Origin of the sequence: Streptomyces sp. NPDC055955 (assembly GCF_042270245.1) — a bacterium.
Lineage (GTDB): Bacteria > Actinomycetota > Actinomycetes > Streptomycetales > Streptomycetaceae > Streptomyces.
The window spans coordinates 741,790-797,723 of sequence record NZ_JBHJYS010000001.1; the positions used below are offsets into that span (position 1 = coordinate 741,790).

The 55,934-nt window shown below is 70.8% G+C and carries 42 protein-coding genes (1 of these 42 running past the window's edge); 14 read left to right on the forward strand and 28 right to left on the reverse strand.

Going from position 1 to position 55,934, the window contains the following annotated elements; genetic code table 11:
- The 12 genes from ACFC96_RS03090 to ACFC96_RS03145 form a co-directional block, all read right to left on the reverse strand.
- Positions 1-333, reverse strand: the 5' end (the start) of a protein-coding gene (locus ACFC96_RS03090) for a hypothetical protein (protein ID WP_376251046.1). It extends 807 nt beyond the left edge of the window; only the first 333 of its 1,140 coding nucleotides appear in the window; the start codon lies at positions 331-333; its stop codon lies beyond the left edge, outside the window.
- Positions 326-679 carry a hypothetical protein gene (locus ACFC96_RS03095; protein WP_376226697.1) on the reverse strand — a complete coding sequence of 118 codons (354 nt, stop codon included), beginning with the start codon at positions 677-679 and terminating at the stop codon, positions 326-328. Before ACFC96_RS03095 ends, ACFC96_RS03090 begins: the two co-directional genes overlap by 8 nt.
- Positions 680-690: 11 nt before the next feature.
- Positions 691-1,377, reverse strand: coding sequence for a hypothetical protein (locus tag ACFC96_RS03100; protein WP_376226698.1), 687 nt, complete (start codon positions 1,375-1,377; stop codon positions 691-693).
- Positions 1,374-2,120, reverse strand: coding sequence for a hypothetical protein (locus ACFC96_RS03105; RefSeq protein ID WP_376226700.1), 747 nt, complete (start codon positions 2,118-2,120; stop codon positions 1,374-1,376). The genes ACFC96_RS03100 and ACFC96_RS03105 overlap by 4 nt, the downstream gene beginning before the upstream one ends.
- A gap of 11 nt (positions 2,121-2,131) precedes the next feature.
- Entirely contained in the window at positions 2,132-8,662 is a 6,531-nt protein-coding gene (locus ACFC96_RS03110; protein WP_376609844.1) for a DUF4157 domain-containing protein, read from the reverse strand.
- The gene (locus tag ACFC96_RS03115) at positions 8,659-8,973 is read right to left on the reverse strand and encodes a hypothetical protein (protein WP_376251039.1); all 315 of its coding nucleotides are present in this window, start codon (positions 8,971-8,973) and stop codon (positions 8,659-8,661) included. Before ACFC96_RS03115 ends, ACFC96_RS03110 begins: the two co-directional genes overlap by 4 nt.
- On the reverse strand, positions 8,970-10,931 hold the full coding sequence (locus tag ACFC96_RS03120; RefSeq protein ID WP_376609925.1) for an ATP-binding protein: 1,962 nt from the start codon (positions 10,929-10,931) through the stop codon (positions 8,970-8,972). The genes ACFC96_RS03115 and ACFC96_RS03120 overlap by 4 nt, the downstream gene beginning before the upstream one ends.
- Before the next feature lie 33 nt (positions 10,932-10,964).
- Positions 10,965-11,795, reverse strand: a complete 831-nt coding sequence (locus tag ACFC96_RS03125) for a DUF4255 domain-containing protein (RefSeq protein WP_376609846.1) — start codon at positions 11,793-11,795, stop codon at positions 10,965-10,967.
- A gap of 61 nt (positions 11,796-11,856) precedes the next feature.
- On the reverse strand, positions 11,857-12,588 hold the full coding sequence (locus ACFC96_RS03130) for a hypothetical protein (protein ID WP_376609848.1): 732 nt from the start codon (positions 12,586-12,588) through the stop codon (positions 11,857-11,859).
- Positions 12,581-13,309: a hypothetical protein gene (locus ACFC96_RS03135; protein WP_376609849.1), complete on the reverse strand. Its 729-nt coding sequence runs from the start codon at positions 13,307-13,309 to the stop codon at positions 12,581-12,583. The genes ACFC96_RS03130 and ACFC96_RS03135 overlap by 8 nt, the downstream gene beginning before the upstream one ends.
- A gap of 159 nt (positions 13,310-13,468) precedes the next feature.
- A complete protein-coding gene (locus ACFC96_RS03140; protein ID WP_376251034.1) occupies positions 13,469-13,993 on the reverse strand; it encodes a phage tail protein in 525 nt (174 codons plus the stop codon).
- A gap of 34 nt (positions 13,994-14,027) precedes the next feature.
- Positions 14,028-15,893: a phage tail sheath family protein gene (locus ACFC96_RS03145; RefSeq protein ID WP_376609851.1), complete on the reverse strand. Its 1,866-nt coding sequence runs from the start codon at positions 15,891-15,893 to the stop codon at positions 14,028-14,030.
- A 657-nt stretch (positions 15,894-16,550) separates the two neighbouring features.
- Between ACFC96_RS03145 and ACFC96_RS03150 the strand changes: the two genes are divergently transcribed.
- From ACFC96_RS03150 to ACFC96_RS03165, 4 genes are all read left to right on the forward strand, one after another.
- Positions 16,551-17,891, forward strand: coding sequence for a DUF692 domain-containing protein (locus tag ACFC96_RS03150; RefSeq protein WP_376252063.1), 1,341 nt, complete (start codon positions 16,551-16,553; stop codon positions 17,889-17,891).
- Positions 17,892-17,994: 103 nt separating this feature from the next.
- Positions 17,995-18,738, forward strand: a complete 744-nt coding sequence (locus ACFC96_RS03155) for a DUF4142 domain-containing protein (protein WP_376609853.1) — start codon at positions 17,995-17,997, stop codon at positions 18,736-18,738.
- A 107-nt stretch (positions 18,739-18,845) separates the two neighbouring features.
- Complete coding sequence (locus tag ACFC96_RS03160) at positions 18,846-19,616, forward strand: TIGR04222 domain-containing membrane protein (protein ID WP_376609855.1); 771 nt, start codon at positions 18,846-18,848, stop codon at positions 19,614-19,616.
- Positions 19,617-19,763: 147 nt separating this feature from the next.
- Positions 19,764-21,356, forward strand: coding sequence for an alpha/beta hydrolase (locus tag ACFC96_RS03165; RefSeq protein ID WP_376609857.1), 1,593 nt, complete (start codon positions 19,764-19,766; stop codon positions 21,354-21,356).
- Positions 21,357-21,439: 83 nt separating this feature from the next.
- Here the strand turns inward: ACFC96_RS03165 and hemQ are convergent, their stop codons facing one another.
- Together hemQ and hemG are read right to left on the reverse strand one after the other, a co-directional pair.
- A complete protein-coding gene (gene hemQ / locus ACFC96_RS03170; protein ID WP_376251025.1) occupies positions 21,440-22,159 on the reverse strand; it encodes a hydrogen peroxide-dependent heme synthase in 720 nt (239 codons plus the stop codon).
- A 4-nt stretch (positions 22,160-22,163) separates the two neighbouring features.
- The gene (hemG, locus tag ACFC96_RS03175) at positions 22,164-23,630 is read right to left on the reverse strand and encodes a protoporphyrinogen oxidase (protein ID WP_376609859.1); all 1,467 of its coding nucleotides are present in this window, start codon (positions 23,628-23,630) and stop codon (positions 22,164-22,166) included.
- A 154-nt stretch (positions 23,631-23,784) separates the two neighbouring features.
- Here hemG and ACFC96_RS03180 point away from each other — a divergent pair, with 154 nt between their 5' ends.
- Both ACFC96_RS03180 and ACFC96_RS03185 read left to right on the forward strand, forming a co-directional pair.
- The gene (locus ACFC96_RS03180) at positions 23,785-24,771 is read left to right on the forward strand and encodes a DUF4349 domain-containing protein (protein WP_376609861.1); all 987 of its coding nucleotides are present in this window, start codon (positions 23,785-23,787) and stop codon (positions 24,769-24,771) included.
- A 27-nt stretch (positions 24,772-24,798) separates the two neighbouring features.
- Positions 24,799-26,178, forward strand: coding sequence for an FAD-dependent oxidoreductase (locus tag ACFC96_RS03185; RefSeq protein WP_376609863.1), 1,380 nt, complete (start codon positions 24,799-24,801; stop codon positions 26,176-26,178).
- 104 nt (positions 26,179-26,282) lie between these two features.
- On the opposite strand, the gene ACFC96_RS03190 is transcribed toward ACFC96_RS03185, so the two are convergent.
- Positions 26,283-26,636: a hypothetical protein gene (locus tag ACFC96_RS03190; RefSeq protein ID WP_376609865.1), complete on the reverse strand. Its 354-nt coding sequence runs from the start codon at positions 26,634-26,636 to the stop codon at positions 26,283-26,285.
- 191 nt (positions 26,637-26,827) lie between these two features.
- Positions 26,828-27,895 (reverse strand): uroporphyrinogen decarboxylase, encoded by a 1,068-nt coding sequence (gene hemE / locus ACFC96_RS03195; RefSeq protein ID WP_376251015.1) that lies wholly within the window; start codon positions 27,893-27,895, stop codon positions 26,828-26,830.
- A 152-nt stretch (positions 27,896-28,047) separates the two neighbouring features.
- On the opposite strand from hemE, the gene ACFC96_RS03200 reads away from it, so the two are divergent.
- The 7 genes from ACFC96_RS03200 to ACFC96_RS03230 all read left to right on the forward strand — a co-directional run bounded on the left by ACFC96_RS03200 (position 28,048) and on the right by ACFC96_RS03230 (position 35,829).
- Positions 28,048-28,683, forward strand: a complete 636-nt coding sequence (locus ACFC96_RS03200) for a DUF3000 domain-containing protein (protein WP_376251014.1) — start codon at positions 28,048-28,050, stop codon at positions 28,681-28,683.
- A 357-nt stretch (positions 28,684-29,040) separates the two neighbouring features.
- A complete protein-coding gene (locus tag ACFC96_RS03205) occupies positions 29,041-29,703 on the forward strand; it encodes a response regulator transcription factor (protein ID WP_100591261.1) in 663 nt (220 codons plus the stop codon).
- Between the two features lie 84 nt (positions 29,704-29,787).
- Positions 29,788-31,071 (forward strand): HRDC domain-containing protein, encoded by a 1,284-nt coding sequence (locus tag ACFC96_RS03210; protein ID WP_376251012.1) that lies wholly within the window; start codon positions 29,788-29,790, stop codon positions 31,069-31,071.
- Positions 31,072-31,171: 100 nt separating this feature from the next.
- Positions 31,172-31,882, forward strand: coding sequence for a ferritin-like domain-containing protein (locus ACFC96_RS03215; RefSeq protein WP_376609867.1), 711 nt, complete (start codon positions 31,172-31,174; stop codon positions 31,880-31,882).
- Positions 31,883-32,016: 134 nt separating this feature from the next.
- Positions 32,017-33,243 carry an acetyl-CoA C-acyltransferase gene (locus ACFC96_RS03220; RefSeq protein WP_116508707.1) on the forward strand — a complete coding sequence of 409 codons (1,227 nt, stop codon included), beginning with the start codon at positions 32,017-32,019 and terminating at the stop codon, positions 33,241-33,243.
- A complete protein-coding gene (locus ACFC96_RS03225; protein WP_376251009.1) occupies positions 33,240-35,381 on the forward strand; it encodes a 3-hydroxyacyl-CoA dehydrogenase NAD-binding domain-containing protein in 2,142 nt (713 codons plus the stop codon). Before ACFC96_RS03220 ends, ACFC96_RS03225 begins: the two co-directional genes overlap by 4 nt.
- Positions 35,382-35,460: 79 nt before the next feature.
- Positions 35,461-35,829, forward strand: coding sequence for an NTP pyrophosphohydrolase (locus ACFC96_RS03230; RefSeq protein WP_376609869.1), 369 nt, complete (start codon positions 35,461-35,463; stop codon positions 35,827-35,829).
- Here the strand turns inward: ACFC96_RS03230 and ACFC96_RS03235 are convergent.
- From ACFC96_RS03235 to ACFC96_RS03255, 5 genes are read right to left on the reverse strand one after another with little or no spacing between them, the layout of a single operon-like run.
- Positions 35,820-37,118 (reverse strand): phosphodiester glycosidase family protein, encoded by a 1,299-nt coding sequence (locus tag ACFC96_RS03235; RefSeq protein WP_376609871.1) that lies wholly within the window; start codon positions 37,116-37,118, stop codon positions 35,820-35,822. The genes ACFC96_RS03230 and ACFC96_RS03235 overlap by 10 nt on opposite strands.
- A complete protein-coding gene (locus ACFC96_RS03240; protein WP_376224812.1) occupies positions 37,115-37,843 on the reverse strand; it encodes an Ig-like domain-containing protein in 729 nt (242 codons plus the stop codon). Before ACFC96_RS03240 ends, ACFC96_RS03235 begins: the two co-directional genes overlap by 4 nt.
- Entirely contained in the window at positions 37,840-38,598 is a 759-nt protein-coding gene (locus ACFC96_RS03245; protein ID WP_376251005.1) for a rhamnogalacturonan acetylesterase, read from the reverse strand. The genes ACFC96_RS03240 and ACFC96_RS03245 overlap by 4 nt, the downstream gene beginning before the upstream one ends.
- Positions 38,595-42,995, reverse strand: coding sequence for a glycosyltransferase (locus tag ACFC96_RS03250; RefSeq protein ID WP_376224814.1), 4,401 nt, complete (start codon positions 42,993-42,995; stop codon positions 38,595-38,597). The genes ACFC96_RS03245 and ACFC96_RS03250 overlap by 4 nt, the downstream gene beginning before the upstream one ends.
- Positions 42,992-44,200: a CDP-alcohol phosphatidyltransferase family protein gene (locus tag ACFC96_RS03255; RefSeq protein ID WP_376609873.1), complete on the reverse strand. Its 1,209-nt coding sequence runs from the start codon at positions 44,198-44,200 to the stop codon at positions 42,992-42,994. The genes ACFC96_RS03250 and ACFC96_RS03255 overlap by 4 nt, the downstream gene beginning before the upstream one ends.
- 567 nt (positions 44,201-44,767) lie before the next feature.
- Between ACFC96_RS03255 and ACFC96_RS03260 the strand changes: the two genes are divergently transcribed.
- Positions 44,768-45,865, forward strand: coding sequence for an LCP family protein (locus tag ACFC96_RS03260; protein ID WP_376609875.1), 1,098 nt, complete (start codon positions 44,768-44,770; stop codon positions 45,863-45,865).
- 68 nt (positions 45,866-45,933) lie between these two features.
- Here ACFC96_RS03260 and ACFC96_RS03265 read toward each other — a convergent pair whose 3' ends face one another.
- The 7 genes from ACFC96_RS03265 to ACFC96_RS03295 form a co-directional block, all read right to left on the reverse strand.
- The gene (locus ACFC96_RS03265; RefSeq protein ID WP_376224817.1) at positions 45,934-47,043 is read right to left on the reverse strand and encodes a hypothetical protein; all 1,110 of its coding nucleotides are present in this window, start codon (positions 47,041-47,043) and stop codon (positions 45,934-45,936) included.
- Positions 47,044-47,170: 127 nt separating this feature from the next.
- Entirely contained in the window at positions 47,171-48,664 is a 1,494-nt protein-coding gene (locus ACFC96_RS03270; protein WP_376609877.1) for an amino acid permease, read from the reverse strand.
- 147 nt (positions 48,665-48,811) lie between these two features.
- Positions 48,812-50,737, reverse strand: a complete 1,926-nt coding sequence (gene dxs, locus ACFC96_RS03275) for a 1-deoxy-D-xylulose-5-phosphate synthase (RefSeq protein ID WP_376250998.1) — start codon at positions 50,735-50,737, stop codon at positions 48,812-48,814.
- Positions 50,738-50,962: 225 nt separating this feature from the next.
- Positions 50,963-52,258 (reverse strand): sugar ABC transporter permease, encoded by a 1,296-nt coding sequence (locus ACFC96_RS03280; RefSeq protein ID WP_376250996.1) that lies wholly within the window; start codon positions 52,256-52,258, stop codon positions 50,963-50,965.
- A complete protein-coding gene (locus tag ACFC96_RS03285; RefSeq protein WP_227297905.1) occupies positions 52,255-53,046 on the reverse strand; it encodes an ATP-binding cassette domain-containing protein in 792 nt (263 codons plus the stop codon). Before ACFC96_RS03285 ends, ACFC96_RS03280 begins: the two co-directional genes overlap by 4 nt.
- Positions 53,047-53,278: 232 nt before the next feature.
- Positions 53,279-54,400, reverse strand: coding sequence for a substrate-binding domain-containing protein (locus ACFC96_RS03290; RefSeq protein ID WP_340460669.1), 1,122 nt, complete (start codon positions 54,398-54,400; stop codon positions 53,279-53,281).
- A 121-nt stretch (positions 54,401-54,521) separates the two neighbouring features.
- A complete protein-coding gene (locus ACFC96_RS03295; RefSeq protein WP_326710631.1) occupies positions 54,522-55,721 on the reverse strand; it encodes an ROK family transcriptional regulator in 1,200 nt (399 codons plus the stop codon).
- Positions 55,722-55,934: the final 213 nt, after the last annotated feature.

Here is a 55,934-nt window from a genome sequence, read left to right on the forward strand (position 1 = left end):
GGTGAGGGTGGAGTGCCCGGGCTGGTTGCTGGCACCCACTTCCTGACGCACGATCAGCCCGTCGAAGAGAACATCGGTCGTCCCCCGGACGCTGACCGTGACGATGAGCCGCGTCTTGGGATCGAAGAACCCTTCGGGCAGGAGCCGCTGGTTGATGATCCCGGTCTTGGTGAGGTCGAAGGCGATCTGAAAGCCGCTGCGCTCCCCCGCGGTGGCCGTGATCTGCGCCGAAAGCAACGCCTCGGTCACCTCGGCCGGAACCGGCCGGGCGAGCTTCGGCCCCATGAGGAGCGTGATGTGGACGGGGCCCTGCCCGACGGGCTGCTCAGACACGCCGGTGCCCTCCGGGCTCGGGGATGTCGATGACCCGTCCGGCCTCGTCGGTCAACTCCCGTGGATCGAGAACGGGATTGGCGTCGGCGATCCGCCACCACTGACCGGGATCGCCGAAGAAGCGCTGGGCCAGCAGATCAGCCCGCTCCCCCGCCCCCACGACATGCTCCTGCGTCTCCTGGACGTCGAGCGGGGGCAGCAACCGGCGCTTGGCGTACCGCACTTCGGTCCCATCGGGAAGCCGATGCACGCCTATCCCGACGTCGTGGTACCGACTGCTCCGCGGATAGGGATGGGCCCCGGGTATCGCGCTCAGGGCACTCTCATAAGACTCGATGTCAGCCATGACGGTGGCCGTCAACCCCTTCCGCTCAGCACGTCGGCACCCGGCAGCCCGAGGGCCCCGAGACTCCCGCCGCGCGCGGCGGCGGCGAGCCGCTCCTTCTGCGCGAGGTGGGCCATGTACAGATCGGCACCGCGGTGCCCGGCCGGCAGATCACTGACGGTGAGGATCTTCATCCCGATGCTCAGCGAGGCCCGTATCGGATTGAGATTCACGTCGAAGGCGGACTCATTGACGGACAGCTCGGTGAGCCGCACGGGCATGACCCGCTTGCTCCCCCACGTGAACAGCGTCAACGGCATCTCGATCGGACTGATCTCAATGGTCCCGTTCTGCGCGAGCCGGCCGGCGGCGCGGAGCTGAGCGGTGGTGGGCTGCACGAGCATCTCGAGGGTGGCCAGTTGAGGGTGGATCCCGTCGGGCGCGGCGATCTCCAACTGATCGGTGGCGTCGATCTCGGCGGTGAACTTCCAGGTCTCTTCGGCGGGGCCCTTGAGACGCAGGGCCTCGTTCCGATCCCCGTTCCCGGTACCACCGCTGCCGCTGTCACCGCTGTCCCCGGCGGACTGGGGAGCGATGCTGCGCTCCAGGGTGTCGGGGTTGAACTGCAGCACGATGATGCGCTGGGGAGTGCCGGTGTCGGGGTTGACGACGACTATGCCGGAGCGGATGGGTTTGGGGATGTCTGCGTAGCGGGTCATGACAGCTTCTTCTCTCTGGCAGCTTTCGCCACGTTGAATGAGCGCACGATCTGCTCCTTGACGGGGCCAACATCCTGGGACCAGGAATTCACAACGTCCTCAACGGTTTCGAGCTGCGAGTCCATGTAGTAGTCGATGAGGAGCGCCAACGCTTCTACCTGGATTTCCTCATGAGGCACACGGGCAGACCTCGCAAGGATGATTCCAACCGTTTCGTTCTCCACCTGGCTGAAAGCTAGGACCGCGTCGACGCGGTCCTGCATCCTCCTCGACTCGTCAAAAATCACCTCAGAAATCGCCCTTACCAACTCCTCATCCTCTTCCTCTGTGTACGACAGCGCAGCACCAGCCGCCCACAGGGCCGCGCTCACCACCTCCTGCGATGCGCTCGTACGCAGAATCGAGGCAATCGTGCGCGAGTCGTCGGAGTCACCCAGATCCCCCAGCACCCGCAATGCGCTCGCATAACTCATTCCATGAGGAGGTGTCGCAAGCGTCGTGCGCGCAACCTCCAGAATGATCGGCTCGAGTTCCTCGAACGGGTTGCCCTGACCGAACCTGGTGAGCGATTCCTCATATCGATAGTGATCGAGAGCCACACCTACTGCCACGACAGAGTCGCTCCGCAACAGTTCGGAGAATGTATCGACCCCACCCTCCCCGGAAGCAAGTTTGCGGCGAAGTTCAGCGAGTCTTGGGTCGGGAATATCCCATTCATGCCAGTAGTAAGAATCGAACGACATGCCGTCCCCTTTTACCCGTGAACTGCCTTGATGGCTTTCGGTGGAATTATTCCATGAATCAGCACCTCCTGCGTTCGCACCGCGTCCTGAAGCGCCTGCCTCTCATTCACTCCCAATTGAGCAAGCCCCCACTCTTTTTGAACGGAAGCGCGCGTGACGTCGAATATCTGACTTGGCGATACGTAGAGTAGGTCGATTTCAGCCCATCCGTTCTCGCCACCGAGAGGCTCCCCTTGCGCGTTCGTGATTTCATTCACGGGCAACTTCGTAGTGGAGGTGAACGGCGTCACCCTCTTGAGGTCGCCTCTACCCTTCCGCTTCTTCCCGCCGCCGGCTTCCGACTTGGCACCGAGGACGTGTTGCTTCACTCGTCCGGGAGTGGCCGTCAGATTGGGCATCTCTGCCGTGATGCCGTCCTTCTCGGGTCGCTTGTCGCGTACCGCGAGGTTGCGTTGCAGCATCCGCGGAACGAAGCCGCCCGATTGGGTGTTGACATAACTACGGCCATACTCGTCCATGTACTCGGTCTGATCCCCCACATGCTGGACTGGGGTCATCTTCTCGTCCTTACGGAACTGCCCGATCGCCGTCTTCTCGGCTTCACCACGGATGTTACGTGGATTGTCGTAGTTCAGAATGATCGTGTCCGGGACCATGGGCGGGTTCTGCTGATTGCGGAACGGGCCTACTGGCGGCTTCCACTCAAGTTTTCCGCGCGTGGACGCTGCCGCCTGCTTACTGTCGGCGCCCCTTGAGCGCGCGACGCTGTTCTGGCCGCGGGAAGCCCTCTTCCCGCCACTGCTCCTGTTCTGGGCTCCCCCCAGAACTTCCCGCTCGATCTTTTCGCACGTATCGATGATTTCACCCAGCGTGTACTTACCATTCAGTTCACTCAAGATCCGTTGACGCAGTTCCAGCGTCACTCGATCCTCATCGCCGTGCGGGAAAATCTCGAACTCGCCCTGACTGGCCAGAGCGGAAGGGTTCAGCGTAGCGACGACATTGAAGTCTTCGGACCCCTGCGCAGAAAGGCTGGTGAGCCGGTTCCACACGCGCATAGCAGCCATCGTCGCGTCGAACACGGGTGCCGGCAGACCCTTCTCGAGCAGCCGGTTCAACTGCGGGCGAATACGGGCGACGATCTTCCTCAGTCGTTCTTCCTTCGACGCCTTGGAGCCCTCTTCCTTCTTCCGCTGCTCCTGCTTCCGCCACTTCTGTTCCTGCTGACGCTTCTTGTGGTCCCGCAGCTGTTCCTTCTTCTTCTTGAAGTAGTTCCGCAGCTTCGACGCGCCGTTCTTGAGCGCCTTGCCGAGCTTCGACTTCTTCAGCTTCCGGCCAAGGGTCTTGGCCGCGTTGCCGACCTTCTTCAAGGCCGACTTGACCGCGCCCTTGGCCTTCGAGAGGGCCCTGCCCACGGGGGACTTGGGCTTCTTCGGTTTGGTCGGCTTGGGGCCCTCGATCTCCTTCTGTTTCTTCTTCGGAGCGGACTCGGGAGTCTTGTCCTTGTCCGGGGTGCGGTCCTTGGCCGGGCCCTGCTCCTTCTCGGGCGCCTTCTCCTTCGGCTTCGCCTCCGCCCCCTCCGGCTTCTTCGCCGGCCCCTTAGGCGTAGCGTGGTCCTTCGGTTTCACCGGGGACTTGAGGTCGGGAGACGGCTCGCCCTTCGGCCTCCGCTCCGTGCCGGGACGGCCCAGCGCCTGCCTCGCCCTCCGCATCGCCCCCCGAGCCGAATTGACCGCCGACCCCGCCGCCTTCTTCGCCCCGCCCCCGACCTTCTTCAGGCCGTCCATGATCTTCTGGGCCATGCCCTTGAGGCGTTTGCCTACGCCCTTTGTCGCCGAAGACAGCTTCTGCAGAAGGAAGTTGGTGATGAAGTCGAGCAGAGCAACGACACCTGCCGCGACCGCCTCCGCGAACAGGCAAGCCGCCGGGCCCGCCTTCACCGCCTTCAGATAGGCCCAGAACTTCGAGAACGCCGACAGGATCGAGCTGACCGTCGACCACGCCGCCATCAGGCCCTGGATGATCGTGAGGATCGCGCCCGCCGCCGGGACGATCATCGAAACGACCTTCTCGATGACCAGCGTCGCGATCATCATCGGGAGCGACGCGATGATCGCGTCCCAGGCCATCTTGCCGATCTGTTTGATCGACACACAGCCCTTGACCAGGACGTCGATGACGGCCTTGCCCAGGCCGAGGATGCCTTCGACCTTGGTGTCGAACCATCCCTTGACCGCCACCTTGATGGCGCCCCAGAGGTGGTCGGTGATGCCGGTCTTCGCGGAGCTGCCGGCCTTCGAGATCCAGCCGCCCGGGTCCGGCGCGATGTCGGCGACCAGCGCCGCGAACTTCCCGAGCGCCTCGATCGCCGCCTGCGCGAACTTGATCGCGCCCATGATGACGGCCTGGTAGGCCTTGATGACCGCCTTGACGCCCGCTTCCAGGACGTCCAGCAACTTGTTCAGGCCGGCCGCGAGGGCGTCCAGCAGGCTGTTGACCGCCTTCTTCAGGCCGTCCGCCAGCTGGTTCACTGTTGCGATCGCTGCGTCCCGCAGGCCCTCGATCGCCTTGCGGAAGCGGTCCCGCAGCTCCGGGAAGGCCGCGAGGAGCACGTCCCCGATCGCGATCAGCACGTCGGCGAGCGCGTTGATCGCGTTGACCGCCAGATCGCGTACGAAGTCGATGGCCTGGTTGGCCCACGTCTTGAACGTGTCGATGATCCCGTTGACGGCCTTGCGGGCCGCGTCGAAGACCGCGGTGACCGCGGCGAGCAGGCCCTTGAAGAAATCGGCGACCTTGTCCGCGATCCAGCCGAACAGGCCTCCGGAGGGCTTCTTCTCCTCCTTCTTCTTCTTGGCCTCCTTCTCGGCGTTCTCGCGCTCGGTGTCGATCGAGGCGTTGTCCTTGTCCTTGCGCGCGCCGACCTCCTTGTCCTTGTCGTCGCGCGCCCTGACGATCTCCTTGTTCTTCTTGCCGTGTTCGTCGTCGGACTTCTTGTCCGCGTCCTCGACCTTCTTGTCCTGCTCGTCCCGCCAGTCCTGCCGCTGCTTCTGCGTCTCCTGAGCGACCCGGCCGCGTTCCGCGGTCTGCTGCGCGGTGTTGCGCTCGACCTCGCTGTTGATCTCGTTCTGTTTGTCCTGCTTGGCCTGCTGCTCGCTCTGCTGGTGTTCCTTGTCCTTGGCATCGAGGTCGCCCTGCGCCTTGCCCGCGCCGGCGGTGATCTCGGTGCCCTTCTCCTGCTTGGCGACGGCACCGACACCGGCCTTCGGCGCGGCAGTCGCCTCCAGCGCCCCCGCCTTGCCGCCGCCCGCGCCGCCGGAGGCCTTGCCACGGAGCTGTTCCGCGGGCGCGCTGGGGAAGATCTGGTCCTCGCCGAGCGGCTTGGCCGCGTCCTCGCGGCCCGTCGTCTGCAGATCGGACTGCTTGTCCTTGAGTGCCTTGGCCTGGTCGTCGGTCCGGGTCGGGTCGCTGGCGCCTTCGAGACGGATCTTGGGCGCCGGGCCCACCGTCTTGTTCTCCAGCTCCGGGTCGGTCGTCGGGACCGCGTCGGCCGCCGCCTCGACGTTCTTCGCCTCGGCCTCGCTGAGCCCCTTGTCGGGCACGGCGGGAGCCGCCGGAGGCGGCACGTCGGCGGTGGCTTCCTTGCCCTCGGCCTTGTCACCGCCCTTGGCCTTCTGCTTGTCGCCCTGGTCCTGCGGGCCGATCCGCTCCACCTTGCCGGTGACCTGAGCGGCCTCCGGCGCGGCCTCGGGCGGCGCCGAACGCGTCTGCGGCGCGCCCGAAGGACGTTCCCGCGTCGGCGGGGCGGCGTCGAGCCGCTTCTGCTCCTCGCCGATCTTCTTGTCCGCGGCCCTGTCGACCCCGGGCATGGCGGCGGCCGCCTGGTCGGGCGCCAGCTTGCTCACGGTCTGCACCGCGGCCTCGGGGTCCTGCCCCGAGACGTCCGGCGGCTCCTCCTGCTTCTGCTCGGGCGCGGCCTCGCCACCGCCCCCTCCACAACTGCCCTGCCCGCCCTCGTCCTTCTCGGGCGCGGGCGCGGGTGGCGCGCAGCCACCGCCGCCCTTCTCCAGGGACGCCTCGGGCCTGGGCGCGGCCGTGTCGGAAGAGGTCTGGCCGGGCCCGTCGGTCTGCTCGGCCGCCGGGCTGACCGCGGCCTCGGCGACGGAGGGCGCGGCACCCGGTCCGGCGGCGACGTTCGGCCCCGTCTTCCCGGCAGCGCCGACCGGTCCGCGCGGCGCGGCGCCGGGCCCGCTCTCCTTGGGCACCTGGCTCTTGGCCTGCGGCGCCTCTCGCTCGGACCGGGGCTGTTCGGCACCGCGCCGGGCGGCGGGCGAGGGATCGCGGTCCTCGACCGGCGTCCTGGGAGTCTGCGCACCGGCGGGTTTGGCCACGGCAGCAGCCACCGGGGTCGCCACGGAGGGCACGGTCCCGGGCCCGCCCGCAGCGGAGGGAGCCGCGGCGCCCGTACGGGGCTCCGTGGCCGTGCGATCCCGCTGCTCGCTCTTCTCCGCCTCCGCGTCCTCGGCGTCCGGCTTCTCGTCCTCGTCTGCCTGGGATCCGTCGGCGGACCCCGGATCCTTGTTCTGCTCCTTCTCCTGCTGCTGCTCCGGGTCGGGCTTCTCGGCCTCGGGCTCGGGCCGTTCCTTGTCCTGGGTCGCCGGGTCCTGGCCGACCTCCTGGTCGAGCGGCTTCTCGGTCTCCTGGAGGTCCTTGGTGCCACGGTCCTGGGCCTGTGCGGCGGGCCCGTTCTCGGGCTGCGGGGCCTCGCCCTCGACGGGCCCCTCGTCCTGGCCGGGGGCCTTCTGATCGGGCACGGCGCCGGCTGCGTCCTCCTCGGCCCGCTCCCCTTCCCGCTTCTCCCGCTCCTGCTCGGCCTTCTCCGCCTTCGTCGGCGGCGGGGTGGGGAAGGAGGGCAGCGACGGTTCGGCGGCGCCCGGGCCCAGCTTGTCCGCGGTCGGTACGGCGGACAGGTCGAGGTCGGCGTCCGGCAGGTAGTCCTCGGGCTTGAGCGCCGGTTCGTCGTGCTCGCCCGCCGCCGGGCCGCCCTCGTCCTCGCCGCCCGCGATCTCCTGGTCGGCGCCCGCTTCGAGGCCGACCGGCCGCTCCTCCTCGCGCGGTTCGGCCTCGGCGCCGCCGTCCTCGTCCTTCTCGTTCAGGCCGTGTTCGGACAGCGCGGAGTCGGACCGCTCGGCCCGCTCGTCGACCTTCTCCGGGCGTACGGGGCCGGGCTGGGCCTTCTGCTTCGGATCCGGCTGCTCGTTCTTCGACCCGGTGCCCGGCTGGGTCTGGTCGTCGCGCCGCTTGCGCTTGTCGGCGCCCGGCGCGCTCGCCTGCTGCGGGTCGGCCTCCTCGCGTTCGCGCTGTTCCTTGCGCTGCTCCTTGGCCTGCTCGGTGCCGTCCTGCTCGCCCTGGGTGCGCTCGTCGGAGGCCTGGTCGGTGCGCTCGCGGTCGGTGGCGGCCTGCTCGTCGTCCTGCCGCTCCTCCTCGCGCGCCTGCTGCCGGGAGGCGTTGCGCTCGTCCTCCCGCTCCGTGCGCTGGGCGGCGTCCTGCTCCTCGGTGGCGGCGTCCGAGCGGGCCCGGCTGCGGTCGCTGCCGCTCTTGTGGTCGCGGGCCTCGGCGTCCCGCGTCTCCTCGCGGGCGTCGGCGGCGCGCTTCTCGTTCGCACCCCGGTCGGACTCCCGCTTCTTCTGCCACCGGGTGCGTTCGACGCCGAGCTCTTCGAAGAGGTCGGTCTCGGGCAACGGCGTCTCGGCGGGCTGGAGTTCGATCGGGCCGGGGCGGCCCTGGTCGGCGATCTCCAGGAGACGGTCGTATTCGGGTGTCAGCAGACGGCTCTCGAGGCGATCGACAACCGCGTCCTCCAACTCCTGAGACATACGAGCCAGTTGGAGCCGGACGCGGCCGGAGGCGTCGGTCGGGTCGCCACGCAGGGAGCGCAGCACGTTGCCCGCGAGCCGGTCCACGAGCGTCGCCGGGTCGACGGCCTCGGCGCGCATCCGGTCGGCGTCGACCGTGGCGTAGCGCAGCCAGCCCGGTGTGGCCTGCCCCTCCTCGACCTGCGGAGCTTCCGAGGAGACAGCAGGCTGCACGAGGGCCTGGGCGGCCGCCTCGGCCTCCCGCTCGATGGACTGCTGCGGCAGGCTCACCGCGCCGAGCTCGCGGCCGGCCCGCAGCGCGCCGAGGCCGTGCGGGTTCTGCACCGTGTGCTGCAGCTCGTGGGTGAGCAGCCGGCGGCCCTCGTCGGTGCCGGGCCGGTAGGCGCCCTCGCGGAAGAAGACGTCCTGGCCGACCGCGACCGCGTCCGCGCCGAGCAGTTCGGTCAGCCGGCCGGCGTCCCGGCCTGTGTGCAGCCGCACCCGGCCCAGATCGTGTCCGAGCTGCCCCTCCAACTCCCGTCGCAGGCCCGGGTCGAGGGGCTGTCCGGCGCCGCTCACGATGTTCTTCGGCTCGGGCGCACGGGACTTGGCGGCCTGCTCCTTGCGCTTGCGGCGCCGCTGCTCGGCGGACTGCTCCGCACGGGAGCCCTGGGTCTGCGAGCTCACCGGCTCACCTCCCCGTGACCGCTCAGCCCCTCGTGCACGGCACGCGCCAGCTCCTGCCCGAGGCGCCGCGCGGACAGTCCGGCGGGCAGGGGCGGCAGCCCGGACAGCGCGTCGACCGCGAGGGGACCGTCCGCGGCCAGGGGTACGCCGTGCAGCCTCACCAACCGGGTCAGTTCGCTCTCGAAGGCGGCCGAGACACGCTCCGGATCCGCCCGGAAGCCGTCGAGTACCAGCTCCCCGATCTCCACACGGACCGCCGAGGTCTCCTGGTCCCGCGAGTGCTTCCGCGCGTGGTCCCGCGGCAGACTCACACCCATCCGCGCACCTCCGAGGGCGTCAGCGAGCGCTCCAGCTTCAGGTACTCGGTGCGGGCGGCGGCGAGCATGTGCCGCATCTGCAGCCGGTCGTCCTCCTCGGCGGCGAGGAAGGCGCCGGAGAGGGCGATGTTGCGGATCGAGCCGCCGGCGACGGTGAGCTGGGCGAGCAGCGACGTGTCGATGTCCTTGACGGGGGCCTGCGGCGGCAGCACCCTCCGCCAGATCTCCGCCCGCTCGTGCTCGGCCGGGAAGGGGAAGTCGACGACGAAGCGGATGCGCCGCAGGAAGGCCGTGTCGAGGGCGTTCTTCATGTTGGTGGTGAGGATGGCCAGCCCCCGGTAGGCCTCCATCCGCATGAGCAGGTAGCTGACTTCGAGGTTGGCGTACCGGTCGTGGCTGTCCTTGACCTCGCTGCGCTTGCCGAACAGCGCGTCGGCCTCGTCGAACAGGAGGAGCGCGCCGCCGCGTTCGGCGGCGTCGAAGACCCGGCGGAGGTTCTTCTCGGTCTCACCGATGTACTTGCTGACGACCTGCGAGAGGTCGATCACGAAGAGATCGAGGCCGAGTTCCTTCGCCATGACCTCGGCGGCCAGCGTCTTGCCGGTGCCGGAGCCGCCCGCGAACATCGCGGTCACGCCGAGGCCGCGGCGCAGAGTGGCCGCGAACCCCCACTCCTGGTGGACGGTTGCCCGCTGCCGCACGTGCGCGACGATCTCGCGCAGCACGCTCGTCTGCCGCTCGTGCAGCACCAGGTCGTCCCAGCCGGCCTGCGGCGCGATCCGCCGTCCCAGCTCGTCCATGCCGATCCGCGCCTCGTCGAGCCCGGCGCGCCAGGCGAGTCCGGCGGCGTCCAGCTCGTCCTCGTGCGGCAGCCGGCGGCGTACGGCGGCGGCCGCGGAACGTACGACATGCGGCGGCAGCTGGAACTGGGCAACCAGGGAACGGAGTTCACTTTCTTCCAGATCCACCCCCTCGAACGCGCCGGTCCACAGTCCGAGCTGCTCCTCGTCGTCCAGCCGCGGCACGACCACCCGGGCCGCGTACGACCGTTCCGAGCGCAGCGGATCCTCGCTGGACACCACCACCGGTACGGCGGCCCCGGCCAGGAACGACTCGGTCGCCGCCCGTTGGTCGCGGTCCAGTTCGCCCACCTCGACGAGCAGCGCCGAGGGCAGGAGAACCGCCTCACGCTGCCACAGCCGGGCGAGACGGTCGCGCTCGGCCGGGTCGGACGGCACGTCCTCGGCGTTCATCGAGTACAGCCCGAGTCCCGAGCGTGCGGCCGCCGCGGCGGCGAGGTCGGCCCGGCCGCGCAGGTCCCCGCCGGTCACCTCGACGAGCGGCGCGTCGGAGTCCGCCGCCGTCGCCCAGCCCTCGGCGAGCCGGCTCGCGGCCAGGTCGTACGACGGCGTCAGCTCCTGAGGCGCCGGCGTGCGGCGCAACTGGCCGTGCAGCCGTGCGTCCAGATAGGGCGAGCCCAGCAGGAAGTGCAGGATGCGCTCGTCGAGGCGCAGCCGGGAGGTCGTCAGCCGGGACTCGTCGTCCAGCTCGACGATCCGCCAGCGCCTGAGCGGCGCCACGGGCGTGAGGGCGCTCCAGTGCGGCTCGGCCAGCGCGGCCAGCGCGAGCGAGAAGGTGGGGTACGTGCGCTCGGGGTCACCACAGGCGGCGGCGCATCGGGCGGCTGTCGTGGGCTCCACCTCATGGGCGGCGGCGAGGAGTACGAGGTCGCGCTCGAAGGGCGTGATGCCGAAGCAGGAGACGAGGGCGTCGAGCGGGGCGATGCCGGGGCCGCCGGGCGCGGTGGCGAGCTCGGCCCCGGGGGCACCGCCGCTCTCCTCCGTGACGCGTGCCGCATGCGCGTCGACGCGGGCCAGGACGCGCCGGATCTCCGCCGTCAGCGTCGCACCGCCCGGGCCGGCGTCCGCCGCGCTCCGTTCGTACGTCCCCATGCCCTCACCTGCCCCCGTCGTCTCCATGCCGTGTCACTCCTGCGCGGGCTTGGCGGCCCGGGGCGCTGTCTTGCGCGTGCGTGCGGGGGCCTTGGCCGGGGATTTCGCGACGGCCTTCGCAGGGGCCTTGGCTGCCTTCTTGGTACTCGGGCGGGCCGGGGGTTCGGCCTCCTGCTTCACGACGTCGCCCGGAGAAGGCTCGTTCGATGTCGCGTCAGGAGCGGTCTCCGCTCCAGGAGGGACCGGCGCGCCCGGCGCCCCGAACGGCAGCACCCGTACTTCCGGCCGCTCCACCGGCTTGCCCACCACCGGAGTCTCCCGGCCGTCGATGAGGACGAGGGCCGCCTGGTAGACCACCGACAGGGTGTAGGGGGTCTGGTAGAGCATCCCCCACAGCTTCGACGTCTCGTCGACGTCCATGACCGTCGGCGTGAACCGCACGCGCTGCGCCGACTCGGCGAGATCGCTGCCCGCCAAGTACGGTTTCTCTCCGGCGAGTTCGATGATGTCCTTCGGCAGGACCGGTGTCTCGTGCAGCGCGCGCACCACGGAACCGATCAGCCGCTGCCCGACCAGCTCCGTCTCGTCGCCGTACGCGGTGATCAGGAAGTGCAGGTCGAGTGCCGTGACGGGCCGCTTGACCAGCGTGCCGTCGGCCGCGCGCGTCGGCAGGTCGTTGTTGCGCTGCGAGGTGTCGGGCGTGACCTGGTAGAGGAACACGGAGATGGTGGGCTCGGTGGGCGGGTCGGCCGGGGGCTTGCGCGGCTCGACCTTGACGGCCATGTCGATCTCGGGCCCCAGGTTGGACTCGAGCAGCAGGGCGAGGGCCTGGGTGACATGCGCGAGGGCAAGTGCGTTGCTCATGGCGTCAGTTCCTCGGTTCCTCTCGGCCCTGCCGGTCGTCGTACTGATCCGTGTTCGCGGTTCACTCGCGCCCCCGTGCCAGGTATTCCGCCAGGCTCAAGGTGGCCCCCGTCCTCCCCGCGGCGGGCGTCCGCGGCCGTCCGCCGCCGGACGCCTCGCCCGCCGTCACTTCGAGCCGCCCGATCTGCACCTGCACCACCTGCTCGGTGGCGCGTGCCGGTCGCCGGGCCGCGGCCTGCCGTACGGCGTCGCGCGTCGCCGCCGGGCCGGCGGCGCTGGGGGGCAGTGCCGCCGGCACGGCGTGGGGAGCGGCGTCCCTGCCCGGGGGGACGGGCACGGACACCGCGGGCTGTGCCGGTTCCCGCTCCCCGCGCACCGCGGCACGCCGCCCGGTGTCGGGCAACGGTCGCGGCGCCGGCGCAACGGAGGTGGCGGGACGCAGCAACGGCGCCTCGGCGTGGGCCGGAGCAGCCGGCCGCGACCCTTGCGGCTCAGCCGCCCGCTCCGTGTGTTCGACGGTCCGCTCCCGTTCCGTGTGCGTCCGCGCCGACACGACCGTCGGCGACGGCACGTCCGGCGGCGGGACGGCCGACGGCGCGGCCGCGGGCCACAGCAGCGCGTCCTCGTCCGGTGCCGGCGCGGCGGCCCGTACCGCCTCGACGCGCTCGAACGGGCCGGGCAGCCTGGGCCGTACCCGCGCCGCGGCCGGCCGCGCGGCGGTGTGCCGCGCGAGCAGCCGATCGAAGAAGTCGGCGCAGTCCGGCGAGCCCCCAGGGGCCTCGGGGTCAGACATCCGCACACAGCTCCAGGTAGTAGCGGCGGCGCGTCGGGCTGAGCGCCAGGATCTCCGGCTCGCTCCAGCCGTAGGCGGTGGCGAGCAGATGGACGTCGAGCAGCACGTCCCGTGCCCAGGCGTCCAGTTCGGTCCACAGATAGGAGGCGATGTCGAGCTCGGCCCGGGTGGCTTCCCCGCACTCGGGGCAGGCCACGTTGAGCGCCAGGTCGGCGCCGGGGTCGGCCGCCTCGACGGCCTCGACGATCCGGCGCTGCACCGGCGCGGGCAACTCCCCCGCCGTCACCGCCCTCCCGTCGTGCACCGCCGAGACCAGACATCGCGCGAGCAGTGCCGTACGCGGGTCCGCCGCCCGGGCAGCCGCCGTCAGGTCGGCGACGCCGGGCAGTCTGAACTCGACGTCCCAGCCGTCCGCTCGCACCCGCACGGCCGACTGATCGCGCCCGCCCAGCGACCCGGCGAGCTCCCCGGCGTCCAGGTCGAACTCCATGTCCTGCCCGCACGCCCCGCACGCCAGGCGCACCTGCATCCGCTCGCCGAACAGCGCCCGGCGCAACGCGAACAGGTCCGCCTCGCGCTCGCCCACCGGCAGTGCCGGCAGCCGTTCCGCCGCGACGTCCGGTCGTGCCGTGCGGTGCAGCAGCAGCGCACGCCCGACCGGAGCCTCGCCGAGTCCCGCTTCCCAGGCGGCCAGCAGTTCGGCCGCCCCGCTGATCACCATGTCCACCCCGATTCCCTCGGCCACGCAGGTCGCGGCGGTTCAACAGCGCCCTTGGGGCGTGGGGAACCACCGCGCGGCCGGCCACGACGGCACTGCAGATGCACGACGACCCGTCGCGGCGCTTCCTGCGGAGCGCTCAGGCCGGGTTGAGGAACGCGCTCAGGCCGGGTTGAGGAACGAGGGCTCCTCCGGCTCGGGCACCTCGTAGTCCCGCTCCCAGCCCTCGCACTCGAGCTTCAGCGACTGGATGGCCACCGCGTTGGCGTTGGCGTCCAGTTCGCCGAGCACCTGGTACTCGCTGGGCCAGGTCCGGTACAGCTTGTGCGAGACCGCGACCTGGCCCGCCTCGTTGAGGACCTGGATGACGAGGTCCTTGCGGAAGTCCGCGAGGGACACCTCCGAGCCGAGGCCCGCGCCGACCTGCCAGACCTTGTTCGCCCAGCGGTCGAACTCGGGGTCGTGGGTCACCCCGCGTTCGAGGGTGACGCCCTCGAACTCCGAGCGCCCCGGTGACTTGCGCGGGGAGGAGGGGTCACCGCCGTTGCGGTGCTTGACGACCTCCGTGGTCCGCTTCAGCGGACTGATCTTGCTGATGCCGGCGACCGTACGTCCGTCCCACAGGACCAGGAACTTGAAGTTCTTGTACGGGTCGAAGCGATGGGCGTTGACCGTGAACTCAGCCATCGATTTCCTTCAGCTCTCCCTGGATCCCGGGCCGCTAGAGAGCGAACTGCCCGGACGTCTGCTGGATCTTGACGACCACGAACTCGGCCGGGCGGACCGGCGCGATACCGACGAGCACGTTGACGATGCCGTTCGCCACGTCCTCGTCCGTCGTGGTCTCGCTGTCGCATTTGACGAAGTACGCCTCCCGCGGGGTGCTGCCCTTGAAGGCGCCCTGGCGGAAGAGCGTGTGCAGGTACGAGGAGGCGGACAGCCGGATCTGCTGCCACAGGCTCTCGTCGTTGGGCTCGAACACGACCCACTGCAACCCGCGTTGGAGACTCTCCTCCACATGCAGCGCGAGCCGCCGCACGGGCACGTACTTCCACGCACCGTCGAAGGCGTCGGAGCCCTGCAGCGTGCGCGCGCCCCACACCAGCGGGCCGGCCAGCGGGAAGGTGCGCAGGCAGTTCACACCGAGCGGATTGAGCAGCCCTGTCTCGCGGTCCGTCAGATCGACGGTCAGGGAGCGCACTCCGACGAGCTGGGCCTCCGTACCGGCCGGTGCCTTCCAGACGCCGCGCTCGGCGTCGGTGCGCGCGATGACGCCGGCGACCGCCCCGGACGGCGGGAAGGCACGCAGCCGCCCGGTGACCGGATCGGTGAGCTGCAGGTGCGGGAAGTACAGGCCCGCGTGGTTGCCGCGCACGGCGTCGAAGGCGGACAGGCCCGCCCGCGCCGAGTCCACGCTCACCCAGGTGGCGGGCGCGTCGACCAGCAGGAAGATCCGCCGCTCCTCGCACAGCCGCTGAGCGGCGGACACGACGGTGAGCGCGTCCTCGGTCTTCTCGTACGACGCCAGCTCCGGCAGCGAGAGCAGGTTGACGTCGGCCACCCCGCGCAGCGCCTGGATGCCGGTCTTGTCGGCCTCGGAGCCGATGAGGTCGCGCGGACCGGGGGCCTCGCCGTCCTCGCCGCCCTCCAGCGGGAAGACCGGCGGGTTGACCGAGGCCTCCAGGCCCAGGTCGTTGGCGCACTCGCCCACGAAGCGGACGACGTCCTCGGGGTCGGTGGAGCCCGCGACGACCTGGAGGCGCCGGCCGAACGCGGTGACCTCGACACCCGCGAAGGCGTGCCGGCCCGGCGCGTCGGGCAGCGCCCGCAGTTTGCGCTCCAGCAGCAGGGCCAACTCGGCCACGGAGGACGGGGCCTCGCCGTCGCGGTCGGCGTCGTAGAGCTTGAACTCCCGCTCCACGTCACCGATCTTCACCGTCACGTCGACGGCCGGATCGGGCAGTTCATGGCCGAACGGCTTGGAGACGGTGCCGGACGGGTCGGGGCGCCCTTCGCCCACGGCGTCGACGCGGATGAGGCGCGACCCGGCGTTGATCACGGTGGGCGCGTAGGTTCCGCTGCCGGCGTCCATGGACAGGCCGGTGAAGCTCTCGCGGGCGTCGCCCCTCGCGTCGTGGACCCGCAGGTTGAAGGTCTCGTCGGGGCACGTCGTGTCGTAGTCGACGGCGATGCGCAGGCTGTTGCCCCACACGCCGGGTTCCTTGGCGTGGACCTCGAGCACATGGCTCTCGCTGCGGCCGTCGGTGGACTCCAGGACGACGCAGGCGGTCTTGCCGCTGCCCGCCCTGGCGACCCGGACGATCACGGCGACCGAGCCGCCGTTGCCGAAGAACTGGTGCACCGCGTAGGCGAGCGGGCTCTGCGCGCTCAGCCCTCCGAAGCGCCGCTCGAACTCGGCGAATCCGGTCACGCGCGCCGGCTCGTTCAGCGGGCCGCGCCGGGTGTGTCCCACGAACGCGGTCACCGAAGTGGTCACGGCGGAGATGGCGCGGGTGGTGCTGGGAAGCTCCTCGACGTAGACGCCCGGGTAAGTCGGCCTCGCGGCACTCACGGCATTCGTCGGCATTCCCCCTCCTATCCCTTCTCGGGCACCGGGTGAAAGGCACCAAGAGGCGGCAGAGGGGGAGGTAGGGCAAAAGGCGGCGCGCGGCGGTCTCCGGACGCGTCGTGCCGCGCCGGTCCGCACACCTCGTATCGGCTTCCCCCGTCAGTGCCCCGGACGGACGGCCGCCCGGGTCAAGCACGCATGCTTGTGACCCCTGATGCTCAAGTGCCCACCCACCTTGGGGAGTTGAGCGTTGCTGGAGCAAGGCGTGTTCACGCCAGCCCGAAAGTCGGTTCGATGAAGAGGGGCGTGTTCTACCTGCACACGATGTGCACGTGTCGAAACAGGTAGTTCACGTATTCCACACAGCAGATGGTGCAGCGGAGGGGAACCCATGTGCTGACGTACCTCACAATTCTGGCGGCGGCGCGGCTCCGCGCCGGTCCACAAGGGCGTCCTGCCCCCGCGGTCCTGCCAAGACGTACGAAGAGCGCTGTGGCCGGTTCCACCGGAGCAGGGCCTCGGCGCCGAGCGCCGGCCCCTGCGCGCCGGCGTCGCGCGGAACCTCAAATGAACCTCTGAACGTCCCCCCTCCTGGATTCGGCGGCATCCGCCGGGGTCATGACACCGGCATCGCACGGCACACGGCCGGGGTGGAGGAGGGGAACCATGCAGCGGATCGAGCGTCTGGGTACGGGCATCGGCTGGCGTCCGGAGATCGCGGAGGCCGTGGAGGCGATGCCCGGCGTCGACTGGGTCGAGGCCGTCGCGGAGAACGTGTGCCCCGGGCACGTCCCCGACTCCCTGCTGCGGCTGCGCGAGCGCGGCGTCACCGTCGTGCCGCACGGCGTCTCGCTCGGCCTCGGCGGCGCCGACCGGCCCGACGAGGGCAGGCTCGCCGGCCTCGCGGCCCGCGCCGAGGCCCTCGGCTCCCCGCTCGTCACCGAGCACATCGCGTTCGTGCGGGCGGGCGGCGAGCTCACCGCGTCGCAGCCGCTGGAGGCCGGCCACCTGCTGCCGGTCCCGCGCACGAGGGACGCCCTCGACGTGCTCTGCGAGAACGTCCGCATCGCCCAGGACGCCCTGCCCGTCCCCCTCGCCGTGGAGAACATCGCGGCCCTGTTCTCCTGGCCCGGCGAGGAGATGACGGAGGGCCAGTTCCTCTACGAACTGGTGGAGCGCACCGGAGTGCACCTCCTGATCGACGTGGCGAACCTGCACACGAACCGTGTCAACCGCGGCGAGGACCCCGCGAAGGCCCTCGGTGAACTGCCGGTCGAGGCCATCGCGTACGTGCATGTGGCGGGCGGCTTCGAGCGCGACGGCGTGTGGCACGACAGCCACGCGCACCCCGTGCCGCGCCCCGTCCTCGACATCCTCGCCGACCTGGCGTCCCGGGTCTCACCGCCCGGAGTCCTCCTGGAGCGTGACGAGAACTTCCCGGATCCGCGGGACCTGGAGCGTGAACTCGACCAGATCAGGCGGACGTTGACGACGGCGCCCGCCGAGGGCCGCACCGTGCGGCCCTCCCCCTCGGGCCCGGCCGCCTCGCGGGACACCGGCGCGACGCGGGACACCGGCCCCGCCCGTCAGCGGCTCGCGCTCGCGCAGGCCGCGCTCCTGTCCGCCCTCGTCGCGGGGACACCCGCACCGGAAGGGTTCGACCGGGTGCGGCTCAAGGTCCAGAGCCGGGCCCTGTGCGCCAAGCGGGCGGACGTCGTGGCCAAGGTGGCACCCGAACTGCCGGAGATCCTCGGCCCGGCCGCGTACCGCCCGGCGTTCCTGTCGTACGCGCAGTGCCGGCCCATGACGGGCGGCTACCGCCGGGACGCCCTCGACTTCGCCGGGCATCTGCTCGACTCCGGCGGACCCGGGGACGCGGGGGCACGGCGGGAGCTGGAGCGGTGGTGGCGGGAGCGGTCGGGGCCCACCCCGCCGGCCGCGCACCCGGGGGCACGCCTGGTGCGCGCGGCGCGGTCCGCGCTGCACCGGGGCCGTCCGGCCCTCCGGTCGGCCTGAGCGCCACCACCCGTTGCCCGTACCGCAGTTGACGTATTCCCGGGGTTGCCCGAGCCCACGTCCGTGAAGCGGACTAGCGTGCGGTGCCGCACCAGGAGGCACCATGCGCACCCGATTCGTCAACGGCACCGGACTCATCGTCGCCGGGCTCGTCACCACGCTCGCCGCTCTCGTGTTCCCGGTCTGGTCGTACGCCGACCGGTCCGGCACCGGCGTGGACCTGCTCGACGAGGGGACCGTGTCGACCAGATTCGGCCCCCTGTCGGCCCTGGACCGCGAGTTCGTCACGAAGGTGCGGCTCGCGGGCCTGTGGGAGCTGCCCGCGGGCCAGCAGGCCGAGGCGAGGGGGACCAGCACGGCGGTGCGGACCGCGGGTGAGCACCTCGTCGAGGGGCACACCTTCCTCGACGCGCGCGTGCGCGAGGTCGCCGCACGGCTCGGCCTCGAACTCCCCAACCAGCCCAAAGGCCAGCAACGGCAGTGGCTTTCCGAGCTGAGCGCGGCGCACGGCGACGACTACGAGCGCAAGTTCGCCAACATCCTGCGCCGGGCCCACGGGAAGGTCTTCTCCCTGGTCGCCCAGGTCCGCGCGACGACACGCAACTCGCTCGTGCGGGACCTGGCGGACGACGCGAACACGACCGTCCTCGACCACATCAAGGTCCTGGAGTCCACGGGTCTGATCGACTTCGACGCCCTCGCGCGGGACGCCGCCGGCGCGAGTACGCCGCCCGAGACCCGCTCCCCCGCCCCGCCGGGCCCCGTGGCGTCACCCGCTCCCCCCACGCCCCTCTCCCCGTCCCCCTCCTTCCCGCTGCCCCCGGCGGCCTCCCGGCCCAAGCCCTGACGCGGCAGGGGGAGATGGCGAAAACGGAACGTCACATGCGGACAACACTCTGTCCATATGGTGAACAACCCGTGGCGCCGCCCGTACAGGTGACATAGAAAAACGCCATGTTCTGGCTTCTGTTCCTGCTCATGGCCTGTGCCGCGGCCTTTCTGTCCTGCGCGCGCCTCTGCCTCGCCGCGGCGCACGCCGCGCACAGCGAGCCGGCCGGGGACGGCGCACACGAGCTGACGCTGTACGAGGCCGCGTTCCTGTCGGGCGGCCCGTCCCGGGTCGCCGATCTGACCCTCGTCTCGATGGCGCGCAGCAAGCGGCTGCTGCTCGCGCACACCGGCTGGGCCACCGTGGTCGACCCGGTCGGCGGCGACGACATCGAGGCCTCGGTGATAAGCGCCATCGGGCCGGACGGACAGTCCCGGATAGCGGCGGTGCGCCGGGCGACGGCGGCCGCGGACGCGGTACGGGCACTGGCCGACCGCCTCGTCGCGGCGGGCCTCGCCGTTCCCGACGGGGCGCGCGGCGGGGTCGCGGGCGCGGTCCGCCAGGTGCGGGCCGCCGCGCTCGCCGTCGTGGTCCTGGCCGGGGTGTCCCTCACGATGCCGGGCGGCGAACCGGGCGACGGCGTGCTCGTCGCCGCGTGGTTCACGCTCCCCCTCGTCCTCACGCTGTCCTGTCTGGCGATCGCCCGCTTCGAGGTCCACCCCTACACGCGCTGGGCGTCCCCCACCGGACAGCGGCTGATCGGCGCCCTGCCGAAGACCGTACGTGACGGCGTCGGTGAGGCCGCTGCGCTGACCGCCGTCGCCGTGCACGGCGTCCGCGCAGTATCCGACCCCGCGCTGCGCTCCGCATTCGGGACGGCGCAACGGGGTCATTGAGCCGACACCGGCAGGCCGGTGCTTTACTTCGCCAACTGCCGGACGAAGTATCCCCTTTGTTCGCGTCTGCTCCCGGCAGGCGGGTGACAGCCCCTCAAGGCCGCGCGCGGCCGTAAGCGGGCCGGACGAAAGGGACCCACGAGAGCGATGAGAGCAGCCCCCGCCGTCTACGCGGCCGCTGGATCCCTGGTCCTGACCGCGCTCGTCGCCGCCCCCGGCCACGCCGACACCCAGGCCCCGCCCGGCACGGCCGAACTGCGCGGCACGGCCGTGGCCGCCGCCCGCGCCGCGGCCACCGGAATCACCTTCGGCACCTGCGCCGCCGCGGAGCACCTGCCCGCCTCCGTCAAGTGCGGCACCCTCTCCGTCCCCCTCGACTACGCCCATCCCGCCGGCAAGCAGATCAAACTGACCGTCAGCCGCGTGAAGGCCACCGGCAGGACGGCGCCGGAGGGCGGCAGGCCGGTCCGCAGGCAGGGCGCCCTCGTCTTCAACCCCGGCGGCCCCGGCGCGTCCGGCATGTCCTTCCCGCTCGCCGGGCTGATGCCGCAGTGGAAGCGCATCGCCTCCGCGTACGACCTCGTCGGCTACGCCCCGCGCGGGGTGGGCCGCTCGGCCCCACTGTCCTGCGAGGACCCCAAGCGGTTCGCGAAGGCCCCCACACAGGCGCCGACCCAGCCCTCCGCCTCGTACAAGCTGGAGCGGATCGCGCAGGCCAAGGCCTACGCCCTGGGGTGCGCGAAGCACGCCGGGGACGCGCTGCGGCACTACACGACACTCAACAACGCCCGCGACCTGGACGTACTGCGCGCCGGGCTCGGCGAACGGAAGCTCAACTTCATGGGGTCGTCGTACGGCACCTACTTCGGGGCCGTGTACGCGACGCTCTTCCCCGCGCATGTGCGCCGCATGGTCTTCGACTCGGCGGTGAACCCCGACCCCAAGCAGATCTGGTACACCAACAACCTCGTCCAGTCGGTGGCCTTCGAGCAGCGCTGGGCGGACTTCCGCAGGTGGGTGGCCAAGCACGACAAGACGTACCACCTGGGCGCGACCGCCGCCGATGTGCAGCTGAGCTACGAGAAGGTCCGGGCACGGCTCGCGAGCGAACCCGCGGGCGGCACCGTCGGCCCCGGCCAGCTCCAGTCCGCGTATCTCCAGGCCGGGTACTACGACGGCTACTGGGCGATGCGGGCGAACGCGCTGTCGCAGTACCTGAAGGGCAATCCGAAGCCGCTCGCCGAGCAGGCGGCGCCGCGGGCCGCGGCGGCCGCCGGGAACGAGAACAGCACGGCCGTCTACACGGCCGTCGAGTGCAACGACGCGGCGTGGCCCACCGACTTCCGCGTCTGGAACCGCGACAACACCCGGCTGGCGCGCCGCGCCCCGTTCGAGACGTGGGACAACGCCTGGATGAACCTGCCCTGCGCGTACTGGCCGGCCCCGCGCCAGCGTCCCGTCGACGTACGGACCGCGCCCGGCGCGCTGCCCGCGACGCTGATCCTGGCCGCCGAACGGGACGCGGCCACCCCCTACGCGGGCGCCCGTGAGCTGTGGCGCAGGCTTGCCGGGTCGGTCCTGGTCACGGAGCGCGGCGCGGGCACCCACGGCATCGCCGCCGGTCCCAACAAGTGCGTCAACAGCCACCTCGACGCGTATCTCATGGAGGGGCGGATCCCGGTGACCCGCGCCGCCGCCTGCGCCCCGCACCCCGAACCGGCGCCGCTCGCCGTGGACTGACCGGCGGGCACACGCGCGAAAGGGGCCGACCGGTCGTCGAACCGGTCGGCCCCTTTCGCGTACGGACCCGGGAACCGCAGGAACTACGCGAGACCCGCGACGAGTTCGGCGACGCTCTTGCGGCGGCCCGTGTAGAACGGGACCTCCTCGCGGACGTGCATACGGGCCTCGGAGGCACGCAGGTGACGCATCAGGTCGACGATGCGGTACAGCTCGTCGGCCTCGAAGGCGAGGAGCCACTCGTAGTCGCCCAGCGAGAACGAGGCGACGGTGTTGGCGCGGACGTCCGGGTAGCCGCGGGCCATCTTGCCGTGGTCCGCGAGCATGCGGCGGCGGTCCTCGTCGGGCAGCAGGTACCAGTCGTAGGAGCGCACGAACGGGTACACGCTCACGTAGTTGCGCGGCGTCTCGTCGGCGAGGAACGCCGGGATGTGCGAGCGGTTGAACTCGGCCGGCCGGTGCAGCGCCATGTTCGACCAGACCGGCTCCAGGGCGCGGCCCAGCTTCGTACGGCGGAAGAGGTTGTACGCCTCCTGGAGCTGGTCCGCGGTCTCCGCGTGCCACCAGATCATGAGGTCGGCGTCGGCGCGCAGGCCGGACACGTCGTACGTGCCGCGGACCGTCACGTCCTTCGCGGCGAGCTGGTCGAAGAGCTCCTGGACCTCGTCGGCGTAGCCGGTCCGGTCCTCGGGGAGGACGTCTCGGAGCTTGAAGACGGACCACAGGGTGTAGCGGATGACCTCATTGAGGTCCTTGGCCTTCTTGCCTGCGTTCGGGATCCTGGCGGGGGCGTCGTCACTCATGTGGCTATTCTCCCGCGCCGCCGTGCAGACTCTGCACCGGGTGCTGGGTGAGCTTCTCCACGCCGGTCGGGTCGCCGTCCAGCTGGTCGACGGCCGCGTAGGCGCTCGCGATGCAGGCCGGGATGCCGACCCCGTCGTAGGCCGCCCCGCACACGGCGAGTCCGGGGATCTTCGCGACGTGGCCGCGGATGCGGGCCACGCGCGCGTGGTGGCCGACGGGGTACTGGGGCAGGCCCTCGTGCCAGCGCGTGACGCGCGTGGCGACGGGCGTGGCGCTCAGGCCGGTGGCCTCCCGCAGGTCGTGGCGGGACACCTCGACGAGCCCGTCGTCGTCGCGTGCGAGGTCCTTCTCGTCCTGGTACCGGCCCACGGACGTGCGGACGACGACCAGGCCGGGGTCCTCGGCCGCGATCCAGCCCCACTTGTTCGAGGCGAACGTGGACGCCTTGATCGTGTGGCCGTCGACCGGCGGCACGAGGAAGCCGGAGCCCTCGGGCAGGTTCGCCTCGTCGCGCCGGAACGCGAGGGTGATCAGGGCCATCGAGGCGTACTCGACGGTGCGCAGCTCCGCGGCGGCGGCCGGCGACTCGGTGTCGAGGAGCCGGGCCGCCTGCTGCGCGGGCACGGCGAGGACGACGGCGTCGGCCTCGACGACGTGGTCGTCGACCCTGACCTCCCAGCCGTCGGGGGTGCGGCGCAGTCCGTGGGCGGGGCTGTCGAGGAGGATCTCGCCGCCCCGCGCGCGCACCGAGTCGGCGACGGCGAGCGGGAGCTGTCCGATGCCGCCCTCGATGCCCATGAAGACGGGGCCCGTCTGCTGGTTCCGCGCCGCGCGCTCCTGGATGGCGCGGACGGCCTCGGTCAGGGAGCGGTGGGCGCGGGCCGCCTCGAAGAGCTGGGGGACGGCGCTGCGCATCGAGATGCGGTACGCGTCGCCCGCGTAGACGCCCCCGAGCAGCGGCTCCACGAGCCGGTCGACGACCTCGCGGCCGAGGCGCTCGGCGACGTACGCGCCGACGGCGACGTCGTCGCCGAACTCGGTGGCGGGCAGGTCACGGTCCTGCTCGATGCGGGCCAGGCCCTCGTCGGACAGGACTCCGCAGAGCGCGGCGGCCGTGCCGGGGACGCCCATCACATGGCCCTTGGGCATCGGGCGCAGCTCGCCCCTGGTCCAGAGCGAGGCCGTGGCCGTGCTCGGCGGCTGAAGGCGGTCCCCGAGCCCCACCTCACGGGCGAGGCCGACCGCTTCGGGGCGCCGGGCGAGCATGGACTCGGCGCCGAGGTCGACCCGTACACCCGCGATCTCCCCGGCGCGCAGCTTGCCGCCGAGACGGCCCGACGCCTCCAGAACGGTGACCTGCGCGCCGGCCGCGAGCAGCCGGTGGGCCGCGGCGAGCCCCGCGATGCCACCGCCGATGACGACCGCCCTGGGGGCCTGTCCCGTTCCCCTGCCTGTGTCCGCTTCGTGCATGCCCCCACTGTCTCAGACCGGCGAGTCCCGACCGTGACCGCATCGGGACCGCCCGGCAACCACCGAAAGGGGTCGCCGAACCGTCGAAGGAGGTGGCCAGGGCCCGCCCATGGGGCCGACCGTCCCACTCACCTCCGGGGGTACGTCGATGCGGATGTCAGGCACCACAGGGAAGCGGCCTGCGAGCCGCGGCACACGGGCGGCCGGCGCCGTCCTGCTCGTGGCGGCGCTGGCGCTGACGGGGTGCAGCGCCGGCGCCTCGGGCAGCGGGGACTCCTCCAAGGCCGATGGCGGCGAGGCGGCCGCCGCGGACCGGGGCGCCGCGAAGGGGGCGGGCGGGGGACAGTCGGACGCGAAGTCGTCCCGGCGTGAGCAGCCCGGGCTGGGCGGCGTCCGCATCATCCGCACGGCGACGCTCACCGTGCAGGTCAAGGACGTTCCGCAGGCGCTCGACGAGGCGCGCACGGCGGCCGAGGACGCGGGCGGCATCGTGGGCAACGAGTCGACCGACCGCGACGGCAGGGGACACGAGCGTTCCCGTGTCGTCCTGCGCGTGCCGCAGGAGCGTTACGAGCAGGTCCTCGCGGACCTCGCGGGCGCGGGCCGGCTCATCGAGCGGAACGTGAAGGCGCAGGACGTCACCGACCAGGTCGTCGACGTGGACAGCCGCGTCAAGTCGCAGCGGGCGAGCGTGGCGCGGGTCCGTGCGCTGATGGACAAGGCGACGAAGCTGAGTGATGTCGTCGCTCTGGAAGGGGAGTTGAGCACCCGCGAGTCCGATCTGGAGGCTCTGCTCGCGCAGCAGGCGTCCCTCAAGGACCGGACGAGTCTGGCGACGATCACGCTGTCGCTGACCGAGACACCGGTGAAGCCGGCCGGGCACGAGGACGAGGACCCGGGGTTCACCGACGCGGTCGCGGGTGGCTGGGGCGCGTTCGTGACGATGCTGCGCTGGCTCGCGGTGGCCGTCGGCGCGGTGCTGCCGTTCGCCGTGGTGGGCGGCCTGCTGGTCTTCGTGTGGCTGCGTCTCGTGCGGCCGCGGCTGCCGCGCAGGGCCACCGCCGCGGCGCAGCCTCTGGCGACGGCCCTCGGCCCGCTGCCGGCGCATCCGCCGGCCGGGGAGCGGGGCGAGGAGGAGTGACCGGGGCGCGGACGTAGTTTGGTGGGCATGAGCCCTACACGTGAGCGACTGGTGGTCATCGGCGGCGACGCGGCGGGCATGTCCGCCGCGTCGCAGGCCCGTAGGATGCGCGGCCCCGACGAGCTGGAGATCGTGGCCTTCGAGCGGGGGCACTTCTCCTCGTACTCGGCGTGCGGCATCCCCTACTGGGTCGGCGGCGAGGTGGCCGGGCGCGACGAGCTGATCGCGCGCACGCCCGAGGAACACCGGGAGCGGTCCATCGACCTGCGCATGCGCACGGAGGTGACCGAGCTCGACGTCGAGGGCGGGCGGGTGAGGTCCCGCGCGCTCGACACGGGCACGGAGTCCTGGACCTCGTACGACAAACTCGTGATCGCCACGGGTGCCGGGCCGGTGCGGCCGCGGATTCCCGGGATCGACGCGCCGGGTGTGCACGGTGTGCAGACTCTCGACGACGGCCAGGCGCTGCTCGACTCGCTCGCCATGACACAGGGGCGGCGGGCTGTCGTCGTCGGCGCGGGCTACATCGGTGTCGAGATGGCGGAGGCGCTGATCCGCCGCGGCTACGAGGTCACGGTCGTCAACCGCGGGCCGGAGCCGATGTCGACGCTCGACCCCGACATGGGCCGCCTGGTGCACGAGGCGATGACCGGCATGGGCATCACCATGGTCGACGACGCCGAGGTCACCAAGATCCTCACGGGCGAGGACGGACGGGCCCGGGCGGTCGCGACGACGTCCGACGAGTATCCGGCGGACGTCGTCGTCCTCGGCATCGGCGTCCGCCCGCAGACCGCGCTGGCGCGCGCCGCGAAACTCCCCCTGGGCGAGCACGGCGGGCTCCTCACCGATCTCGCCATGCGGGTGCGCGGCCACGAGAACATCTGGGCGGGCGGCGACTGCGTGGAGGTCCTCGACCTGGTCTCGGGACGCGAGCGCCACATCGCGCTCGGCACGCACGCCAACAAGCACGGGCAGGTCATCGGCACGAACGCGGGCGGCGGTTACGCGACCTTCCCGGGCGTCGTCGGGACGGCCGTGAGCAAGGTGTGCGACCTGGAGATCGCGCGCACGGGCCTGCGCGAGAAGGACGCGGGGCGGGCCGGTCTGCAGTACGTGTCCGTCACGATCGAGTCGACGAGCCGCGCGGGCTACTACCCGGGCGCCGCCCCGATGACGGTGAAGATGATCGCCGAGCGCCGCACGGGCCGTCTGCTCGGCGTGCAGATCGTCGGCCGCGAGGGCGCCGCGAAGCGGGTGGACATCGCGGCGGTCGCGCTGACCGCGGGCATGACGGTGGACCAGATGACGGCCCTCGACCTCGGCTACGCACCGCCGTTCTCACCGGTGTGGGACCCGATCCTGGTGGCGGCCCGCAAGTCGAGCGCGGTGGTGCGCAGGGGCTAGGGCCTGTCGTTGGGGTCAGGCCGGACCAGGGAGCGGGTGCCGGCACCCGCGAGCCCGGCCTGATCCGATCGACAGGCCCTAGGGGAGATCGCGCCCGGACGCCCCTAGGGCGTGTCCGGGCCGGAGGTGGGCGGCATCGGAGTGGACATGCCGTTGATCTGCTCGATGGCCTGACGCGCCTGGTCGCCGGGGGTGCGGGGCGTGGCCGCGCTCAGGGCGGAAGCGGCCGTGGTCTGCGGGGGTTTGGCGTGGGCCGCGGACAGGCGGGTGCGCAGGCGATGGCTGACGGCCTCGTCGAGCGTGACCGGGCGGTGCGTGCGGGCGGCGATACGGCCCGCCTCCTGACCGAGCGCGGCCAGGTCCTCCCAGGTGAGGCGCAGCACGACGGCGAGCTGGGCCTCACCGTCCGGCAGGGCGGTGAGGGGAGGGACGGGGGCACCCGGCTGTTGGTCGGTCATGGGCTGGTCTCCTCGCTTGGGGCGGCGGGACACTGCTCGGCATGACGTACGCGCGGCGGGCGGCTTTCGTTCAGGCGGGCGCTGTTCGTTCAGCGCGACGGGGCGGGCACGGGCCCGCCCCCACCACCCTTAGGGCCTTTCGTTCGGATCAGGCCGGGCTCGCGGGTCGGGCCTGATCCGAACGACATGCCCTAGCGGGCGGTCTGCGTGTGGACGTACTCGACGAGACGCGTCAGGGAGTCCGGGTCGGTGGTGGGCGGTACGCCGTGACCGAGGTTGAAGACGTGGCCCTCCAGGTCGGCCGCCGCGTCGAGCACCTCGCGGGCCTTGGCCTCCACCGCCTCCGGCGTGGAGAAGAGGACCGCCGGGTCGATGTTGCCCTGGAGCGCCTTGCCGGGGCCGACGCGGCGGGCGGCCTCGTCGAGCGGGACGCGCCAGTCGACGCCGACCACGTCGGCGCCTGCCTCGCCCATGAGACCGAGGAGCTCGCCGGTGCCGACGCCGAAGTGGATGCGCGGCACGCCGTACTCCTCGACGGCCTGGAACACCTTGGACGACGCGGGCATCACGGAGCGCCGGTAGTCGGCGGGGGCGAGCGCGCCGACCCAGGAGTCGAAGAGCTGGACCGCGGAGGCGCCGGCCTCGATCTGCACCTTGAGGAACGCGGAGGTGATCTCGGCGAGGCGGTCGAGCAGGTCGGCCCACAGCTGCGGGTCGCCGTACATGAGCGCCTTGGTGTGCTCGTGGTTCTTGGACGGACCGCCCTCCACGAGGTAGCTCGCAAGGGTGAAGGGCGCGCCGGCGAAACCGATGAGCGGGGTGGAGCCGAGCTCGGCCGTCAGGAGGCCGATCGCCTCGGTGACGTACCAGACGTCCTCGGGCGTGAGGTCGCGCAGCCGCGCGAGGTCGGCGCGCGAGCGGATCGGCTGCGCGACGACGGGACCGACGCCCGGCTTGATGTCGAGGTCGATACCGATGGCCTTGAGCGGCACGACGATGTCGCTGAAGTAGATGGCCGCGTCGACGTGGTGCCGGCGCACGGGCTGCATCGTGATCTCGGCGACGAGCTCGGGCATCATGCAGGACTTGAGCATCGGAATGCCCTCGCGCACCTTGAGGTACTCGGGCAGCGAGCGACCGGCCTGGCGCATGAACCACACCGGGGTGTGCGGCACCGGCTCACGGCGGCAGGCCTTGAGGAAGGCGGATTCGTACGTCGCTGTCGGCTGCTGGCCCGTGGGGCGGAGGTTGGCACTCACGTCGGAAAGTCTCGCACGGGCGCGAACCCCGCCGGGCGCGGGGACATCGGGGTGGGGGTGAGGGGTGTCTCTCCCTGCGCGAAGCCCGCGTTCCCCTTAATCTTCCCCGCATGGCTGCGGCTGAGGGACGACTGTCGGACGGCGCTGAGGGAATGAGTGAATCGGAGCGGGAGGGGCGCAACACGAAGGATCCGGTGGACTCGGCTCCACCGCCGTTCCGGGCGGCGGTCGAGGCCTTGCGGGGTACGCGGCTGCGCCCGGAGATCGAGGTCGACCCGACCAAGCCGCCGCAGCGCCTCGCGCCCTACGCGTACGCGCTGGAGGCCGCGGTGGTGGACGGCGACGACGACCTCGCGGACGGCCGTCTCGTCCTGCTGCACGACCCTGCGGGGCACGACGCGTGGCGCGGAACGTTCCGCATGGTGACGCTGGTGCGGGCGGAGCTGGAGCCCGAGATGGCGTCGGACCCGCTGCTTCCCGAGGTCTGCTGGTCGTGGCTGACGGGCGCGCTCCAGGGGCGGGGTCTGTCGTACGGGGAGGCCAGCGGCACGGTGACGCGGGCGAGTTCGCACTACTTCGGGGGGCTCGGTGAGCGTGCGCCGGCGTCGCAGATCGAGATCCGCGCCTCGTGGACGCCGCGTGAGGGGCTCGGCGGAGTGCCGGACACGGCCTCCCACCTGGCGGCCTGGTGCGATCTGCTCAGCCAGATCGCGGGTCTGCCGCCGGCCGGTCCCGGGGACGCGTCCGTGGTGACACTGCCTCAGCGCCGGGGCCCGCAGAAGTCCTGAGGTCGGTGCGGACGTGCTGAACGGCGACGCGAGAGCGCCCCAAAGGCGATGCCGACGTGCGACGAGCGACGAGGAACAGCCATCCGCAGGCGATTTTCGGCCTTCCGTCGCCGGTGACGCGGGGCGGTGACGGCACCGATCGGGACCGGACCTCGAAGAGTTCCGGTCCCGTTGTGATTCGGTTCGATCTTCGGATGATCGATCGCGTGTCCGAATTGCACGAATTGTTACTCACTAAATCGTGATCTTTCTCTAAAGGCGGGCGGGTTTACTGCCGAAGAGGTCTGTGACCTTGAAAGCACGGTTCGCCCCGGCTTCATCCCCGAGCCGGTCCCGTCCCGCACCCCAGGAGGCCTGGTGTCCGTTCTCCTCGAGCAGCCCGCAAGCCTGGTCGCCTACCGCCCGAACAAGCCGACCGCCATGGTGGTCGTGGCCGACCCCCGCGTCCGTTCCACCGTCACCCGCCACCTGTGGGCGCTCGGTGTACGCGACGTCATCGAGGCCTCGTCCGTCGCGGAGGCTCGTCCCCGCATCGGCAACCCCCGCGACATCTGCGTCGCCGACGTCCACCTTCCCGACGGCTCCGGCCTGACCCTTCTGTCCGAAACCCGTGCCGCGGGCTGGCCCAACGGGCTCGCCCTCTCCGCAGCCGACGACATCGGTGCCGTGCGCAACGCCCTCGCGGGCGGAGTCAAGGGCTACGTCGTCACCGGCACCCGTACCAACGTCGGGCTCCCCTCCCGCCCCGGCGCCGCCCCCATCGGGTCCGCCGCGGCCCGTATGCACCGCCGCCCCCCGGGTGCCCCGAGCCACCCGGGTGGCTACCGCGAACTGTCAGGCCGCGAGGTCGAGGTGCTCCGGCTCGTCGCCGAGGGTCAGTCGAACAAGGCCATCGGAGTCTCGATGGGACTGTCCGCGCTGACCGTCAAGAGCCACCTCGCCCGCATCGCGCGCAAGCTCGGCACGGGTGACCGCGCCGGCATGGTGGCCGTGGCCCTGCGCACCGGAATCATCCACTGACCCTGACTGGTTTACGTACCTTCATCGCCCGTCGACGGAACGTTCCGTCGACGGGCGCTGTACATACACAGATACCCTTGACAGGTGACCGACGCCCAAGAGACCGCAGCAGACAGTTCACTGCGAACCACCGGGGGCGCACCCCCGGACGACGGCGGCTCTGTTGCGGAGGTGCCGATCCCCCTGCTCGAGCCGCGCGAGGGCATCCCGCCGGTGATCGCCGACGAGGCCTCCCTGGCCGAGGTGGTCGCGGCCTTCGCCGCGGGCACCGGGCCCGTCGCCGTCGACGCCGAGCGCGCCTCCGGCTACCGCTACGGGCAGCGCGCCTACCTGGTGCAGCTGCGCCGCCAGGGTGCGGGCTCCGCGCTCGTCGACCCCGTCGCGTGCCCCGACCTGTCCGCCCTCGGCGACGCGATCGCCGACGCCGAGTGGGTGCTGCACGCCGCGACGCAGGACCTGCCGTGTCTGCGCGAAATAGGTATGGTCCCCAGCCGCCTCTTCGACACCGAGCTCGCCGGGCGCCTGGCCGGTTTCCCGCGCGTGGGGCTCGGCGCGATGGTGGAGAACGTCCTCGGCTACGTCCTGGAGAAGGGTCACTCCGCCGTCGACTGGTCGACGCGACCCCTGCCCGACCCGTGGCTGCGCTACGCCGCGCTGGACGTGGAGCTCCTCGTGGACCTGCGGGACGCGCTGGAGAAGGAGCTCGACCGGCAGGGCAAGCTCGACTGGGCGCATCAGGAGTTCGACGCCATCGCCTCGGCGCCGCCCGCGCCGCCCCGCAAGGACCCGTGGCGGCGCACGTCCGGGATGCACAAGGTGCGGCGCCGCCGGCAGATGGCCGTCGTACGGGAGCTGTGGACCGCGCGGGACCGGATCGCGCAGCGGCGTGACGTGTCGCCGGGCAAGGTGCTCGGGGACGGCGCGATCGTCGAGGCGGCGCTCTCGCTTCCCGCGAACGTGCACGCGCTGGCCGCGCTGCCCGGTTTCGGGCACCGTACGGGCCGGCGTCAGCTGGAGCAGTGGCAGGCGGCCGTGGACCGGGCGAAGGAGCTGCCCGAGGCGGAGCTGCCGCAGCCCGGGGCCCCGCTCGCCGGGCCTCCTCCCCCGCGGGCCTGGGCCGACAAGGACCCGGCCGCCGCGGCGCGGCTCTCCGCGGCGCGGGCCTCGGTGTCGTCGCTGGCCGAGAGGCTGAACATGCCGCAGGAGAACCTGATCACGCCGGACACGGTCCGCCGGGTGTGCTGGGAGCCCCCGGGCGACCGCTCCGAGGCGGCGGTGGCCGAGGCGCTGCGCGGGTACGGGGCGCGGCCCTGGCAGATCGAGCAGGTCACCCCGCTGCTCACCGGGGCGCTGAAGCAGACCGCCTGACACGTGGGGCGCCGCGCGGCGCCCCACGTTCGTCGCGGTTTCGTACCGGTGGTCCCTCTTCGCCCGTCGCGGCGGGAAGGGCCTGCCTACGGTCACTCCCGTGATCACCAGGGGGTACGAGGCATGGGTGCGGGACTTCGAGGACGAGCGGGAGCGCCGGGCCGCGGCGCCGGAGCCCGTCTGGGAGCGGGGCGCGCGGGTGCGTCCCGCGATCTGGCGGAGCGTGCGGCGCTTCCAGGTCGGCGAGAGCGGTGACGGGGCGAACCTGATCGCCAAGGCCGACCGGGCGGGCGACGCCTCCTATGCGCGCGCCGTGCGGCTCTTCGTGGCCGAGGAGCAGAACCACGCCCGGCTGCTGGGCCTGCTGCTCGGCGCCGGCGGGGTGACGCCGCTCACCTCGCACTGGAGCGACACCATCTTCGTCCGGCTGCGCCGACTGCTCGGGCTGCGGCTCGAACTCCTGGTCCTGATGGTCGCCGAGGTCGTGGCGCTGCGTTACTACCGCGCGCTGCGCGACGGCACCGACGACGCGCTCACGACGCGGGTGGCCGGGGCGATCCTCGCCGACGAGGAGCGGCATGTGCCGTTCCACTGCGAGCGGCTGCGCGAGGCCTTCGCGCGGATGCCACGTCCGGTGGGGCGCCCGCTGCTCCTGGGATGGCAAGCGCTCCTCTGCGCCGCGGCGCTCGTCGTCGCCTGCGACCACGGCTCGGCGCTGCGCGCGCTCGGGGTGGGACGGGTGCGGTTCGTGCGTGACGCGGTGGCTTCGGCGGGGCCCGTGGTGCGCTCGATCCTCGATCGCGCGGTGTGACCTTCGCCGCTCCGGCCGGGGGGACTACACGTCTTGGTTACCCGCAAGTAGCATGACGGTATTCGCAGCGCGCTTCCCGCACCCCGGGTGCGTGCCGCGCGGCAGTGCCATCCCGCATCTGGAGGAGAGCCATCGTGCCTCGTACCGTCAGGGACGTCGTCTTCGTCGACGGCGTCCGCACCCCGTTCGGCAAGGCGGGCCCGAAGGGCATCTACCACGAGACCCGCGCCGACGACCTCGTCGTGAAGGCCATCAGGGAGCTGCTGCGCCGCAACCCGGCCCTCGACCCGGCGAAGATCGACGAGGTCGCCATCGCCGCGACCACGCAGATCGGCGACCAGGGCCTGACCCTCGGCCGCACCGCCGGAATCCTCGCGGGCCTCCCGCAGTCCGTGCCCGGCTACTCCATCGACCGCATGTGCGCCGGCGCGCTGACCGCCGTCACCGCCACCGCGGGCTCCATCGCCTTCGGCGCGTACGACGCCGTCATCGCCGGCGGTGTCGAGCACATGGGCCGCCACCCCATGGGCGAGGGCGTCGACCCGAACCCGCGCTTCGTGTCGGAGAAGCTCGTCGACGAGTCCGCCCTGTTCATGGGCATGACCGCCGAGAACCTGCACGACCGCTACCCGCAGATCACCAAGCAGCGCGCCGACGAGTACGCCGTGCGCTCGCAGGAGAAGGCGGCGAAGGCGTACGCGAACGGGAAGATCCAGCAGGACCTGGTCCCGATCTCCGTGCGCAACACCAACCCGGACGTCGGCGAGACCGGCTGGGGCCTGGTCACCGCCGACGAGCCGATGCGCCCGGGCACCACGCTGGAGAACCTGTCCGGCCTCAAGACGCCGTTCCGCGTGCACGGCCGCGTGACCGCGGGCAACGCCGCCGGTCTGAACGACGGTGCGACCGCGTCGATCATCGCGTCCGAGGACTTCGCCCGCGAGCACAACCTGCCGGTCAAGATGCGCCTGGTCTCCTACGCCTTCACCGGCGTCGAGCCCGAGGTCATGGGCTACGGCCCGATCCCGGCGACGGAGAAGGCACTCGCCAAGGCCGGTCTGTCGATCGAGGACATCAACCTCTTCGAGATCAACGAGGCCTTCGCCGTCCAGGTCCTCGCCTTCCTGGACCACTACGGCATCGCCGACGACGACGCGCGCGTCAACCAGTACGGCGGCGCCATCGCGTTCGGTCACCCGCTGGCCTCCTCCGGTGTGCGCCTGATGACGCAGCTCGCCCGCCAGTTCGAGGAGCAGCCCGAGGTCCGCTACGGCCTGACGACGATGTGCGTCGGCTTCGGCATGGGCGCCACGGTCATCTGGGAGAACCCGCACCACAAGGACGCCGGAGGCGACAAGTGAGCACCACCACCGCTGAGCTCCTGAAGGGCGCCGCCGAGCTGTTCCCGGACGAGGTCGTCACGTCGGCGAACGTACGCCACCTCGACCTGCCGTCCGGCGCGGGCCGGTTCGCGCTGATCACGCTCGACAACGGCTTCGACCACACCAAGCCGACCACCTTCGGCCCGGCCTCGCTCGCGAACCTGAACGCCGCGATCGACCAGGTCGAGAAGGAGGCGGCCGACGGCACGATCGTCGGCGCCGGCATCACCGGCAAGCCGTTCATCTTCGCCGTCGGCGCCGACCTCAAGGGCGTCGAGCTCCTCAAGAACCACGACGACGCGCTGGCCATCGGCAAGGGCGGCCACGAGGTCTTCAAGCGCCTCTCGGGCCTCGCCGTGCCGACGTTCGCGTACTACAACGGCGCGGCCATGGGCGGCGGTGTCGAGGTCGGTCTGCACTGCACCTACCGCACCGTCTCCAAGGCGCTGCCCGCGTTCTCGCTCCCCGAGGTCTTCCTCGGTCTGGTCCCGGGCTGGGGCGGCTGCGCACTGCTCCCGAACCTGATCGGCGCCGACAAGGCCGTCTCGGTCATCATCGAGAACTCGCTCAACCAGAACCGCCAGCTCAAGGGCAAGCAGGTCTTCGAACTCGGCATCGCCGACGCGATCTTCGAGGGCGCCGACTTCCTGGAGCAGTCGCTGATCTGGACGGCGAACGTCCTCAAGGGCGACGTGGCCGTCGAGCGCGCCGAGGTCGACCGCGGCGACGCGTGGGACGCGGCCGTCGCGCGCGGCAGGTTCATCGCCGACGGCAAGGTGCACGGCGCCGCCCCGGCCGCGTACCGCGCCCTCGACATCATCGCCGCCGCGAAGGACGGGAACCTGCAGGCCGGGTTCGACGCCGAGGACAAGGCGCTCGCCGACCTGATCATGGGCGGCGAACTGCGCGCGGGCATCTACTCGTTCAACCTGGTGCAGAAGCGCGGCAAGCGCCCGGCGGGTGCGCCGGACAAGTCGCTCGCGCGTCCGGTCACCAAGGTCGGCGTCGTGGGTGCGGGCCTGATGGCCTCGCAGCTCGCCCTGCTCTTCCTGCGCCGCCTCGAGGTGCCGGTCGTCCTGACCGACATCGACCAGGAGCGCGTCGACAAGGGTGTGGGCTACGTCCACGCCGAGATCGACAAGCTGCTCGGCAAGGGCCGTGTCAACCAGGACAAGGCCAACCGTCTCAAGGCGCTGGTGAGCGGCGTCCTGGACAAGGCCGAGGGCTTCTCCGACGCGGACTTCATCATCGAGGCCGTCTTCGAGGAGATCGGCGTCAAGCAGCAGGTGTTCGCGGAGGTCGAGGCGGTCGCCCCGGCGCACGCGATCCTCGCCACGAACACCTCGTCCCTCTCGGTCACTGAGATGGCGTCGAAGCTCAAGCACCCCGAGCGGGTCGTCGGCTTCCACTTCTTCAACCCGGTCGCGATCCTCCCGCTCCTGGAGATCGTCCGCGGCGAGCAGACCGACGACGCCTCGCTGGCCACGGCCTTCGGTGTCGCCAAGAAGCTGAAGAAGACCGCGGTGCTGGTGAAGGACGCCCCGGCGTTCGTCGTGAACCGCATCCTCACCCGCTTCATGGGCGAGATCCAGAACGTCATCGACGAGGGCACCCCGGTCGAGGTCGCCGAGAAGGCCGTCGAGCCGCTCGGCCTGCCGATGTCCCCGCTGGTGCTCCTGGAGCTGGTCGGTCCCGCGATCGGCCTGCACGTCTCGGAGACCCTGAACCGCGCCTTCCCGGAGCGCTTCACGGTGTCCCCGAACCTCGCGGCGGTCGTCAAGGCCGGCAAGCGTGGCTTCTACGTCTACTCCGCCGAGAACGACTTCAAGCCGGAGCTCGACCCCGAGGTCGCCGCGCTTCTCGAGCAGGGCGATGTCGTCCTGACCGAGGAGCAGGTCCGCGACCGCGTGCTCGACGCGGTGGCGCAGGAGATCGGCCTCATGCTCGACGAGGGTGTCGTCGCCGAGGCCCAGGACATCGACCTGTGCCTGATCACCGGCGCCGGCTGGCCCTTCCACCTGGGCGGCATCACGCCGTACCTGGACCGTGAGGGCGTCAGCGAGCGGGTGACCGGCAAGCGGTTCCTGGCGCAGGGCGTGGCCAGCGTTCCGGCGTAACCGTCGCAGGCCCACCGACGATGGGGCGGTACGGGAGACTCTCCCGTACCGCCCCATCGGCACGAACGAGGTGACACGAATGACGGCCCCGCTGCTCATCGTCGACGGCGCGAACGTCGTCGGCTCTGTACCGGACGGGTGGTGGCGCGACCGGCGTGGGGCCGCCGAGCGGCTGCGGAACGGTCTCGTGCGGTACGCGACGGACGGGGTGCCGGGGTTTCCCGGTCCACTGGAAGTCGTCCTGGTCGTCGAGGGCGCGGCCCGCGGCGTGACGTCCGTGCCCGGCGTTCGGGTGGAGGAGGCCCCCGGCAGCGGCGACGACCGGATCGTGGCCCTGGTCGCGGGGGCGGACCGGCCCTGCGTCGTCGTTACCGCTGATCGTGAACTGCGCGGCAGAGTTGCGGAGTTGGGGGCGGCGACAGCAGGACCGCGTACCGTCTACAGCTGATCCCGGTCCGCGACCGCACCCGTCGGAATTACCACGATCGCGTTGGACACGCGGCGCTCGCCGGGGCGTGAACCCGGGCCGTCCGTCGGGCTGTTGCGTACTCTCCCGGACACGACCATGGTGCTCGATCCGCCGCCGTCGAGGTTGACGGCGTCCTTCGCGCCGAGCCCTACGAGGATGCGGGCGGCCTCCGTGAAGGTGGCGCCGACGCTGCGGCCCGGGCGGCGGCCGTCGATGACCACCAGGAGGAGCGTGCCGTCCTCCTTGATCCCGGCGACGGTGCGGGGGTGCCGGGTGCGCAGGGCGGACGGGGGAAATCCGTTTGCGGCGGCGGTGACGCGGACGTGACCGTCGCGGACCAGGCGGGGGCCACCACCGACCATCGACGCCTCAGGGCCACCCAGCGAATCACCCTGGGCGTCGCTCACCCGGGAACTGACCCTGAGCTCGCGCCCCCTCGCGGCGTGGGCACGCAGCCAGGCCGCGCCCTTCCCGATGCCGACGAGTGTGCGCCCGCCACGCGGGATCGCGCCGCCCGCAGGAGTGCGCAGCCGCGTCACCCGCCCGCGGGAATCGAGGACGGCCTCGGCGCTGCCGTCGCCCGCCTGCGGGGAGTAACCACCCCACTCGGGGCGGAAGTCGACGATCTCGTCGGGGTCGGTGCAGAGAGTTCCGTGGCGCGGCAGGGTGACGGGCCGGTCCCCGCCGACGCCACCGCAGTCGAGGATCCGCCCCGGTACGCGGTCTACCCCGTCGACGAGGGAGTGCGCGCCGTCCGACGACGTCACCCGGATCGAGGAGCGGGCTTCCGTGATGGACGGGTGACGGCCGAAGGAGTCCAGGACGAGGGCCGGGTTCGCACCCACCGATTCACTCAGCAGCCGGCCCCGGTCTCCGTACAGGCCGAGCGGGTCGCCGTCGTAGCCGCTGTGGTGCGCGCCGGTGGCGATGTCGAACAGGGTGCCGTTGACGGCGGCCACCGCTCCTGCCTGCCGCGCCAACTCCCTTACGGTGGAGGTGTCCTGGAGCCGGTCGCCGTGCGTGGCACCCAGCGAGACGTGGGCGTCCGGCGCGATGGACAGCACGTGGAAGCGGACCGGCTCACCGTCGGCGAGGATCTGCGTGGAGTGCTCGTAGCGGACGCCCTCGGGCAGCGCCGAGGACGCGGCCGGCGACGGGACGCGGCGGGGGCGGTCGTTGTCGCCGGAACCGGACGTCGTGCAGCCGGCGACCGCCAGCAGCGCCAGCCCGGCCGCGAGCCCGGCGCGGCCCACCCTGCGGGCACTCACCCGGTCTCGGGAAGTGCGCCGGGCGCCTCCCCCAAGTAGCCGAGGAACAGGGTGATCTCGGACCACACGGTGTGTCCTCCGACAGCTTCGTAGGAGAGGGCGAAGCGGTCGTAGCCGCGGTGGCCGGGGTCCGCCTGATAGCTGACCGCCCCGTCCGATGTGCAGGTCACCGTGCCGTGCCGGGCGAAGGTGGAGCCGGTCAGAAGCAGGCCCTGCTCCGGGCTGTACCCCGCCGGGATGGTGACGCGCGCGCCGGGCTGCAGCGTCATGCTGCGGCCTGGCAGCCAGCCGCGCCGCACCCGGAAGCCGCGGTCGTTGAGGCGGGACGACGAGATCAGCTTGTCACCCTGGTTCGCCATCAGACCGACGACGACGTGGGGGAGGACGACGGCGCCTTCGGGGGCCTCGTCGTCGATCTTCAACAGGCAGGTGACGGTGCGGGGCTCGGCTCCGGTGGCGTACGCGGCGTAGCGCCCCTTGTCGGCCATGTGCGCCATCCCCTGGACGCGGGCGACGGCGGCGGGGCCGAGGCCTTCCTCCATGAGGTAGCCGTAGGTGCGGTACGGGGTTCCGGACGGGTGAAGGGTGAGGGCGAGCGTCACCTTCTGGCCCGGGACCACGGGATGCAGCGGGTCGGTGTCGGCGGCCAGTTGAAGCAGTCCACCGAGTCCGGGGTTGCGGGGGTGGGCGACGCGGGCCTCACCCAGCGGAAACCAGTCGGTCATCGTCCGGCCACTCGTTCCTTCGTCACGTGCGCATAGGTGTGGTCGTCGAGGTAGCGCAGGGCGTCCTCGGGGATGCGGTCACCGAGGTGGTGGATGCGGTCCTGCGGCAGCAGGCCCTTCCTGCCGAGCTGGTCGGCGACGAACCTGGCGCACTCGATGGCGCCGGCCGGGCGCAGATGTGTACGGTCCTCGACGCCCTCGGGGTAGTGCGGGTGCTCGCCCGGCTCCAGGCTGAGGAAGACGCCACGGGTGCCGTCGAGTCCGGCCCGGCTCCACCACTCGGTGGTCCAGTGGTTGAGGTCGATCAGTGGGACCGTGCACGCGGCGGCGAGTTCGCGCACGGCCTGCGGGTACAGCCCGAGGCTGCGCCGGAAATTGCCGTGCGGGTCGAAGACGCGGCGGTCGTGGCTGGTGACGAGGACCGGGTGGGCGCCGCGGTCGCGCGCCGCGTGCACGTACCGGCGCAGGTACCACTGGAAGTCCGTGAACGCCGAGGTGCCGCGCCCGGGCTGTTTCTTGTGGTCGATGAGGCCGAAGGACACCAGGAAGAGGTCGCCCGGGGCGAGGTTCTGCTCGATCCAGAGGAGGCGGCCGCGTTCCACGAAACTGCGCGAACTCGCCCCGGCACGAGCCGCGTTGACCACGTGGGTCGTCGGCAGGAACAGCGGCAGCGCCTGCCCCCAGCCCGCCATGGGCGCCTGACTGTAGGGCCGGTCGGTGACGGAGGAGTCACCGGCCAGGAAGATACGGGTCATTCGGCGACCACCCCCGGGTCCATGGTCTCGATCACGTCGTAGGCGCGCTCGCAGTTGAACGTGTCGCGCAGCACGAAGAAGTCCTCGGCCCGCTGCGTGTACTGCGGTTCCACCTGGAAGTCCCGCGTGATGGACGCGATGATCTCGTCGACCGCCTGGTCGACGGTGCCGCAGGTGGGACCGAATCCGTCGCGTGCCAGGTCGAAGTAGCCGCGCTTGTAGTGCTTGCTGTAGAAGGCCTCGTCGTCGAAGTTCGTGTAGACGATCGGCTTGCGCATGTAGGCGACGTCGAAGAAGACCGACGAGTAGTCCGTCACCAGCATGGAGCACTCGCGCATCGCCAGCTGTACGTCGCGGCCCGTGGTGGACACGGTGATCGACGGGTGGTCGATGCGGAAGTGCTTGAGGTACGGGCGGATCTCGTAGTGCGGCATGAACTCCAGTTCCACGTTGTGGTACTGGAGGGCCTTCAGGAGGCGTTCGTCGCGCAGCAGGGACGAGAAGAAACGGTAGTACTCGGACGCGGCGAAGGGGATCTCGGGCTTGGCGGCCTTGTTGTAGGAGGGCGCCACGATGTCGCGCCGCCAGGTCGGCATGACGAGGATCCGCCGCAGTCCCGGCACCGGTTCGAGCGCGTCGAAGCGGGGCAGGCCCGTCGCGGCGACCCGGTCGTAGCCGTAGCCGCAGTGCTCCGCGTAGTAGGCGCGCTCGCTGCGTCCGGTGGTGAGGACCATGTCGACGTTGGTGACCTGCGCGTGGATGGACGGCGCCACGTCGTTGTAGACGACGCCGTGCTGGAGGAACACCCGCTTGTAGCGCAGCAGATCACCGTATCCGCGCAGGAAGGCCCGCTTGGACAGACCGGGGAAGCCGAGGTATGCCTCCAGGTCGTACGCGTTGATGAGGCGCGAGGCGTGCAGCAGGTGGACGCGGTACTTCCAGGAGAGGCGGTCGATGACCTGTCCGAGGTGGTCGATCTTCTCCCGGTCGGCGGCGTCGCCGTTGATGGCGTAGTACACCTTGCGCTTGGGCTCGTACTGCCGGATCCACTTGAACAGGTGGTACGAGTTGTCCTGCGCGGTGTCCTCGCGCTCGCCGATGATCCAGATGTCCCTGCGGTGCAGCCAGGGGTGAGTGAGCCAGTACAGGAGCCGGGTGCGCCAGCCGGGCCTGCCGGGCAGGGCGGCCCTGAACTCCCGGCCGAAGCGCCTGAGTTTGTGGGTGGCCCGGCGCACAAGGCCCGCGACCCGGCGCAGCGTGATCTGCTCGTCGTCGTCGATGCCGAGCAGGAGCGTGGCGCGGCGCACGGGGTGGACGCCCTTGAAGCGGTGCAGCATCTGCCGTGCTTCGACGGGGATGTCGAGGTGCCGGTCGGCGTCGTGGACGCGGACGGTGAGGGTGAGGTCGCGGTTACTGATGCCCTTGAAGTCGTCGGGCCGCAGGACGGCCCGCCAGCCGGAGTACCAGTCCTGCTCCTTGCGGGTGCGCCAGCGGTCGCGGCGGTAGACCTGCTCGACGGGGACGGCGCGCTCGGCGCGGCCGTCGCCGAGGACGAGCTGGATGCGGTTGTCGAACTCGTGCGAGATGTCGGTGCCGGACAGGACGAACAGGCCCTGGAGCACGATCTGTTCGCGGTCCGTCTCGAAGGTCTCGAGGACGGCCTTCTGCCGGTCCACGCGCAGCAGCGAGGTCGGGACGCTGTCGACGGTGAGCCTGCGGTGCAGGCCCTGGTCGTCGATGTGCAGGTGGGGCAGGTACTCGAGCTTGGCGTGCGGGTCGCAGAACAGCGCGAAGTTCCCGGTCCGCACGGCGTGGTGCTGCAGGCGTGACATGGGGACGACCGCGTACTGCAGGATCAGGTCGTCCGGTATCTGCGCGTAGACGTCGTAGAGGGCGGGGAAGATCGCGCTGATCTCCGCGCGGCTCATGATGCGGTGGATGTTGCGCAGGTACGGCTGCATGGTGCGTACGACGAAGCGCTGTGCGAGGCGTGTGGTACGCGGATTGAGCGTGGCGGTGCGCCTCAGGACGTGTCCGCACAGGCGGATCAGCTCCTGGGTCTTCACCGAGTCGTTCCAGGGCAGGTCGAACAGCGAGTCCTGCTGTTCCTGGTCGCGCTCGTAGAAGGTGGCCTCGGGTGCGATCGCGACGTGGCGCGCGTGCAAGAGGGCGGGCACGACCATCCAGGCGTCCTCGTAGCCGGGTCCCTGGCCGCAGCGCAGCCGCTGCTCGCGCAGCAGCCTGGTGCTGAGGAGCTTGGCCCCCAGGTCCGTGGAGAAGACGAGGTAGGGGGCGTCGTCGAGGCGTGCCACCCGGTCCCCGCCCTTGGCGAAGTACCGCTTCCACGGCTGGTCGGTGCCGCGCCGGGGGCCGGGGAAGTTGTCCTGGTCTCCGATGACGACGTCGGCCTTGGCCGAGCGGGCGGTCCGCAGGAGGCGGCCGAGGCTGTCCTCGCCGAGGATGTCGCGGGCGCGCGCGAACATCACGTAGGGCGCGCTCACGTATTGCAGCCCGTTGTCGAAGGCGACGCGCATGCCCATGGGCACCTGGGTGACGACCGAGACGTTCGGGTAGTGGGCCGCGAAGGCGGCGAGCCGGCCGGGGGTGCTGTCGCCCGAGCCATCGTCCACCAGGATCACCTGGGTCCGGGTGAAATCCGCCTGGGCGGCGAGGGAGTTGAGGAACTCGTACAGGTTGTACTCGTCGTTGTGGCAGTGCACGACGAGCGAGAGGGCGTACCGCTTCGGGGGCGCCGCCGGCTCCGGGGCCCCGCTGCCGGCCCACCACAGCCAGGGCGTCCCGCGCGGGTCGACGTCGGCCTGCTGCTCGCTGGTCTCGGGGCGCAGCGCGAGGTTGCCGCTGACGGTTTCGTAGATCTCGTACGTCTCACCGTCGCCGCGGTAGCGCTCCTGGCCCACGTCGACGCCACGCACGCAGACGGTCGTGGTGGCGCGCTGTCCGGCGTGCCGGATCTGCACGAAGAGGTTCCAGGTGGCGCCGCTGCGGGACTCTCCGACGGTCTCGTCGAGGTCCACCGTGGTGTGGTAGCGGATGTACTCGTCGTCGACCTCGACGCCGCTGACCGCGAAGGTGTGGTCGGTCTTGGGGCTGCGGCGGCGCAGGACCGCGGTCAGTTCGAGCTTGTCCTTGGGGCCGATGCGGCCGAACTGATTGCGGATGTAGCCCGTGACGTGGAGCTCGCCGTCCCGGATCTCGGCGCGCGTGGCCTGGTTGAACAGCCGGGCGTCGGAGAGGGTCTGGCCGGTGAGGTCGAGGTCGGTGACGTCGAGGAAGCGCTCGGCGTGCGGCCGGCCGAGCAGCGAGCCCGACCAGTAGACCTTCTCGTCCCGCTCGACCAGGTCGGAGCTGAGCACGCTGCGCCGCTGGGTGTAGTCGGAGACCGAGAGTGCCACGTCGACCCTGCCGTGCATGAGCCCGAAGGCCCGCACGCGTTCCAGGGGGCCGCACAGGTCGTACGCCTCCGGGGCGAACGACCGCAGATAGGGAGCGACGAACTGCACGAAGCCCTGCCGGTAGGCGTCGTCGCCGGTCCGCAGTTCGGGCGTGTAGAGCCGCAGGTCGTGCGAGAGGAACTTGGCGGCCTTGTGGGCCATCAGCTCGTGCGCGCCGTTCTGCGCGAGGAAGGCGTCGGCCCACTGGTGCACGAGGACGCGGTCGCGGATGCTGCGCAGTTCACCGCGCCGGTTGGTGATCGACGGGGCGTCCGTCTCACGCTCCCAGATCCAGCGGTAGACGGGGGCCGCGAGGAGGGTGATGGAGCGGGCGCAGTAACCGGCGACGGTGGAGAAGTACGTGTCCTCGAAGTACACGCTCTCCGGGAACCGGATGCCGTTGTTGAGCAGGAAGTCGAGGCGGTACAGCTTCGCCGCGGCGATCGGGTCGTCGAACAGTTCGGGCATGGCCCGGAGCCCGCCGGCGACCGTGCGGTCGGTGCCGTAGAGCTGGGGCTGCCAGACGGTGATCTCGTCCTTGGCGAGGTTCACGCGCAGGGCGCGGCCCGCAGTGATGTCGGCGCCGGTGGTCAGGGCGGAGGCGAGGAGGACTTCGCAGGCCTTGTGGGGCAGTTCGTCGTCGGCGTCGAGGAACATCACGAACTGGCCGCTCGCGGCCTCGATGCCGTTGTTGCGGGGCGCGCCGACACCGCCGCTGTTCTGCGGGCGGGCGATGACACGCACCCGGGGGTCGCGCAGGGCGTACTGCTGGGCGACGGCGAGGGTGCCGTCGGTGGAGGCGTCGTCGACGACGACGACCTCCACGCGCTGGTGGGTCTGGCCGAGAGCGGAGCGCAGGGCCCGGTCGAGCGTGGCGCTCGCGTTGTACGCGCCCACGACCACGGTGACCGTGTACGCGGTCGGTTCGACGTGCTGGTAGTTCATCGCGAGCGCCCCTCGGCCTCCGTCCAGGTGTCGTCGGTCCGCTGCACCGGGATGGGCCGCGTGACCGTGTGGGGCGGATACGGAGTGACCCGGCCGACAGCGGCGTACGGGTCATGGCTCTGGTGCTGCTCACGGCTCTGGTACTGCGGCTGCGGATAGGGCTGGAAGCCCGGGTCCTCGTACGGCTCGGGGGTGGGGAACCGTTCCTCCATCGCGACCTCGGGCGGCGCCGCAGGGACGCGCCCTCGGTGGCGGCCCGCGAACAGGTGGTCGGCGACGGTGCCGGCCGTGGACGGCGTGGGCGCCAGCTCCTCCATGACCCGGCTGAAGTCCCGGGTGGACAGCCAGAACTTGTACATGATCACGAGCTCGAACAGGCCGAGCAGCGCGGCGGAGACGGCCGTGGTCCACAGGATCTGACCGATCAGCGGTCCCACGATGAAGATGAACATCTGGAACTCGATGCCGCTGATCAGGTGCGGCCTGACACGGCTGCGCAGGAGCGCCTGGCGCACCCGGGTGTACCAGGGGAAGCGCCCCCGGAACTGGGCGTGCAGGTCGACGACTTCACCCGTTCCGGAGTGCTGCTTCAGCACCTCGGCCTCGATGCCGGGGTTCGCCCGGAGCAGGTCCTCCATGAAGACGACCTTGGGCTCGGCCTCGGGCTCCTGCGCCACCCGGGCCTGCGCCTCGGCCGCCTTCCGCTCCGCCGTCACCTTCTCGATCTTCGTACGCATGGACATGCGCATCTTGTAGATCTGCAGGGCGTCGACGTAGCGCAGCATGTCGAGGAAGACCACGACGAGCGCCGCGAGCAGGTAGTAGGCCTCGTGCGTGCGCAGGTACTGGCCGCCCATCAGGGCGAGGGCGCAGAACAGCACGCGGATGCGGTCGAAGACGTAGTCGAGCCAGCCGCCGAAGACGGAGCCGTTGCCCTTGAGGCGAGCGAGTTTGCCGTCGATGCAGTCGAGGATGAAGCTCACGTGGTAGAGAGCGGCTCCGATGATGAGCGAGGTCTGGTCACCGCGCAGGAAGAGCCACGCCGAGCCGAGGCCGACGAAGAGCGCGGCCCAGGTGACGCGGTTCGGGGTGACGCAGCGGAAGCGGGCCAGCCAGCACAGCATCCGGGTCGCCACGGGGTCGACCAAGAGCACTGTCCACCAGGCGTCACGCTTCTTGCACGTGAGCTTCTGAACAGCTCTCAAGGACAGCTTTCTCATTGACCCTCAGCCTCGACCCGACTGAGGCTCGACACCTCAGAGTCTTCACGTGTAGTTCACATCACATTCGGTTGCCGTTCTAAACGGGAACCGGCGCGAGGGATCTTTGCCTTTTCAATAAAGACCCGTCAAGCGAAAACCCAAAAGCCGCTAAATAAGGATGCACTGGGGCAGTGGATCAAGGTGAATGATGGACAAACTCACCAATTCTGCGACATCTACCCGATTAAGTGACGCCAAACGATCTTCACAGACGCGCGCGTGACATGGGCCACTCCGTGGCGCGTACAACCTTCACAACCGTCAGGACGTCCGCGAGGCCGGAGAACTGACGGCGACGAGGACGTGATAGCGCGCCGAATTCTGTCTATAGTGCTCCGATATCCGGCCGACCTTCGCACGCCCGTACGCCCGCCGGGCGCACCGGGACGCGTTGCCCCCTCTCGCGCCGGCCGCACGACGAGGCCTTGCGGCCCCGGCGATCCCCCACGGACCCTCCGCCGTTCCGCGTGCGACCACCAGACGGACGCGTCCCGGAGGATTGCGATCACCATGAGTCATGCCACCACCACGCACAGTCGACGGCGCCCGCAGGGGCGGCGGGGCCGTCCGGCGAAGCCGCCGCGCTCCCGCGGCAGCCGTGTCCGGCGCATCATTCTGTGGACCCTGGTGGTGCTCGTCCTGGCCGCCGGCGGCACCGGCTACTGGCTCTACAGCAGCCTCAACGGCAATCTCCACGGCGTCGACCTGGACGAAGCGCTCGGCAAGAACCGCCCCGAGAAGCTGCCCACGTCCGGCCAGAACATCCTGGTCCTCGGCTCGGACTCGCGCGCGGGAGCCAACGCGGACCTGGGCACCGGCAAAGTCGCCGGCGCGCGCTCCGACACCGCCCTCGTGATGCACATACCCGAGGGCCGCACGCAGGCCACCGCGGTGAGCATCCCGCGCGACACCCTGGTCACCCGGCCCGAGTGCACCAAGTCGAACGGCTCCACCCTCCCGGCGGCCAAGCGCGTGATGTTCAACTCCGTGTACTCGCTGGCCGGTCCGGCCTGCGTGGTCAAGACCGTCGAGCAGATGTCCGGCGTGCGCATGGACCACTTCATGGAGATCGACTTCTCGGGCTTCCAAGGGCTCGTGGACGCGATAGGCGGCGTCACTGTCACCGTCGACAAGCCGATCCACGACAAGTCCAGCGGCCTGGACCTGAGCGCGGGCACCCACAAGCTCGACGGCACCCAGTCCCTCGCGTTCGTGCGGACGCGGCACGGCGTCGGCGACGGCAGCGACCTCGGCCGTATAGGGCTCCAACAGCAGTTCATGATCGCCCTGTTGGGCGAGATCAAGAAGCAGGACCTGCTGGGCAGCCCCACGAAGACCTACAAGATCGCCAACAGTCTCACCTCGTCGCTCACCACCGACTCCGAGCTGGCCTCCCTCAAGTCGCTCGCCGACTTCGGGCGCAGCATGAACGGTGTCGATCCGGCGAGCATGGAAACGATCATGCTGCCCGTGCAGTACGACACCGCGGACCCGAATCGCGTGGTGCCCGCCGAACCGCAGGCGAAGACCTTGTGGAAGGCCATCCGCACCGGGTCCGAGATCCCCGAGTCCGCCAAGAAGTCACCCGCGCACGGGACTTCGCAGTGAGCAGGGCGCGGGTCCGTGCGCGGGCCCGCGCCGCTTCACGCGAGGCCCGCGCCGGGTGGCGGCGGACGTCAGATCCGGTACCAGTCGCTGAGAGCCAGGCCCTGGCCCTCAGCCTGGTGGGAGATCCACAGCGCGCCACTCTCGTCGACCGCCGCGAGGGTCACCCTGCCGTACGCGTCGACCGCGAGGCCGGGGCCGCCGACGCAGCGCCGCCCGGTGTCGGACCACCACACGCCGTTCGCCTCGGACTCGTTGACGAACGCGGAGAGCATGATCTCGCCGGTGGCGCCGCGGTGCGCGAGGACCGTGCAGTCGTAGCCGTCGATGAACGTACGGACGGCGGCGAGCTGGGTGTCGTCGGTCGCGGAGCCGAGCGCGACCGGCCAGTTGCCGGGGCGCTGGGCAACGATGCCGCCCGCCGGGTCGGACCAGTAGAACGAGACTCGCTCCCTGGCCGTCTCCAGGCCGACGGCGCTGCCCGCCACGGGCACTTGGGGAATGTCCTGGCCGCGCAGCAGCTGGCCGCCCGCCTCCGCCTGGTACCAGTGCAGCGCCGACCCGCGGGCGGGCGCGAGGAGTTCGATGCGGCCCGACGCGGTGACGGCGGGGGTGAGTCCGTGGACGGCCTGCTCGCCGCCGAGGTCCTCCCACGGCTGCCACTTGCCCCCCACCCCCTCGCGCCGCAGATGCACGCCGCCGGAGCCGTTGCGGACGAAGACGTGGACCGTGCCGGAGGCGTCGGCCACCCCGGACGGGCGGCCGAACTTGCGCGCCGCCTCGGGGTCCTTGTACGGGTTGCCGAGGCCGCGCCACTCCGAGAGCGGGCGGCCGGTCTGGTACTGGATGGCGTGCACGATGTCGACGGTGACCGTGCCGTCGGCGCGGCGCCTGTCGCGCCGGCCGAGGAGATGGACGTAGCCGTCCGCGCCCTGGGTGAGCGATATGAACCGCACGTGCGGGGCGGCGAAGAACTCGGGGCCCGTCCAGCGCCTGGCTCCCGGCCGGTCCTGTGTCCAGCGCTGGACACCGCCGGCCACGGGCAGATAGGCCGTCAGCCGCCCGTCCATGCCGAGGAAGAGCCATCGCCCGGTCTCGACGCCGACCGGTTCCAGGTACTCACCGGGCGGGCCTTCGGCCGCCTGTGCTCCCCTGGCGCTCGCCGCCCTCGCAGACCTCATCGGCATGACGGGATGCCACCCTCCCTCAGAACTCCGGCCCGGCTTGGCGCACGGATCCTGAAATTTACTATCATAGGCGTGCTGCTGTCGACAGAGGGGCATCCCCGCACTCGCCCCGCCGGGCGACTCACGCTCCCTGGCCCGTCTCCTCCTGCCGCCCCAGCCGGCTGTGCGAGCGCCCGTACACGAAGTACACGATGAAGCCGAGCGCCATCCAGACGGCGAAGCGGAGCCAGGTCTCCGCGGGCAGGTTCAGCATCAGCCACAGGGACGCGAGCACCGACAGGACCGGGATGAACGGCACCAGGGGGGTGCGGAAGGCGCGGGGCAGGTCGGGGCGGGTGTGGCGCAGGATGACGACGCCCAGCGCGACGACGACGAACGCGAAGAGCGTGCCGATGTTCACCAGTTCCGCGAGCTCGCTGAGGCTGGTGAACCCGGCCAGGATCGCGATGATCACACCGAGCAGGATGGTCGGCCGGTACGGGGTCTTGAACCTCGGGTGGACGACGGAGAAGAAGCGGGGCAGCAGACCGTCTCGGCTCATCGCGAAGAACACCCGGGTCTGGCCGAGGAGGAGGATCAGACAGACCGTCGTCAGGCCGACCGCGGCGCCGAAGCTGATGACACCCGCGTACCAGGGGTGGCCGGTCGCCTTGAAGGCGTCCGCGAGCGGGGCGTCGATGGACAGCTCGCTGTACCTCTGCATGCCGGTGACGACGATCGACACCGCCACATAGAGCGTCGTGCAGATGAGGAGGGAGCCCAGGATGCCGCGCGGCATGTCCCGCTGCGGGTTCTTCGTCTCCTCGGCGGCGGTGGCCACGACGTCGAAACCGATGAAGGCGAAGAAGACGACGGAGGCGGCGGTGAAGATGCCCATGACGCCGAAGTCGGTGGGCGTGTAGCCGAACATCAGCTGGATGAGCGGGGACTGGATGCTGCTGCCCGCCTCCTGCGGCTGCGCCTTGGGGATGAAGGGCTTGTAGTTGTCGGCCGTGACGAAGAAGGCCCCGGCGACGATCACGATGAGGACGACGGCCACCTTGATGGCGACGACGACCGTGGTGACGCGGGCGGAGAGCTTCATCCCGAGGACGAGGATGACGGTGAGCACCAGGACCAGGGCGGCGGCGAGGATGTCGAAGCCGAACCCCGTGGCCCCGTCCCGCCCGCTCAGCGACGCGGGCAGATGCCAGCCGGCGTTGTCCAGCAGCGAGCGCACATAGCCCGACCAGCCGACGGCGACCACCGCCGTGCCGAGCGCGAACTCCAGGACCAGGTCCCAGCCGATGATCCAGGCGGGGAGTTCACCCAGTGACGCGTACGAGAAGGTGTACGCGGATCCGGCGACCGGGACGGTGGACGCGAACTCCGCGTAGCACAGCGCGGCCAGGCCGCAGACGATGCCGGCCACGACGAAAGCCAGGGCCACCGAGGGGCCCGCGTTCTCCTTGGCGACCTTGCCGGTGAGGACGAAGATGCCGGTGCCGATGATGACGCCGACACCGAACACGGTGAGGTCCAGAGCGGACAGCGACTTCTTGAGTGCGTGCTCCGGCTCCTCAGTGTCCAAGATCGACTGTTCGACCTTCTTCGTCCTGAAGAGGGTGCTGCTCACGGTCGTACCTCCCACGCATTGTCGTCCTCGACATGATCGAGGGGGCTTCCACTCCGTATGCCACGGCGCGGAGGCATTCACGCGAATGGGCCGGTCCCACCACCCTTGCGGGGAGGTGGGACCGGCCCATGGAGCAGCCCGTGGGGATCAGTCGCGCGCGGGCTCCACCGCGTCGGTGGCCGTCGCGCGCTCGAAGCGGCCGTCCAGCTTGGCGACCAGACCGGTGACCTGACGCGCGATGTCGGGGGCCGTGAGGCCGATCTCGGCCATGACCTCCTTGCGCGAGGCGTGGTCGAGGAAGCGCGGCGGGATGCCGAAGTCACGCAGCGGTACGTCGACGCCCGCGTCGCGCAGGGCCTGCGCGATCGCCGAACCGACGCCTCCCACACGGGAGTTGTCCTCGACGGTGACGACGACGCGGTGCTGCTCGGCGAGCGGCGCGAGCGCCTCGTCGACCGGCTTGACCCAGCGCGGGTCGACGACGGTCGTGGTGATGCCCTGCTTGTCGAGGAGGCCGGCGATCTCCAGGCACATCGGGGCGAGCGCCCCGACGGAGACCAGCAGGACGTCCGGCTTGGCCGCGGACGTCCTGCGCAGCACGTCCATGGCACCGACCTTGCCGACGGCCGGGACCGCGGGTCCGACGACGCCCTTCGAGTAGCGCACGACGGTCGGCGCGTCGTCGACCTCGACGGCCTCGCGCAGCTGGGCGCGCAGCTGCTCGGCGTCGCGCGGGGCGGCCAGGCGCAGGCCGGGGACGACCTGGAGCATGGACATGTCCCACATGCCGTTGTGCGAGGCGCCGTCGTCGCCCGTGACGCCGGCCCGGTCCAGGACGAAGGTGACACCGCACTTGTGCAGCGCGACGTCCATGAGGACCTGGTCGAAGGCGCGGTTGAGGAACGTCGCGTAGACCGCGAAGACCGGGTGCACTCCGCCGGTGGCGAGACCCGCGGCCGAGGTGGCGGCGTGCTGCTCGGCGATGCCGACGTCGTAGATGCGGTCCGGGAACGCGTCGGCGAACTTCTTCAGGCCGACGGGCTGGAGCATCGCGGCGGTGATCGCGACGATGTCCTCGCGGTCGTGGCCGAGCTTGACCATCTCGTCGCCGAAGACGGACGTCCAGCTGGCGGCGGAGGCCTTGATGGGCAGGCCGGTGTCCGGGTGGATCGGGCCGATGCCGTGGAAGCGGTCGGCCTCGTCCTGCTCGGCGGGCTTGTAGCCGCGGCCCTTCTCGGTGAGGCAGTGCACGATGACCGGTCCGCCGAACCGCTTGGCGCGGGCCAGGGCCGACTCCAGGGCCTCGATGTCGTGGCCGTCGATGGGGCCGACGTACTTCAGGCCGAGGTCCTCGAACATGCCCTGCGGGGCGATGAAGTCCTTGAGGCCCTTCTTGGCGCCGTGCAGGGTCTCGTAGAGCGGTCTGCCGACGACCGGGGTGCGCTCCAGGAGGTCCTTGCCGCGGGCCAGGAACCGCTCGTAGCCGTCCGTGGTGCGCAGGGTGGCCAGGTGGTTGGCGAGGCCGCCGATGGTGGGGGCGTACGAGCGCTCGTTGTCGTTGACGACGATCACGAGGGGGCGGTCCTTGGCGGCCGCGATGTTGTTCAGGGCCTCCCAGGCCATGCCGCCCGTGAGCGCTCCGTCGCCGATCACCGCGACGACGTGGTCGTCCTTGCCGCGCACCTCGTTCGCCTTGGCGAGACCGTCGGCCCAGCCGAGGACCGTGGAGGCGTGCGAGTTCTCGATCACGTCGTGGTCGGACTCGGCGCGCGAGGGGTAGCCGGACAGGCCGCCCTTGGTGCGCAGCTTGCCGAAGTCCTGGCGGCCGGTGAGCAGCTTGTGCACGTAGGACTGGTGACCGGTGTCGAAGAGCACCCGGTCCTTCGGCGAGTCGAACACGCGGTGCAGCGCGATGGTGAGCTCGACGACGCCGAGGTTGGGGCCGAGGTGGCCGCCGGTCTTGGATACCGCGTCGACCAGGAAGGTCCGGATCTCGCCGGCCAGCTGGTCCAGCTGTTCCAGGCTGAGCCGGTCCAGATCGCGCGGTCCCGTGATGCGGGTCAGCAACGGCACCCGTGCCTCCTTGCGATAGAGCTGTTCGAGCTTTTGCCGGGTCTGTCGAGTCTAATGTTCCGCCCTGGCGCGCGGCGCCCGGGCTGTGCGTTCTACATCACGCGATCGGCCGTACCCGAGGGGTACGCACGTTCGGTAGCGCTCTCATGACATGACTGTGCCCGGCGTCGCCATTGGCGCCGGGCACAGGATCAGGGAGGTACGGGGCCGTCGGGGCGAATGGCCCTAGGCGCGGCCTGCCGACTTCTGGGTCTTGCGGGTGACCGAGTCGATGACGACCGTGGCGAGGAGCACACCGCCGGTGATCATGTACTGGATCGGGGTGGCGATGCCCTGGAGGGCCAGGCCGTACTGGATCGATGTGATCACGAGGACACCGAGCAGGGCGTTCCAGGTGCGGCCCCGGCCACCGAAGAGGCTGGTGCCGCCGATGACGGCCGCCGCGATGACGTTCATCAGGAGGTCGCCGGAACCGGCGCTCTGGTTGGCCGCCGCGATCTTGGAGGCCCAGAAGAGGCCGCCGACCGCCGCGAACAGACCCGCGACGGCGAAGACCGAGACGCGGATCGCCGTGACGTTGATACCGGCGCGACGCGACGCCTCGACGCTGCCGCCGAGCGCGAAGATCTTGCGGCCGTACGAGGTGCGGCGCAGCACGAAGTCGCTGGCGACCAGGACGATCGCGAACAGCAGCACGGCGAGCGGCAGGCCCTTGTACTGGTTGAACATGATCGCCACGGCGAAGGCCGCGATCGCGAGCAGCACCGTGCGCAGCACGAGCTCGCTCAGGGGGCGGGACGGGATCCCGGCGGCCTCACGGCGCCGGTTGCCGAGGAAGGCCGACAGGAAGTAGCCGGCGACCGCGACGACCGCGAGCCCGTAGGCGGCGGCGACATCGGAGAAGTAGTACGTGGTGAGCTTGCCGACCACGCCGTCGCTGTCGATGTTGATCGTGCCGTTGGAGCCCAGGATCTGGAGCATGAAGCCGTTCCAGAACAGCAGGCCCGCCAGGGTCACGGCGAACGCGGGAGCGCCGATCCGGGCGAAGAAGAAGCCGTGCAGGGCGCCGATGACGGCACCGGCGGCGAGGGCGGTGAGGACCGCGACCCACTCGTTGACGCCGTGGGTGACGCTCATCACGGCCGTGATCGCCGCGGAGACACCGGAGACGGAGCCGACCGAGAGGTCGATCTCGCCGAGCAGCAGCACGAAGATGATGCCGACCGACATCATGCCCGTCGCGACCATGGCGACGAAGATGTTGTTGAGGTTCTCCGCGCCCAGGAACGCCGAGTTGAGGCTCTGGAAGATCGCGCAGATGACGATCAGGCCGATGACGACCGGGGTGGCGCCGAGGTCACCGGCGCGCATCTTGCGCTTGAACTCGCCTATGTAGCCCGCGAATCCCTGCTCGCGCACGAGGAGGCGGGGGTCGATGGCGACACTCGCGTCGCCGGCGACCGCCGGGGCGTCCACGGGGGCCTCGGTCTTGACGGCCTTGTCGGTCTTTTCGATGCTCACTTCTGAGCCTCCGCGTTGGTGCGCGCCGCACGACGGGTCACGGCGTTGTCCGTGGCGCCGGTGATGGCGGAGATGATCTCTTCCTGCGAGGTGGTCTTGACCTCGAAAACGCCGTTGTTGCGGCCGAGCCGCAGGACGGCGACCTTGTCGGCGACGGCCTTCACATCGGCCATGTTGTGGCTGATGAGGATGACCGCGTGGCCCCGCTCGCGCAGCCGCTCGACGAGGTCCAGGACCTGCGCCGTCTGCTCTACACCGAGGGCGGCCGTCGGCTCGTCGAGGATGACCAGCTTGGGCTCGCCGAGCATGGAGCGGGCGATGGCCACGACCTGGCGCTGACCGCCGGAGAGCGAGGCGATCGGGATGCGGACGCTCGGGATGCGGATCGACAGCGTGTCGAGCAGTTCCCTGGAGCGACGCTCCATCTCGACCTCGTCGAGGACACCGCGGCGCTTGAGCTCTCGGCCCAGGAAGAGGTTGCCGACGACGTCGATGTTGTCGCACAGCGCGAGGTCCTGGTAGACGGTCGCGATGCCAAGGTTCTGGGCGTCGTGCGGCTTGTTGACCGCGACGGCCTTGCCGTCCCACTCGATGACACCTTCATCGATGGGGTGCACACCGGCGATCGTCTTGACAAGGGTGGACTTTCCGGCACCGTTGTCGCCGACCAGGGCGACCACCTCACCGGCGTGGACCTCAAGCTCTACATCGGTGAGCGCCTGGACGGCACCGAATCGCTTGGAGACTCCGCGCAACGCCAGCACGGGCGTAGCGGACACGTGAACCATCTCCTTCGCCGCCAAAGGCCTGACCCGGCGGGAGGTTGAACAGAAAAGGCTGAGAGGGGGGTGCGTACGTGCAGGGATGGTGCTGTCGTACGTCGTTCCGTCCGGCGCCCCGCCGTTGAGCTTGCGGGGCTGTCGGCGGCGGGGCGCCGGACGTGCTCACACGGGGCGCTCCTTCAAGGTGCGCTCAAGTCCCGTGCAGGACAAGGGAGTTGCCGAGGCGATTCCGGCCTGGTTACTTCAGGCCGATCTTGTCGCAGGCGGCCTTGTACTTGGCCGTGCAGATGTCGTCGAGGGTGTAGTAACCCTCCTTGACGACCGTGTCCTTGATGTTTTCCTGGGTCAGGGAGACCACCGGGACGATCACGGACGGGACACCCTTCTCGGTGCCGCTGTCGACCGTGCCGGTCTTGATGGAGTCGAGGCTCTCGCCCTTGGCGACCGCGACGGCCATCTTGGCGACGGTCTCGGCCTCCTGCGGGTACGACTTGAAGACGCTCATGTTCTGGTCGCCCGTGACGATGCGCTGCACACCCGCGAGCTCGGCGTCCTGGCCGGTGACCGGCGGGAGCTTGCTCAGGCCCGCGCCCTTGAGCGCGGTGATGATGCCGCCCGCCATGCCGTCGTTGGCGGAGTAGACGCCGGCGATTTTGCCCTTGCCGATCGCGGAGATCGCGGCGTCCATGTTGGCGTTGGCGTTCTCCGGCTTCCACTCCTTGGTGTCGTAGGACTTGGCGATGTCCACCTTGCCCTTGAGCACCGAGAGCGCGCCGTCCTTGAACTGCTTCGCGTTCGGGTCGGTGATCGCGCCGTTCATCATGACGATCTTGGAGCTGGGCTTGGCCTTGTCGCCCATGGCCTTCAGCAGCGCCTCGCCCTGCGTCTTGCCGACCTCGGTGTTGTCGAACGAGGTGTACGCCTCGATCGGGCCCTCGGCCAGGCGGTCGTACGCGACGACGGGGATGCCGGCATCCTTGGCCTTCTTCACACCGCCGGCGACCGCCTTGTAGTCGACCGCGTCCAGGATCAGCACGTCGACCTTCTTGGTGATCATCGTGTCGATCTGCTGCGACTGGACGGTCGCGTCCTGCTTGGCGTTCAGGTACTCGACCTTGCCCTTGCCATTGGTCAGCGTCGAGATCTGCTTCTCAATGATCGGCTTGTCGAACTTCTCGTAGCGCGCGGTCTGGTTCTCCGGCAGCAGCAGGCCGACGGTGATGGCGTCGCCCTTCTTCGAGCTCGCCTTGTCGCCGCTGTCCTTGCCGCCGGACTCCTTGGCGCTGCCGCAAGCGGCGAGAGAGACGGCCATACCAGTGGCACAGAACGCAACGGCGGCACGACGCATACGCGTGTTCACTTCAGAAACCTCCCTGACGAGGCCGCGACGTTGCGGCCGAGGTGGCTGGAAGTCAACTCGGCCGCAACCTCGGCGTCAAGGAGTAAATCCTTAACGAGATGGCAACGGTGTCATGCGTTCTCTAAGTGAAGGCAGGTGTCGCCACGGACAGAGATCCGTCCAAAAGGGTCGAATCGCCCATCTCGCTGAGTGCCAGGGCGAGCGCCCCGAGCACCTCGGCGCGGCCGCCCAACGCCCCTGGAAGGACGGACAGTTGACGGGCGGCGCTGGGGATCGCATAGCGTCCCACGGACTCCCTGATGGGCCCCAGGACCAGTTCTCCGGCCTCCGCCAGGTCGCCGCCGAGGACGACCCGGCTGGGGTTGAGCAGGTTGCAGAGATTCGCGACACCACTGCCGATGTGACGGCCCACGTCGGCGATCACCCGCCGGCACCCCGGGTCGCCGTCCCGCGCGAGCCGCACGACGGACTCCATGGTCAGTCCGGTGCCGTGGCTGGACTCCAGGAGCGGCAGGACGTAGCGGGCGGCGGTGAAGGTCTCCAGGCAGCCGCGGTTGCCGCAGCGGCAGACAGGGCCGGACTCGTCGAGCGTGATGTGCCCGATCTCGCCCGCGGTCCCCCCGGGCCCCCGGTAGATCTTCCCGTCGATCACGAGCCCGGCACCGACACCGCTGGCGACCTTGATGTACGCGAGGTCCTTGACGCCGCGCCCGCTGCCCCAGACCAGCTCGCCGAGGGCGCCCAGGTTGGCGTCGTTGTCGACGTGCACGGGCACGCCGAGGCGCCGGCTCATCTCCTCGGCGGGCTTGGTGCCGGTCCAGCCCGGCAGGATCGACGTGGAGCCCAGCGTGCCGCTCTCCACGTCGATGGGGCCCGGTACGCCGAGCCCGACGCCCGCCACCTTCGTACGGTCCACGCCGGTGGCCGCCACGAGCCGCTCCACGAGCTCCTCGGCCCGGTCGAAGCCCTGCGCGGCGGAGGCGTCCACATCGAGGGGCTCGGCCTCCTCGGCGAGCACCTGGTGGGCGAGGTTGCCGATCGCCACTCGCAGGTGGGTGTGGCCGAAGTCGACGCCGATGACGATGCCCGCGTCGCCGCTGAGCGAGACGCTGCGGGCCCGCCGGCCACCCGCCGAGGTGGGGGTGACCTCGACCGTGCCGCCGTCCTTCAGCTCGCGGACGATGTTGGAGACCGTGGCCGCGGACAGGCCGGTCGTCCTCGCGATCTCCGCCTGCGTGAGCGATCCCGCGAGCCGCACGGCGCGTACGACCCGCTCGAGATTGGCCCGATGCAGCGACGACTGCGACCCCGGAGTCTCCATTGACTCATCCCACCCTTAGCCCGTTGACGGGCGGCCCCTCGCATGAGCCGTCCGTGGCCCGCGCCACACGGAGAGCGACCGGACCTTGTACAAGTTATGAACTCCAAGCTCCGCTGAAGGGCCCCGTGCCGTCAAGCCCTTGAGGGAAATCGGTTCCCGTCATGGCGCACAGGGGTCGGGCCCCCGGCAGAGTTTTATCGCAAGGGCCCCCCC

Bases quoted from the DNA above. Each gene is read 5' to 3' on its own strand.
- ACFC96_RS03155 (WP_376609853.1), top strand. From the start codon at position 17,995: ATGCGCACCCGATTCGTCAACGGCACCGGACTCATCGTCGCCGGGCTC.
- ACFC96_RS03130 (WP_376609848.1), bottom strand. From the start codon at position 12,588: ATGTCTGACCCCGAGGCCCCTGGGGGCTCGCCGGACTGCGCCGACTTC.
- hemQ (WP_376251025.1), bottom strand. From the start codon at position 22,159: ATGAGTGACGACGCCCCCGCCAGGATCCCGAACGCAGGCAAGAAGGCC.
- ACFC96_RS03260 (WP_376609875.1), top strand. From the start codon at position 44,768: ATGAGTCATGCCACCACCACGCACAGTCGACGGCGCCCGCAGGGGCGG.
- ACFC96_RS03250 (WP_376224814.1), bottom strand. From the start codon at position 42,995: ATGAACTACCAGCACGTCGAACCGACCGCGTACACGGTCACCGTGGTC.
- ACFC96_RS03105 (WP_376226700.1), bottom strand. From the start codon at position 2,120: ATGTCGTTCGATTCTTACTACTGGCATGAATGGGATATTCCCGACCCA.
- ACFC96_RS03190 (WP_376609865.1), bottom strand. From the start codon at position 26,636: ATGACCGACCAACAGCCGGGTGCCCCCGTCCCTCCCCTCACCGCCCTG.
- ACFC96_RS03160 (WP_376609855.1), top strand. From the start codon at position 18,846: ATGTTCTGGCTTCTGTTCCTGCTCATGGCCTGTGCCGCGGCCTTTCTG.
- ACFC96_RS03185 (WP_376609863.1), top strand. From the start codon at position 24,799: ATGAGCCCTACACGTGAGCGACTGGTGGTCATCGGCGGCGACGCGGCG.
- ACFC96_RS03125 (WP_376609846.1), bottom strand. From the start codon at position 11,795: ATGAGCAACGCACTTGCCCTCGCGCATGTCACCCAGGCCCTCGCCCTG.
- ACFC96_RS03140 (WP_376251034.1), bottom strand. From the start codon at position 13,993: ATGGCTGAGTTCACGGTCAACGCCCATCGCTTCGACCCGTACAAGAAC.
- ACFC96_RS03165 (WP_376609857.1), top strand. From the start codon at position 19,764: ATGAGAGCAGCCCCCGCCGTCTACGCGGCCGCTGGATCCCTGGTCCTG.
- ACFC96_RS03285 (WP_227297905.1), bottom strand. From the start codon at position 53,046: ATGGTTCACGTGTCCGCTACGCCCGTGCTGGCGTTGCGCGGAGTCTCC.
- ACFC96_RS03230 (WP_376609869.1), top strand. From the start codon at position 35,461: ATGACGGCCCCGCTGCTCATCGTCGACGGCGCGAACGTCGTCGGCTCT.
- ACFC96_RS03120 (WP_376609925.1), bottom strand. From the start codon at position 10,931: ATGGGGACGTACGAACGGAGCGCGGCGGACGCCGGCCCGGGCGGTGCG.
- ACFC96_RS03180 (WP_376609861.1), top strand. From the start codon at position 23,785: ATGTCAGGCACCACAGGGAAGCGGCCTGCGAGCCGCGGCACACGGGCG.
- ACFC96_RS03145 (WP_376609851.1), bottom strand. From the start codon at position 15,893: ATGCCGACGAATGCCGTGAGTGCCGCGAGGCCGACTTACCCGGGCGTC.
- ACFC96_RS03100 (WP_376226698.1), bottom strand. From the start codon at position 1,377: ATGACCCGCTACGCAGACATCCCCAAACCCATCCGCTCCGGCATAGTC.
- ACFC96_RS03245 (WP_376251005.1), bottom strand. From the start codon at position 38,598: ATGACCCGTATCTTCCTGGCCGGTGACTCCTCCGTCACCGACCGGCCC.
- ACFC96_RS03240 (WP_376224812.1), bottom strand. From the start codon at position 37,843: ATGACCGACTGGTTTCCGCTGGGTGAGGCCCGCGTCGCCCACCCCCGC.
- ACFC96_RS03135 (WP_376609849.1), bottom strand. From the start codon at position 13,309: ATGGTGATCAGCGGGGCGGCCGAACTGCTGGCCGCCTGGGAAGCGGGA.
- ACFC96_RS03265 (WP_376224817.1), bottom strand. From the start codon at position 47,043: ATGAGGTCTGCGAGGGCGGCGAGCGCCAGGGGAGCACAGGCGGCCGAA.
- ACFC96_RS03295 (WP_326710631.1), bottom strand. From the start codon at position 55,721: ATGGAGACTCCGGGGTCGCAGTCGTCGCTGCATCGGGCCAATCTCGAG.
- hemG (WP_376609859.1), bottom strand. From the start codon at position 23,630: ATGCACGAAGCGGACACAGGCAGGGGAACGGGACAGGCCCCCAGGGCG.
- ACFC96_RS03095 (WP_376226697.1), bottom strand. From the start codon at position 679: ATGGCTGACATCGAGTCTTATGAGAGTGCCCTGAGCGCGATACCCGGG.
- ACFC96_RS03200 (WP_376251014.1), top strand. From the start codon at position 28,048: ATGAGTGAATCGGAGCGGGAGGGGCGCAACACGAAGGATCCGGTGGAC.